The organism is Actinocorallia libanotica (genome assembly GCF_039525175.1).
GTDB lineage: Bacteria > Actinomycetota > Actinomycetes > Streptosporangiales > Streptosporangiaceae > Actinocorallia > Actinocorallia libanotica.
On the sequence record NZ_BAAAHH010000031.1, the window covers coordinates 1 to 57,119 of the forward strand.

The following is a 57,119-nucleotide window of genomic DNA, read 5'->3' on the forward strand; positions in this document are numbered from 1 at the left end:
CTGGCCGCCCCACCCCGCACCCAGTCCCGGCTGGACCGGGCCGAGGCGCTGCTCGCCGCGGGGCTCGCCGGCGACGCGCGCGAGCTGCTCGACGAGGCGGCCGCCACCGCGGCCGCCGCGGGGTTCGCCGCCGACGCCGCCAACGCCGTCTACCTGCGCGCCCTGGCGGAGCTGGCCTGCGGCGACGCCCGCGCCGCCGCGGAGTCGGCGCGGCTCGCCCGGCTCGACTTCGCCGCGCAGGACCGCCCGGGCTGGGTGCTCAAGGCCGAGCACGCCCTGGTGCGGGCCCGCGCCGAGGGAGGCGACCGCTCCCCCGCGCTGCTGGCGTCGGCGCGCCGCACCGCCGAGCAGCTGGAACGCAACGGCTGGCCCGAGCCCGCCGCCCACACCCGGCTGGCCGCCGCCCTCGCCTTCCCGCTCCAGGCCGCGGAGCTGCTGCCCCGCCCCTCGGCCCGCACCCCCGCCGCCCTGCGCCTGGCCCTGGACCTCGCCGCCGCGCGGGTACGCGCCGCGCGGGGCCAGCGGGCGCCGGCTCTGCGCGCCGTCCGCGCCGCCCTGGAGACCGCCGACCGGCTCACCCAGGGGTACCTCTCCCTGGAGCTGCGCGCCCGCACCGACCACGCCTGCCGGGAGCTGATGGCGCTGGCGGCCGGGCTGACGCGCACGCCCCGCGAGCTGCTGGCGTTCGAGGAGCTGCGCCGCCGGATCCTGCGGCCGCCCTGTGCCGCCCGCCTCCCGCGGGCCGGGGCGGGGGGCGAGCGGGAACGGCGGGAGCTGGCGCTGGCCGCCGCGCTGGCCGCGCCGCGGCCGCACGTCACCATGGCGGACCTGCTGACGGCCCTGGACGAGGCGGTGCTCGTGGAGCTCGTCCGGGCGGGCGAGGAGCTCCACGCCGTCATCGCCCGCGACGGCCGCTGCAGCAGGCTGGCGCTGGGCTCCTACGCCCAGGCCGTCGACGAGGCGCGCGTCCTGCGGTTCTGGCTGACCCGGGCGATGTTGGACGGCGGCGGGCCCGAGGCGCCGCCCACCCGGTTCGCGGACGTCCTGGCGCAGGCCGCGGGCAGGGAGCTGGTCCTGGCGCCCACGGGCGCCCTCTACGGCATGCCGTGGGCGGCGCTCACCGACGCGCCGTTCACCGTCGTCCCGTCGGCGACGGCCTGGCTGGCCGCCCAGCGGCACGAGACCGCCCGCGGCCACGTCGCCCTCCTCCACGGGCCCGGCCTCGAACACGCGCGGGAGGAGGTCGCCGCCCTGGCCGGCCGCTATCCCGCGGCCCGGACGGGGACGTCCGCGCGGCTGCTGTCCGGGGCGCGGGTGGCGCACCTCGCCGCGCACGGGACCTTCCGGGAGGACGACCCGCTGCTGTCGGCGGTCCTGCTGGACGACGGCCCGCTGACCGGTTACGACCTCGCGGAGCTCGGGCCGCCGCCGGAACTGGTCGTCCTGTCGGCCTGCGACACCGGGCAGGGCCACGACCTGCTGGGGCTGCCCGGCGTCCTGCTGGCGCTGGGCGTGCGCACGGTGATCGCCTCGGTCACCCCGCTGCCGGACGCGGCGACGCCCGCCCTCATGGGCGAGCTGCACCGGCTGCTGGCCGAGGGCCTGGCGCCCGCCGCCGCGCAGGCGGCGCTTCCCCGGGACGCCGCGGCCCTCGGCCTGCAGTGCTTCGGCGCGGGCTGAACGCCCGCGCCGCCCGGCTCACAGGCCGGTGGCCACCGGGTTCCCGGGGTCGGCGACCCAGTTGGACCAGGACCCGACGTACAGGGCGGCCGGGACTCCGGCCAGGTTCAGGGACAGGACCTCGTGGGCGGCCGTGACGCCCGAGCCGCAGTACACGCCCACCTCGGCGGCGTCGGTGGCGCCCAGGGCCGCGAACCGCTCGCGCAGCACCCGGCCGGGCAGGAAGCGCCCGTCCACCCCGACGTTGCTCCAGGTCGGCGCGTTGACCGCGCCCGGGATGTGCCCCGCCACCGGGTCGACGGGCTCCGCCTCGCCCCGGAAGCGTTCGGCGGCGCGGGCGTCCAGCAGCACACCGGACTCGGCGAGGGCCGCGGCGCCGGCGGCGTCCAGGACGGGCAGCCCGCCGGGACGCGCCGTGAAGTCGCCGGGCTCCGGGCTCGGCTCCTTCTCGGTGAGCGGCAGGCCCGCCGCGACCCAGGCGCGCAGGCCGCCGTCCAGGACCCGGACCCGCTCGTGCCGGAAGTAGCGCAGGCACCACCAGGCGCGGCCGGCGGCGGTGGCGTCGGCGTCGTCGTACACCACGACCAGGGAGTCCCGGCGCACGCCCGCCCCGCGCATCGCCGCCTGGAACACCTCGGCCGAGGGCAGCGGGTGGCGGCCCAGCGGTCCGGGCTCCCCGGCCAGCTCCCGGTCGAGGTCGACGAACACCGCGCCGGGCAGGTGCCCCGCCCGGTACGCGGTGATCCCGGGCGGCCCGGACAGCCGCCAGCGCACGTCGAGGAGCACGAGGTCGTCGTTCTCGCGGGCGGCGCGGTCCAGGGTCCGCGCGTCGATGAGAGGATGCACACCGCCAGTGTGGCCCGCCCCGCCCCCTTCGGGGAGGGCCCAGCGTCCCGCGCTCACCGGGTCGTCTCCAGCAGCGGCACCAGTTGCTCCTCGGGGACCAGCGACCCGTGCATGCCCACCATGAGCGCCTCGACCGGGTGGGCGGCGGCGTCGATCACCGCCAGGCCGCCGTAGGGGACCGCGATCACGTCGCCGATGCGGGGCAGCAGCGCCGGGTCGACCCCGCCGAAGACGCCCTCCTCGATCGCCTGCTCCCGGCTCATGACCCATGCCCGGCCGTCCAGGTACCCGCTCCAGCGGGCGAGCACGTCGGCCGCGGCGCCGGGCTCGGCGTAGACGTGCCGTGCCCGCGGCTCGCCGCCGAGCAGGGCCACGCCCTCGCCCAGCTCGGGGACGTCGGCGATGTCGATCTTCTCGGACGGGTTGCTCATGCCGTGGTCGGCGGTGACGTACAGGGCGGTGCCGGCCGGGAGGATCCCGGCGATGCGCTCGGCCAGCAGGTCCACGAACCGCAGCTGGTGCCGCCAGGTCGCCGAGCCCGCGCCGTACATGTGGCCGTTCATGTCGAGGTCGGCGTGGTAGACGGTGACGTGGGCGCGTTCGTCGGCCTTCAGCGCCTCCTCGGCGCGGGCCACCAGCTGGCCCATGCCGTCGGCGGCGACGTACCGGGAGCCGCGGGTGATCGCCTGGTTGAACCCGGTGTCGGCGTAGGCGCCGGAGGCCAGGTAGCTGGACGCCACGCCGGCCGCCTCGGCCCTGGCGTAGACCGTCTCGCGGGACTGCCAGGTCTGCGGGTCGGTGCGCCCGCCGTCCCAGCGCAGGCAGTTGAGCAGGCGCCCCTCGCCGGGCACCGACACCAGGGTGCCGACCATGCCGTGCTCGCCCGGCGGCAGGCCCGTCGCCAGCGAGCTGAGGCTGGTGACGGTGGTGGCGGGGAAGCCCGCGGTGAGCGGGCGGCCCTCCAGCGAGCTGAGGAACGGCGCGTCCTCGGCGTGCTCGCGCAGCAGTTCCCAGCCCATGCCGTCGATCAGCAGGACGCAGGCGCGGGGCAGCTCGGGCAGCCCCAGCGTGTCGGCCTCGCCGGGCACGCCCAGCGAGGCCAGGACCGAGGAGGACAGATCGGCGAGTGTCGCCTCGCCGTAGCGCGGTGCGGGGATCATGTCTCGATCATGCCTGGGCGCGGTCCCGGACACACGGTCCCCGTGTCCCGACTCCGCCCGGGTCATGCCGTGGTCATCGCCGAGAGCGCCCGGGCGAACGCCAGCACCTGGGCGACCGCCTCGGCGCCGTCGGCCGCCTCGCTGACCCGCAGGGACAGGTCGTCCGCGGTGACCGCCCCGGTGTAGCCGTGGTCGGCGTCGCAGCTCTCGTCACCGCAGCCCGCCGGCTCCAGGTCGATCCGGGAGTTGACGCCCCAGGCCAGGGTCAGCACGACCTCGGTGGGCGCCCTGCCGGACACGTACTTCTCCGGGCGGGGCACCACCCGGGTGACCGCGACGGAGCCGATCCGGTCCAGCCGCACCGTCTCGGTGGTGGTGGAGCAGTGCGGCTGGGGCACCAGGTCGTTCGGCGGATGCTCGTCGGTGTGGCAGAACAGCAGCCTGGACGGTGACAGCACCAGGACCGTCACATGCCGCCGCACCTCCATGCCGGGGTCGAACGCCGCTTCGTGGTGGACGACGTAGGCCAGCACCTCCTCCGCGCCCAGCGCGGACTCGACGGCGTCGGCGACCAGTTCAGGGTAGTAACCGCTGCGCTCGATGGCCGTGCGCAGCTCCTGGTCGCCCTTCGCTCGGGTTTCCCTCATTCCCCCATCCTGCCCTGTCCCGCGGGCCCGGCGCACCCCGGGCGGGCACGTCCGTGGCGGGTTTCGCCCTTCTCACAGCCGTCTGGGTTCCAGCTCCGGCCGGTATCCGACGGGTTCGGCCAGCCTCAGCCGGGCGGCGGTGACGCTCACGCCGGAGGCGTCGGCCATCACCGGCTCCAGTTCCAGCAGCGCCGTCTCCGGCAGGTCCGAGGCGAGCAGCGAGACCCTGATCAGCAGTTCCTCCAGGGCGGGCAGCGCGACCGGCTCCGAGCCGCGGTGGCCGAACAGCAGCGGCGCCATCCGGATGGAGCGCACCATGTCGGCGGCCTCCAGGTCGGTGAGCGGGGCGAGCCGGTAGGCGCGGTCGTCGAGCAGTTCGGCCGCCACGTTCGCCAGGCGGAAGGAGATCACCGGGCCGAAGGAGGTGTCCTCCCGGGTGGCGATGCGCAGGGCGAGCCCGTCGCGGGATCCCCCGACGCGCACGCCGTAGCAGGAGAGCAGCTCGGCGGCGTCCCCCTCCCCGCCGTCCGCCAGCCATCCGGCCACCAGGTCCTTGGCGCGGTCGCGGTCCAGGCCCTCCAGCTCGGGGATCCGGCCGCGGGGGCGGCGGCGCCAGGAGGCGTACCGGGTGGCGTTGCCCAGGGCGCGCATGGCGTCCTCGGGGCCGAGGTAGGACGGGACGGAGCCGGGGCCCGGCTCGCCTTCGGGGGTGGGGACGCGCAGCGCGGGCGGCATGCCCTTGGCGCCCAGGTAGGTGGCCAGGACCGGCTTCCGGGCGTCCCGCGCCGCCCGGACGATCGCCTCGGCGACCGGGTCGACGTGCCGGTCGGGGCCCAGGACGAGCTCGGCGCCGCCGATCACGGGCGGGGTGTACAGGACGGCCACCGAGTCCACCGCCGGGTCGGCGAGCGCCTCGGCCATGGCGCGCTCGTAGTCCGGCGCGCCGGCGAAGGGGCCGAGTCCCGTCGGGGGGCGCACCACCAGGCCGAACGCGGCGGCGGCGTCCTGGGCCAGCAGGCCCAGGGAGTCGGCGTTGTGGATGATCGCCACCCGGTTGCCGGGCGGGAGCGGCTGGTAGGCCAGGAGCTGGGCGACGTCGAACAGCTCCGAGAGGCTCTCCACCCGCAGCACCCCGGCCTGCTCGAACAGGGAGCTGACGGCGTGGTCGGACACCTCGATCTTGCGGACGGCGTGGCCGAGCGGCACGCCCTGCAGGGTGCGGCCGGTCTTCACCGCGACGATCGGCTTGATCCGCGACAGGCGGCGGGCCAGCCGGGTGAACTTGCGGGGGTTGCCGATGGACTCCAGATGGAGCATGACGGCCTTGGTGGACGGGTCCTCCTCCCAGTACTGCAGCAGGTCGTTGCCCGACACGTCCGCCCTGTTGCCCGCCGAGACGAACGTCGACAGGCCGAGTCCGCGTTCGGCCGTGCGCTGCAGGATCGCGATGCCCAGCGCGCCGGACTGGGAGAAGAAGCCGACGGGGCCGCGGCCGGGCATCACCGGGGCGAGGGTGGCGTTGAGCCGGACTTCGGGGTCGGTGTTGGCGATGCCCAGGCAGTTGGGGCCCACGACCCGCATGCCGTTGGCCCTGGCCAGGCGGACGAGCTCCTGCTGGCGCTCACGCCCCTCCTGGTCGATCTCGCCGAAGCCCGAGGAGACGACGATCAGACCGTGCACGCCCTTGTCGGCGCACTGGTCGAGCACCTCCTTGACCTTGGCGGCGGGGACGGCGACCACCGCCAGGTCGACCTCGTCGGGGATGTCGAGGACCTGGGCGTAGGCGCGGACGCCCGCGACGGCCTTGGCGGTGGGGTGCACCGGGTAGACGGGGCCGGTGAAGTCGCCGCCGAGGAGGTTGCGCAGGACCGTCTGGCCGACGCTGTGGGCGACGCGGCTGGCGCCGATCACCGCGACCGAGCCGGGGAAGAGCAGCCGTTCGATGGAGCGGGCCTCGGCGCGGTGCTCGCGGGCGGCCATGACCTCGCGGGACGTCTCGGTCGGCGACAGGTCGAGGGTGAGCTGGATGATGCCGTCCTCGAAGCGCTGCTTCGCCGCGTACCCGGCGTCCCGGAAGACCTTGGTCATCTTGCGGTTGTCGGGCAGGACGTGCGCGACGAACCGCTCCACGCCCCGTTCGCGCGCGGCGGCGGCGATGTGCTCGAGCATGACGGAGCCGACCCCGCGGCCCTGGTGCGCGTCCTCGATGAGGAAGGCGACCTCGGCCTCGTCACGCGTATTCGTACGGTCATAGCGGACGATACCCACCATTTTCGTACCAATCGTGGCGATCAGTGCGACGCGATCGGCATAATCCACGGTCGTGAAATGCTGAATCTCCCTCTCGCTCAACCGGGGCCGGGGCGAGAAGAAGCGATAGTAGATGGACTCCGCGGATACCCTCGCGTAGAAAGTCCGCAACAGTTCGGCGTCCTCCGCCCTGATCGGACGCAGGTGGGCGGTCCCGCCGTCGGAGAGGACGACGTCGGCCTCCCAGTGGTCGGGGTAAGGATGATCGGTCACGCCCTTGAGCGTAAGCGACGGCGAAAGACTGGTCACGGGAGGGTCACGGACCTCCGAGACCCCGTCCGTTACCTGTTTCGCTGCGCGTTCGAGACCAAATCCGAGGGTTGAAGCTGTTACGGTCAACGGCACGCCCAGGCAGAATGGTGCGGACCAGTCAGGTACGAGCGAGGTGACAACGTCATGACACGCGTGGTCGTGGTCGGCGATCTGATGACCGACGCCGTGGCCCGAGCCGCGTACCCCCTGGCCAAGGGGAGCGACACCCCGGCCAGCGTGACGATGCACGGCGGGGGATCGGGGGCCAACGTGGCGGCCTGGCTGTCCGTCGAGGGGGTCGAGGTCGCGTTCGTGGGCCGGCGCGGCTCGGACGTCGCGGGCCGCAACAGGGACATGGAACTGATGGGCTACGGCGTGGACGCCCGGCTCGTCATGGACCCCGAACGCCCCACCGGCACCTGCGTGGTGCTGGTCACCCACAAAGGCGACCGGACCATGATGTCCGACCCCGGCGCCAACAACGCCCTGCTGCCCGACGACATCCCCGCCGAGCTCTTCACCGCCGGGGCGCACCTGCACCTGTCGGGGTACTCGCTGCTGAACGAGGGCTCCCGCAACGCCGCGCTGCACGCGCTGCGCCTGGCCCGCAACGCCGGCATGTCGATCTCGGTGGACGGCGGCTCCTCCTCCCCGCTCAAGCGCGCCGGCGCCGAGCCGTTCTTCGAGTGGACCCAGGGCACCAAGCTGCTCCTGGTCAGCTCCAGCGAGGCCGAGGCCCTCACCGGCCGCGAGGAGCCCGAGCTCGCCGCCAAGGTGCTCACCGCCTGGTACCCCCAGGTCGTCATCAAGATGGGCGACGACGGCGCCCTGTGGTACACCAACGGCCGGCCCGAGCCCATCACGGTGCCCGCCGAACCCGTCGAGAAGGTCGTCGACGGCACCGGTGCGGGCGACGCCTTCGCCGCGGGCTTCCTGCCCGCGTGGCTGGAGGGCAAGCCCCCCGCCGAGGCCCTCACGGCCGGCTGCCGCCTGGCCTCCAAGGCCGTCGGCCACCTGGGAGCCCGGCCCGAGCTCTGACGCACGTCTCCATGGAAAAGGCGAGGTCTGTCGAGACCTCGCCTTTTTGCTGCGTGACGTAGCTAACAATCCGTCATGATCGGTCACTTAGTGATTTGTCAGACATGAACTATTTATGGTTAGCTCATGACATGACCGCACCCAGGGCGTCCCTGACCTCCCGTTCGTCGCAAGACGGGGCGTGTCGTCGCATGTGCGGCTGAGGCTCCTCCCTCCCCCTTCGGGCGACCGCGTCCCGCGCGGCCCGGTCAGACGGCACATCCCTGGACGAAAAACCTATGATTCATATCGAAAATATCCAGAAGGTCTACCGTGCCCGCGGCCGCACGGTCACCGCGCTGGACGACGTCAGCCTCCACGTGGCGCCCGGCGAGGTGTACGGGGTGATCGGCCGCAGCGGCGCGGGCAAGAGCACCCTGCTGCGCAGCGTCACCATGCTGGAACGGCCCGACCGCGGACGCGTCGTCGTCGACGGCGCCGACCTGTCCGCCCTGTCCGAGCGGGAGCTGCGGGCCGCACGGCAGCGCATCGGCATGATCCACCAGCACTTCGGCCTGCTGTCCTCCCGCGACGTCGCGGGCAACGTCGCCTTCCCGCTGGAGGTGACCGGCGCCCCGCGCAAGGAGCGGCGGCGGCGCGTCGCCGAACTGCTCGACCTGGTCGGGCTCGACGGCCTCGGCCGCGCCTACCCCGCGCAGCTGTCCGGCGGCCAGAAGCAGCGCGTCGGCATCGCCCGCGCGCTGGCGGGCTCCCCGTCGGTGCTGCTGTCGGACGAGGCGACCTCGGCGCTCGACCCGGAGACCACCGGCTCCATCCTGGCCCTCCTGCGCCGGCTCAATCGGGAACTGGGCCTGACCGTCCTGCTCATCACCCACGAGATGGACGTCGTCAAGAACATCTGCGACTCCGCGGCGGTCATGCACGCGGGCCGGATCACCGAATCCGGAAGCGTCCGCGAACTCCTGACCCGGTCCGGATCGGAGATCGCGCGCGGGCTGTTCCCGCTGCCGCCGACCGTCGCGCGGCCCGGGACCACGATCGTCGACGTGACGTTCGTCGGGGACGCCGCCGAGGAGTCCCCCGCGCGGTTCGTCTCCGACCTCGCCCGCGCCCACTCCATCGACGTCGGCATCCTCGGCGGCTCCATCGAGGACCTCGCCGGCGGACGGGCCGGACGGCTGCGGCTCGAACTGCCCGGCACCCCCGACGACAACGCCGCGCCGCTCGCCCACCTGCGCGACCGGGGACTGGCGCTGGAGGTCGCGGCGTGAGCGAGATCCTGCTCCAGGCGTTCCAGGAGACCTTCCAGATGGTCTGGGTCTCCACGCTCCTCACCGCCGCCGGCGGCCTGGCCCTGGGCGTCCTGCTCATCCTCACCGGGCGGGGCGGGCTGCTGCCCTGCCTGCCGGTCCACCGGGTCCTCGGACTGGTCGTCAACGTCGGGCGCTCGCTGCCGTTCATCATCCTGATGGTCGCGATCCTGCCGTTCACCCGCATGGTCGTCGGCACCACCATCGGCACCACCGCGGCGATCGTGCCGCTGACCGTCGGCGCCATCCCGTTCTACGCCAGGCTCGCCGAGACCTCCCTGCGCGAGGTCGACCCCGCGGCGGTCGCCGCCGCCCGCGCCATGGGCGCCTCCCGGTGGCAGATCGTGCGCAAGGTCCTGCTGCGCGAGGCCACGCCCGGCCTGGTGGCGGGCCTGACCATCACCGTCATCACGCTCATCGGCTACTCGGCCATGGCCGGGGCCGTCGGCGGCGGAGGCCTGGGCGACCTGGCGATCCGGTACGGCTACCAGCGGTTCGAGACCGACATCATGATCGCGTGCGTGGTCGTGCTCGTCGTCCTGGTCCAGCTCATCCAGATGCTGGGCGACCTCCTCGTCCGGCGGCTCTCGCACAGACACCCCTGAAAGGCACCACCGTGTTCAAGAAGATCACCGTCGCCCTGTCCGCCGCGGCCCTGGCGCTCACCGCGGCCTGCGGCGGCGGCGCGGAGACCTCGGACGACACCTTCGTCGTCGGCGCCACCCCCTCCCCCCACGGGGAGATCCTCACCTACGTCAAGGACAACCTCGCCGAGAAGGCCGGGCTCAAGCTGGAGATCAAGGAGTTCTCCGACTACGTCCAGCCGAACATCGCGCTGGGCGACGGCCAGCTCGACGCCAACTACTTCCAGCACAAGCCCTACCTGGACGACTTCGCCGCCGAGAAGGGCCTCAAGCTCTCCTGGGTCGGCAACGTGCACCTGGAGCCGCTCGGCGTCTACTCCAAGAAGGCCGACAAGCTCGACGCCCTGGCCTCCGGCGCCACGATCGCCATCCCCAACGACGCCACCAACGGCGCCCGCGCCCTACAGCTGCTGGCCGACAACGGCGTCATCACCCTGAAGGACGGCGCCGGCACCGCCGCGACCGAGCGCGACATCACCGCCAACCCCCGCGACCTGAAGTTCACCGCGCTCGAGGCCGCCCAGCTCCCCCGCTCCCTGGAGGACGTCGACGCCGCCGTCATCAACGGCAACTACGCGCTCGAAGGCGGCCTGACCCCCGCCCAGGACGCCCTCGTCCTGGAGAAGGCGGACGGCAACCCCTACGCCAACGGCCTGGTCGTGAAGGCCGGCAACGAGGCCGACGCCGACGTCAAGAAGCTCCTGGAACTCCTCCGGTCCGAGGAGACCGCCAAGTTCATCGCCGACAAGTACCAGGGGTCGGTCCTCTCCGCCTCCTGATCCCTCGGTTCCCCTCCGGCTCCCGGCGCTCCGGCGCCGGGAGCCGTCTCCTCCCCGGCCCCACCCCCACACCCGGCCACCGCCCGGTGAAGCGGAGAGGATGGAGGAGCGCCCGTCCCCATCCGCCCGCCGGGCGGGGACGCCCGTCCTCATGCGGAGGCCCGTCCTGTGTGGACGCCCATCTCCATGCGGAGACCCCCCGTGTGGACGCCCGTTCCCGTGTGAAGGCCCACCCCCGTGTGGACGTCCAATTCCCATGCGGAGATCCACCTCCATGTAGACGCCCGTTCCCATGTGAAGGCCCACCCCTGTGTGGAGACCCACCCCCATGCGGAGACCCATCCCCGTGTGGACGCCCGTCCCCATGCGAAGCCCCATCCCCATGCGGAAGCCCGCCCCCGTGTGGACGCTCGTTCTCATGCGGCCGGGTTCTGTCAGTGGTGATCGGTAGCTTCGGGGCATGTTCCGACAGGGAGACATCCTCATCCAGCCGGTCGCCGACGAGGCGGTGCCCGACACGGCGCGGGGGCTGCCCGCCGCCCCCCGCGACGGCCGCGGCCGCATGGTCCTCGCCCTGGGCGAGGCCACCGGGCACACCCACGCCGTCCAGGCGCCCGGCGCCCTGCACCGCTCCGGCCACCCCTTCGTCCCGGACTACCTCCACCTGCCGTCGGGCGGCCGCCTGGTCCACGAGGAGCACGCCCCCATCGCCCTCCCCACCGGCTGGTACCGCGTCATCCGCCAGCGCGAGTACACCCCCGGCGCCGTCCGGATGGTCGCCGACTGATGCCCTTCACCGCCCTCCGCGCCGACCGCCCCCGCGCCGAAGCCGGCGTCCGCGCCGCCTACGCCGCCGCGGGCCTCACCCCGCCCGCCGCCTTCGTGTGGCTCCCCTCCCCCGCCGCAGGCGCCCTCCTCTCCGTCCTCCTCCGCCCCGGCCTCCCGCCCGCCACCCGAACGGCCCTCCTCGCCACGCCCGCCTTGCGTCCCTTCCTCCCCATCCTCATCACCGCCCTCCAGAACCCCCGCCCGACCAGCCCGCCCGCACCGGACCAGGGCTCTTCCGCGGCGATGAGACGATCCGCCCTCGGCACCGCCCCGCACGAGCCGGACCACAGGCTTCCCTCCCCGGAAAACCGCCTTCCGCAGAGCGAGGCGGCCACCGGCTCCTTGCCGCTCGGAGATGGTCCCCTGCGCGAGACGGAGGCGACCTCCTCCCCGGACGGCTCCCCGACGGAGAGCAGGACGAAGACGGAGGCCTCGCCACCGCCCGAGAACGACGCCCTACCGCAGAGCGGGACGGAGACGGCCGCCTCCCCGAACGTTTTTCCGCAGGGCGAGGCGGCCGTCGCCCGAGGCGGTTCTCTGCGGGAGACCGACGCCTCCTCCGGCTCGGTCGTGCTCGAAGAGCTGCTCGCGGGAATCGAGGCCGGGGCCGGTGTGCGGGAGCGGGTGCGGACCGCCCCGTGGGAGCGGGAACGGGCCGCCGCGCGCGCCGAGCTGGGACCGCGCGGCTGGGCCGACGTCTGGGCGCGGACCGGGGCGCTCACCTGGGACAGGGTGAACGAGCTGGTCACCCGGATCAGGCGCGCCATCGGCGAACTCGGCGGCGAAGAACACGGCCCGCTGCTGCGCGCCGCCACCCTCGACGCGGTTCTCGGCCAGCACGACGCCCCCTGGCTGGAGCTGTTCGCCTCCCTGGACCGCCTCACCCCCCTGCACGGCCTGGCCGAGGTCGCCGCTTCCGCGGGCTGGTGGTGGCCCTACGAGAACCTGGTGATCCTCAGCGACCGCCCCACCGACCTCCACCGCGACGAACCAGGCCGCCTCCACCGCGGCGACGGCCCCGCCCTCGCCTACTCCGACGGCTTCGCCCTCCACGCCTGGCGCGGAATGCCCATCCCCCCGGACTTCCTGAACACCCTCACCGGCCTGACCGCCTCCCGCATCCTGGCCGAGGAGAACGCCGAACTCCGCCGCGTCATGCTGGAGCACTTCGGCTACGACCGCTACCTGGCCGACATCGGCGCCCGCCCCCTCCACCAGGACGAGACAGGCGTCCTCTGGCGCATCGACCTCCCCGGCGACGAACCCGTCGTCATGGTCGAAGTCGTCAACTCCACCCCCGAGCCCGACGGCACCCGCCGCACCTACTACCTCCGCGTCCCGCCCCGCACCCGCACCGCCCGCGCCGGCGTCGCCTGGACCTTCGGCCTCACCGAAGCTGAATACCGCCCCCTCCAGGAAACCTGACCACCCCCGCCAAGAACCCGACCACACCCCCAGAAATCCCGTCCAGCCCACCGGAAACCCGACCGCACCCACCAGGAACTTCGACGGCCCCGCCAGGAGCACCCTCCCCTCCGTTAGGAACTCCGACCGCCCCGCCAAGAACCCAGTCCCCTCCGTTAGGAACTCCGACCGCCCCATCAGGAGCCCCTCCACTCCGTTAGGAACTCCGACCATCCCGCCAGGAGCCCAGTCCCCTCCGTTAGGTCCTCTGATCCACCATGTCCTTTGACCGCCTCGTCAGAGGACCCGAACTTCTCCGCCAGGAAGCCTGACTGCCCCGCCAGGTGCTTCACTGCCTTTGCCGGCTTTGCCAGGGTTCCTGATCATCTTCATCGGAAATCCGGCCGTCCTTGCCAGGGGACTCGACCGCTTCGCCAGAAGATCTGATCGTCCCTGCGGGGAGCCTTGGCCATCTCCGTCAGGAACACCGACTGTCTTCGTCAGGAGAAACCGACCGCTCCCTCGCCCGGAGAACTGCTCTGTGGAAGAGATGGCGGGAGTGGTCAGGGGAGAAGCGGGATGCGTTCCAGGAGGCCGTCGGTGAAGACGTCGTAGAGGCGCAGGGGCTCGAAGTGGATGTAGCCGATGTGGCAGTCGCACCAGGTATTGGGGCAGGCGGAAGGCTCCGGGTCGGGGCGGAAGGTGCCGTCGTAGAGGTTGCCCAGGGGCGTCTTGACGAAGTGGCAGCGGGTGACGGTGCCGTCTCCGGCCACGGAGATCACGTCGTGGCCGGTGCGGCAGGGAAGGCCGAGAGTGCGGTGAGGGTGACGGCTGTAGGAGAAGAGCGGATCGAGCTCCGTCCAGTCGGCGGCCTCCTCGTCGGTGTAGGTGTGGCCTTCGGCGGCGTTGATCCAGAGGTAGACCGAGGCAGGAAGCTCCTTCCGCAGCCGACGGGCCGCCTCCAGGTGTTCGGGCAGGCCGACGACGCCCACGCTGTGCCGCACGCCCCGTTCCACCAGCTCCTGGGACTTGGCGAGGAACCGCTCATGCGTCACCTGGCCGGGGTGGAACGTCGTCCAGAGCGCCAGCTTCGTCAGATCCGCCCGAGCAGTCCACGCCGTCCGGCCGCTGAGGTTCGTCTGGATCGCGACCCTGCGCACATGAGGCATCAGGCTCAGCTCCACCAGCGCCTCCCGATACCAGGAGCGCACCAGTCCTTCCCCCCACGGTGTGAAGAGCACGGAGATCTCCCTCTCCTGAGCACCCACCCAAGAGACGAACCGCACGAGCGCCGCCCGATCCGCCCGCAACTGCTCCGTCGTGTCCCGCCGCTTGGCGAACGGACAGTACGGACAGTCATAGTCGCAACTGGCCAGCGGCCCCCGATACAGCAGACTCAACATCCGCCCGCCTCCCCGCACTTCCCCCTCACCGCGCGACCCCTCGCCACACGCTCCTTCACCATGCGACCCCTCGCCACGCGTCTCCTCACCACGCGCTCCTTCACCACGTGACCCTTCGCCACGCGTCTCTTCGCCACATGCTCCTTCGCCTTGTATCTCCCCGCCACGCGCTTCTTCGCCGTGCGCCCCCTCACTACGCGCCCCCTCACCACGCGCTTCTTCGCCACGCACCCCCGCACTACGCGCCCCCTCACTACGCGCCCCCTCGCCACGTACCCCCTCGCCACGTGCCCCCGCGCTACGCGTCCCCCCGCCACGCGCCCCCTCGCTACGCGCCCCCGCGCTACGCGTTCCTTCGCCACGCGTCTCCTCGCCGGACATCAGCGGGCCCGGTAGGTGTTCATGAGGGTGTGGACGTGGGGGGAGAAGAGGGCGGGGCCGATGGCGTCGGAGTGGGCGAGGCCTTCGGGGGTGAGGGCCAGGGTGTCGGGGGTCTCTTCGAGCCAGCCGCGCCGGGCGAAGGGGGTCAGGTCGATGTCGGCGAGGACGTCGGTGCCGAAACGGGCGCGGTAGGCGTGGCGGTCCAGGCCCTCGGCCTGGAGGAGGGACTGGAGGAGGTGGCGGCGGCGGCGCTCGTCACCGGTCATGGGGAAGCCGACGAGGGCGCGGGTGAAGTCCTCGGTGCGGACGTAGTCGTCGATGATGGCGCGGACCTCGGTGGCGTGGACGGCGTACTCGAAGGAGTAGTGGAGGTTCGCCGTGTAGGAGCGGGCGCCGCAGCCCAGGCCGACCATCCCGTCCTCCTGGCAGGAGTACTCTCCGGTGCCGGCCCGCGAGCCGGGGAGACGGAACATCCGCATCGAGACCTGCTCGTACCCCTTTGACAGCAGATGGTCGCGTCCCAGCCGGTAGAGCCGCAGCCGCTGGTCGTCCCAGTCGCCCCCGATCCTCCCCAGCCCCGTCAGCGGCCGGACGTACAGGGGGTACAGGTAGAGCTCCTCGGGCTGCCACTCCAGCGCCCGGTCGATCGACCGCAGCCACGACTCGGCCGTCTGCCCGTCGATCCCGTAGATGAGGTCGATGTTCAGCACCGGAAACCCGACGTCCCGGATCGTGTCGAGCGCCCCGACCACCTCCTCCGTCCGCTGCGGACGCACCGCCGCCCGCGCCTCCGCCTCCACGAAGCTCTGCACCCCGATCGAGACGCGCTCGGTGCCGTACCGCTTCAGCACCTCCAACCTGTCCCGCGTGGCCGTCCCCGGCGACGTCTCCACCGCCAACGGCACCCCCGACACCGCCGGCACCCCTTGCGTCGTCGGCAACCCCTGCGTCACCGACAGCACCTCAACGCTTCCGTCCGCCGCACATGGTGCCGCTTGCACGACCTCCACCACGGCTCGAGCACTCACTGCCGACAAGGACACCGCAGCAGCCGACCCACTCGAACCCTGCGAACCACTTCCCACCGCAGAAGGCACCGCTTGTGCAACCCCCGCTGCAGCCTGGGCCTCCCCTTCCGGCAGGAGCGCTGCGGTAGCCGACCCACTCTCACGCTGCCAACCACCTTCCACCACAGAAGGCGTAATTTGCGCAGTCCCTGCCGCAGCCCGGGCTTCCTCTTCCAACAGGGACCCTGCGGTAGCCGACCCGCCCGGGCTCTGCGAACCGCTTGCCGCCACCACAGAAGACGCCGTTACCGCAGCTCCCTCTGCGGACCGGGCGCTCCCTGCCGACAAGGGCGCTGCGGTAACCGACCCACTCGGGCGCTGCGAACCACTTGCCGCCACTACAGAAGACGCCGTTGGCGCAGCTTCCACTGCGGACCGGGCGCTCCCTGCCGACGAGCGTGTGGCGGGGGTCATCGCGCTCGGGGGGCGTGGTTCGTTTCCTGTGGGGGTGGAGGGGGGTGTCGGGTGGGGGGTGAGGAGGCGGGTGGCGAGTTCGCAGAGGCGGGTGAGTTCGGGGGCGGTGAGGTAGGTGGGGGTGCCGCCACCGAAGGCCGCCTGGGTGAAGCGGGCAGTGGGGCCGAGGGCGTCCAGGGTGGCTTCGGCCTGGCGTTCCAGCGCGTCGAGGTAGGCGGTGGTGAGGGATTCGGGCGCGCCGGTGCGGGTGAAGAGGTTGCAGAAGCCGCAGCGGATCTCGCAGAAGGGGATGTGGAGGTAGAGGAAGAGACGGGAGACGTCTTCGTCGCGCCACACGTCGCGGAGGGCGGGGGCCGGGTCGAGGGGGCGGTAGGCGGTCTTGTGGGGATAGGCGTAGACGTATCCCTGGTAGGGCTTCATGCGAGGACGAACTCCGCGTAAGGCACGGTCCAGACGACCTGGTGGCCGAGACGGTGGCCGGTGTGGCCGTCCTCGCCGTAGGCGGTGCCGTGGTCCGAGCAGATGATGACGAAGGTGGGGCGGCGCAGCGCCGCGAAGAGCCTGCCGATGCGCGAGTCGACGTACTCCAGCGCCGCCGCGTGGGTCTCCGGGGTGTCTCCGGACGCGCCGGGCAGGTAGTGGTGGTTGGGCTGGTGCAGAGCCGAGACGTTCAGCAGCAGGAACAGGCGCCGCTCCGTCCGCGCGATGATCTCCGCGGCCTTGTCCACCTGGTGGTCGAGGCTGTCGGGGCAGGTCACCCCGAATTCGGGCGCCCAGTGGGACTCGGCGAACATGTCCGGGATCACCGAACCGAGCGCGGTCTGCTTGTTGAAGAAGCCCACTCCCCCGATGCACGCCGTGTGATAGCCGACCTCCGCCAGGCCCGACGGCAGGTCCGGTGCATCGTATCTCCAGGTCAGCGGGCTGGTCGTCTCGCTGCCGGGGAACGCCGAGGCGAACAGCCGGGGGTGCGGCCCCGGTCCCGCGGGCGTCGGCAGGAACCCCGCCAGCATCGCCATGTGCGACGCGAAGGTGAAGTTCCCCGGAGCGTGCCGTTCCTCCCACGCGAACCGCCGCGAGAACTCCGGCGTCCGCCCCGCCGCCGCCGAGGCCACCGCCACGTCGTAACGCAGCGTGTCCAACGTCACCAGCACCACATCATGCGTGCCGACGACCTCGTTCATATCCCGCACCGCACACCTCCCCTCTCCCAGACGCAGCAGCCCTTCTCGCCGTGAAAACGGCTGATCTCCCGAACGCGAAAGCGGAGTCCGGCCCACTGACCCCAGCCGCTTGCCACGCAACGATCGTTACTCCCCGCACGCTCGCTGACGGGATGGAGACGATGCGCATCCGCCCAGCCGCTTTCCCCACAGTGGCCACCGCATCTGCGGCAGACGCTGCACTTCTTTCGACCGCGAATGTGGCCGCTCCTCCCTTCATTGAGCACGGCGTCTTTCATGAGCACGGCGTCTTCTCCTGCGGCTTCGCGAGCACAGGAATCTTGTCCGCGCCCCACGGACACAAGAGCTCCCTGCGGCTTCATGGACACGGGGTCTTCCCTGTGGCGGGCACGGTGTTCCTGTGGTCGTGATGGCTCGTCCCGGGGAAGGCGTCGGGAGGTTTCGGTGAGGAGGTGCGAAGAGCGGCGCGGACTTGGGCGGTGTAGGTGTCCAGGCCTTCGGCGGAGGTGCCGGGGAGGCCGGTCAGGCCGGGGAGGAGGTCGCCGAAGGCGTTGACCTCGGCGACGGCCAGGCGGCGCCAGCCGAGGCCGATCATGAGGTCGACGGCGACTATGAGGCTGCGCGGGAAGCAGGCCGCGGCGCGGGCGCACACGGACATGGCCTCCGGCCAGTCCACACGGGCGCGGACGGCTTCGAGGTCGCCCCGGGCGCCGCCCAGGTGGAGGTTGGTCATGGGGGCGGTGCTCGTGCGGACCACGGCGTGGGTGGGCTCACCGGCGACGACCACGACGCGCAGGTCGAGGAGGCGGCCGTCCAGTGCGGCTTTGGGGAACCACTGCTCGACGTGCAGGCCGTCGGGGGCGAGGGCGTCGACCAGGCGGGCCACTTCGGGTTCGGACGTATAAGCCCGTACGCGCAGCGAATTGCGCCAGCCGTCTCCGTGGGGGACCGCCGAACTGACGGCCTTGATCCGGCCGGGCGCCGTCCGCAGGGCGACCACCCCCGAGGCCGAGGAGCCGTGGGCGGGTTTCACGAACACGTGGTGGACGCGCCGTTCGGCCATGCGTTCGCGCAGTCCCCGATACCCGCCGACCGGGCCGAGTGAGACCGGGACGGGCACACCCGCCTCGCTCAACCGGGCGTGACAGGCCCGCTTGTCGAACATGACCGCGATCTCGTCCACGTCGCCGGTCGACGGGAAGCCGCGAAGCCGTTCCAGGCCCCCCAGCAGCGTGCGGTACCAGCGGGCACCGCCGCCGACCCGTGCCGGGTCACCGGGACCGCGCAGCAGCGCGTCGGCCTCGGCTGCTTCTCCGGGGGAGTCGATCCGCAGCAGCCCGTCCACCTCCAGCGGCGCGCCGCTCAGCACGTCCGTCCAGGGCAGAAGCCGGGGCCGGGACACACCGGACGACGCGCAGGCGGCGGCGAACGCCTCGACCCTGCGGTCGCCGGGTGTTCCGACGATCGTGAAACCCGTCATCGTTCACTCGGCCACGGCGACGTAACGCCACTCGTCCCGCTGCCTCTCGCTGAGGTCGACGTCGACGCCGGGCAGCGCGGCGCGGATCCGGCCGACCATCTCCTCGGACAGGTAGTGATGGTGCAGGTCGAGCCGCTTGAGGTGGCTGAGCGGCTGGCCGGACAGCAGCGCCTCGGCGCCCTCGTCGGTCAGCACGCCCATCGACAGGCTGAGGGACTCCAGCTGCGCCACGACGGGAGCGGAGGCGACCGCCGCGGCGATCCCGTCCTGGAAGTCGGCGTTCTGGAGGCCGAGGTGGCGCAGCGCGGGGAAACGCTCACCTCTCAGCAGCGGGTCGAGGTCGGCCAGGCCGGTGCTCCCGCCGTACTCGTCCACGCCGAGCCACAGCTCCAGCGTCTGCAGTGCCGGGAGGTCGGACGCGCCCAGCGCGCGCACCACCTCGCCGGGCAGGCCGCCGGTCTCCAGGCGCAGCTCGTGCAGCACGGAGCTGGTGATCAGGGCCAGCGACAGCCCGCTGCCTCCCCTGATGACGACGGTCTCCAGGCCGGGGAAGGAGGTGAACAGCGGGGTGACGTCCCCCTGCTCGATCCAGGAGATCTCCGTTTCCTGCTGCAGCCATTCCCCGAAGAACAGCGCCTTGAGCGCGGGGAACCGCTCCGCCGCATCGGTCAGCAGCGCCAGGGGGCGGTCCGCGGGGACCTCGTGGGTGGCGCCCCAGTTGCCGATGATCAGTGCGCCCACGGACGTGGTGTCGACCGTCTCGAGAAAGCGGGAGAACAGCTCCTGGAAGGGTTCGAACTCCTCGATGAAGTCGTCGAGGCGCACCCGCCAGGCGACCTGGGCGGGAGCCGGCAGCCCTTCTGATTCGGTCTCCGGGGTGAAATCGAACACGGGCAGCCCCGCGAAGGACTCCACGTACTCGTAATGGGACGTCTTCGTCATCTCAGTGGCCGTTCTCGGTGATCCGCTACTGACGTGACTGTCCTATCACCGCCGGCCGACATCTCTTGCGTTGTCCACAGCCCCTCTCCGCCGCCGGATCACTCGTCCACAGGCCGGTGACGTGCTCCTGACGGCCCCTGTGGGCGAACGCACGCCGACACGCGCCCAACGATCCGCGAGACGACATGCGCCTGGTGCGCCGTCTCTCGGCCGGGCGCGACGGCTCGGGCGGGAAATCCACAGGCGGGTCGGATCTGGAGCAGGACGTCCGTGACCGGTGATAGGGATGGGGCATGGACTTGCGGACGGAGGCCGAGCGGTGCCTGAGGGCGCTCGCCGGAGATCACGCGCGGTTGCGGGAGGACCAGTGGACGGCGATCGCCGCCCTGGTGGAGGAGCGGCGCCGCGCCCTGGTCGTGCAGCGCACGGGCTGGGGCAAGTCCGCTGTCTACTTCGTGGCCACCGCGCTGCTGAGGGCGCGCGGCGCCGGCCCGACGGTGATCGTCTCGCCGCTGCTGGCGCTGATGCGCAACCAGATCGACGCCGCGGCCCGTGCGGGCATCGCCGCCCGGACGATCAACTCGGCCAACCCGGAGGACTGGCAGCGGGTCTACGCCGAGGTCGCCGCGGGCGCCGTCGACGTCCTGCTGGTGAGTCCCGAACGCCTGAACAACCCGGAGTTCCGCGATCAGGTGCTGCCGGAGCTGGCCGCCACGGCGGGCCTCGTCGTGGTCGACGAGGCGCACTGCATCTCCGACTGGGGCCACGACTTCCGGCCCGACTACCGGCGGCTGCGCACCCTGTTCGGCGAGCTGCCGTCAGGGGTGCCGGTGCTGGCGACGACGGCCACCGCCAACTCGCGGGTCACCACGGACGTGGCAGAGCAGCTCGGCGAGGGCACCTTGGTGCTGCGCGGCACGCTGGAACGCGACTCCCTGCGGCCCGCCGTGGTCCGGCTGCGGACGGCGGAGGAGCGGCTGGCGTGGTTGTGCGAGCGGCTGGAGGAGCTGCCGGGCTCGGGCATCGTCTACACCCTGACGGTCGCCGCCGCCCACGAGGTCGCCGCGATGCTGCGGGACAGGGGCTTCTCGGTGGCCGCCTACTCCGGCCAGACCGAGCCCGCCGAACGGCTGCAGGCCGAGCAGGACCTGCTGGACAACAAGCTCAAGGCGCTCGTGGCGACCAGCGCCCTGGGCATGGGCTTCGACAAGCCGGACCTGGGGTTCATCGTCCATCTGGGCGCGCCGTCCTCGCCGGTCGCCTACTACCAGCAGATCGGCCGCGCGGGCCGCGGCGTGGAGCGGGCCGAGGTGATCCTGCTGCCCGGACCGGAGGACCGCGACATCTGGTCCTACTTCGCCTCGCTGGCCTTCCCGCCCGAACCCGTCGTGCGGAACGTGCTGGCGGCGCTCGGCGAGCGGCCCCTGTCGACGGCCGCCCTCGAGCCGCGCGTCGACCTGTCCCGCAACCGCCTGGAGATGATGCTCAAGGTCCTCGACGTGGACGGCGCGGTCCGCCGGGTCAAGGGCGGCTGGGTCGCCACCGGCGAGCCATGGGCGTACGACACCGACCGTTACGCCCGGGTCCAGGCCGCCCGCGAGCACGAGCAGCAGGCGATGCTCGACTACCAGGGCACCACCGGATGCCGGATGCTCTTCCTCCGCCACTGCCTGGACGATCTCGCGGCCGAGCCCTGCGGCCGCTGCGACAACTGCACCGGCGAGCACTGGCCGTCCGAGCTCTCCGAGCAGGCCGTCACCCGGGCCCGGGACCGGCTGGCCCGCCCCGGCGTCGAGCTCGCCCCACGCCGCATGTGGCCCACCGGGCTCAAGGACGAGCTGGGCCTTTCCGGCCGGATCCCGCCCGCCCTGCAGGCCGAGCCCGGCCGCGCCCTGGGCCGCCTCACCGACATCGGCTGGGGACCGCGGCTGCGCGCCCTGCTCGCCGAAGACGCCCCCGACCAGCCCGTCCCCGGCGAGATCGCCGCCGCCGTCGTGCAGGTCCTCGCCGCCTGGGACTGGTCCGAACGCCCCGTCGCGGTCGCCTCGATCGCCTCCCGCACCCGCCCGCTGCTCGTCGCGAGCCTCGCCGAGCACCTCTCCCACGTCGGGCGCCTCCCCTACGCGGGCGCCCTCACCTCGCAGGGCCCGCCCGCCCCGCCCCAGCACAACAGCGCCCAGCGCCTCCGCACCGTCCTGCACTCCCTGTCCCTCGACTTCCCCGTCCCCCCGGGCCCCGTCCTCCTCGTCGACGACCACTGCGACTCCGGCTGGACCCTCACCGTCGCCACCCGCCTCCTCCGCGAGGCCGGCGCCACCGCCGTCCTCCCCCTCGTCCTGGCCGTCCCCTCCTGACCCCGAGGTTCCCGACCGTCCCTCCCGACCCCGATGGTCCCGACCGTCCCCCTGACCCCGCGGTTCCCCCACCCGACGGCCACGTGTCCTGAGGCCTACCGACTCCCGAGGCCGACCGACCCGACTCACCGGAGGCGGCCGTGCTACCTAGGGAAGTTCGGGCCAGGTAGCCATCGCGGTTGCGCAGCGAGTCTCCGCAAGTGCCATTCGAGCCTCGCGGTCCAGGGGCCGTGGCGTCGCAACGGGCCTTGGCATGTGCCCTGACCCGAGACCCGCGGCTCAGCGATCGTCACGGTGCAACTCTCGGGCGACCGCTCGGGCGACCGCTCGAGCCAGAGGCTGCCTCTCAAGCGGCCACTCGGGTGAGAGGCTGTCTCTCGGGCGGCTGCTCAGACGACCGCTCGGGCGAGAGACGACCGCTCGGGCGACCGCTCGGGTGAGAGGCTGCCGCTTGGGCGGCCACTCGGGCAACCACTCAGGTGAGAGGCGACCGCTCGGGCGAGAGGCTGCCGCTCGGGCGGCCGCTCTGAGCTCCGCGGGCCGCGACGGTCACCGGGGAGGGCCATCGTGCCGCCGATCGCTGCAGGGCGGATCGACGGCTGCCGTGGGAGGGCCGGGGCAGGTTCAGGTGGCCTGGGCGGGGGTCTGCTCGCGAGCGGAGGTCGTGAGGGGATCGGGGGCGGGAGCCGGGAGGGCGGGGCGGGGGCGGAGGGCGGTGAGGATGCCCGCGGTGGCGGCGCCCAGGAGGCCCAGGGCCTCGTCGCCGAGGGTGTCCCGGTAGATGCCCACGGATTCGGGGGTGTCGAGGATGAAGGCGCCGTATTCGGCGATTTCCCAGGTGATGGCGGTGGTGGCTCCGATGCCCGTCACCAGGAGGGCGGTCACCCAAGGGGGCAGAGCGGGGCCGCGGAGGAGGGCGGCGCCGGCGGCGGCGCCGAGCAGCGCCCAGTTTCCGAAGTGGCAGGCGTCGTCGAACCAGCTCACCGCGTCGTACAGGTCGAGGGCGTTGCCGGCGACGTCGATGACGAAGGGGGCGGTGAGCAGTGCGTCAACGTCCCACGGGAAGGGGCCCCGGCGGCCGAGCCGACGGCGGACCAGCCAGATCGCGGGCACCAGCAGCGCGGCCAGGGGGTAGGCGACGGCTCGTGCGCCCATGGCCTTGTCGGCGAAGCGGTCCCACTCGGGGAAGGCGAGCGCCAGGGCCAGCAGCACGGCCAGCGCGGCCTTCAGGAAGATCGCGATGGTTCGCCAGGATGCGCGGTGTACCAGTTCCATGCGACACAGCCTCCTCCCCCGGCCTTTCCCGGCCCACCCGCTGAAGTACTCAACTCGCCAAGAACGGGTACTCAGCCCCCGTCCCGGGCCACCAGTACTGCAACGACAGGTTGCTGAGGCTGAGCCCCCTGACCGGCGGTGATACCGGCCGGTGTGTGAGTTTCAGCGCCGCGCTCGAGTCCGTGACCAGCGGCTCCATAAACGATCTCGTCGACCTGTCGTTGCAGTACCAGGCCCCGTCCCAGGTCCCATTCCGGGCCACCAGGGCACCGGGCCACCAGGGCACCAGGGCACCAGGGCAAGGTCCCGGGCCGGGAGGGGGACTGTGGTGCCGGGGAGGTGCGGTGGGCGAAGGGGGCACCAGGGCACCAGGGCAGGATCCCGGGCCTGGAAGGGCGACCGTGGTGTCGAAAAAGTGCGGTGGGTGAAGGGGGCACCAGGGCACCAGGGCACCAGGGCACCAGGGCACCAGGGCAGGGTCCTGGGCCGGGAGGGGAGACCGTGGTGCCGGGGAGGTGCGGTGGGTGGAAGGGGAGGGCGGGGTCAGAGCCAGCCGCGGTCTCGGGCGGACTGGACGGCGGCGTGGCGGTTGTCGACGCCGAGTTTGGTGACGGCGGAGGAGAGGTAGTTGCGGACGGTGCCTTCGGAGAGGCCGAGGGTGCGGGCGATGCGGCTGACGGGGGAGCCGCCGGAGGCGGCGCGGAGGGCGTCGAGCTCGCGGGGGGTGAGGGGGCATTCCTCGGCGGCGAGGGCGTCGGCGGCGAGCTGGGGGTCGATGTAGCGGGCGCCCTCGTGGACCTGGCGGATGACCTCGGCGAGCCGGGAGCCGGGGGTGTCCTTGCCGAGGAAGCCGCGGACTCCGGCGGCCATGGCGCGGCGGAGGTTGCCGGGGCGGCCGTGGCCGGTGACGATGACGACGCGGCAGGAGGGCAGGGCGGCGGCGAGGCGCTCGGCGGCGGACAGGCCGTCCAGGCCCGGCATGTCGATGTCGAGGACCGCCACGTCGGGGCGGTGGGCCAGGGCACGGTCGACCGCCTCGTCGCCGCGCCCCACGTCGGCGACGACCTCGATCCCGTCCTCGGTGCCCAGCAGCAGCGCCAGTGCCTCCCGGACGAGGTGGTGGTCGTCGGCGAGCAACACCCTGATCGCGGTCAACGCATCTCCTTCTGCCCCGCGCTCTCGGCCAGCGGGACCGTCGCCAGCACCTGGAAGGTACCGTCCGCGATCAGACCGGACTGCAACCGCCCTCCCACCGCGGTGAGCCGTTCGCGCAGCCCGGCGAGTCCGCTGCCGGCGCCTTCCGAGCGCCGCGCGCCGTCGTTCACGATCTCCAGCCGGGCGTCGGCGGCGTCGGCGTGCAGCGTCATGCGGCAGTGCGTGGCGCCGCTGTGGCGCAGCACGTTCGTGACCGCCTCGCGCGCGACCCACCCCAGCGTCTCGTGCACGTGGCGCGGCAGCGCTTCGGGCAGGGACGGCGTCTCGCAGGAGATCCCCGCCGCGCGCAGCACGGCCGTCGCCCCGTCCAGTTCGGTGCGCAGCGACGTGACGCGGTAGCCCCGCACCACGTCGCGCACCTCCTGGACGGCGCCCCGCGCCATCCGCTGGATCTCGGCCAGTTCGCCCGCCACCCGTTCGGGATCGCGGGCGAGCAGCCGTTCGGCCAGTTCGGCCCGCAGCGCCACGGCCTGCAGGCTGTGCCCGAGCACGTCGTGCAGGTCGCGGGCGAAGCGCATCCGCTCCTCCCCCACGGCACGGCGTGCGAGTTCGGCGCGGGCGTCGCGCAACTCCTTCACGGCGAGGCTCAGCCACACCGTGGCGTACGCCGACAGCCCCACGACGGGGAAGCTCACCGCCAGCAGCACCGACTGCGGGCCGCTCGCCCCCGCCGCCAGCGCCACTCCGGCCACCAGCAGCGCCCCGCCTCCGATCAGCGGAACCGACCAGTTCTCCGGCAGCGTCACCGCGGTCACCCCGGCCACGGCGAGCATCGCGGAGAACCAGGCGGGCCCGAGCAGCGGCAGACTGAAGCACACCAGCGCGATCATCCCGAGCACGATCCGGCTGCCCGGCGTGACCTCCCGCCGCGCCGACTGCCACATCAGCCGCCCCTGCAGGGCGGCGACGAGCAGCGCCGCCATCGTCCCCACGACGAACCGCCACGGCTCGCGCCCGGCGGCCTCGATGACCCCGTCCGAGAAGAGACCGCACGTGGCGATGGTCGACAGGACCACCACGAACGTGACGATCGACATCTCGCCGGGAAGCCTGGGCTGCATCGACCACCTCCTCGTCCGGGCTTCCACAGCGTATGCGCTGCCCCGGCGGCCGGAGGCCGTTGTCCACAGAGGAACACCCGCCCGTCGACCTCCTCCCGACCGGACGCGCGCCGACATGCGCCGAACAGCCTGCGGAAAGGCGTCCGCCCACCGGCACACCGCCGGTGACGCGCCCTGAACCGCACGCCCAGGGACGCCCGCCATCGTCGACATGCCCTGAACCGCACGCCCGGGGACGCCCGCCACCGACGACGCGCCCTGAGCGATCCGCGGGAAAGCGCCTGCCCGGCGGTGCGCCACCAGCGACCTGACGCGCGTCGATGCGGCCTGAACGTTCCGCAGGAGGGCATCCACCCGGCGGTGTGCCCGAACGGTCCACGGGCCGGTACCCGCCCGGCGGCGGGCCGTTCCCGGTCGATGGGGCGCCGGCGTGCGGCGGGTGGTTCGCGGGAGGGGGCGGTGCGGTGGCTCCGGGGGGACGGGGGCCGGACCGGTCACGGGCTCAGGCCGCGAGGAGGTCGAGCGGGGAGTCCAGCAGCACGATCCGGTCGGCCTTGAGGGCCTCGGCGGGGCAGCGGGCGGCGACGAGGACGGGGATGCCGAGCGACTTGACGAGCCGCCACACCTGCCGGGCCTCCTCCGGGTCGAGTCCGGTGGCGGGCTCGTCGATCACCAGCGCGTCCGGCTGGGAGATCAGCACGAGCGCCAGGTCGAACCTGCGCCGCTCGCCGGAGGTCAGCCGGGCGTAGGGGACGCACTCGCGCCCCTCCAGCGCCGCCAGGGCCGTGACGGTGTCCTGGTCCAGCGGCCGGGACGCCCAGCGCCGCCACGCCCCGATGATCTCCTCGAGGGTGAGGTCGCCGTACAGCCCGCCGTCGGCCCACAGCGCCCCGACGCTCACCCCCGCCCGCCGCCGGTACGGGTCGAGCCCGCCGACCGTGATCCGGCCGTCCGCGGGAAGCCTTTCCCCGCTGACGGCCTCCAGCAGGGAGGTCGCCCCTCTTCCGCACACCGCGACCACCTCGCCGGGCCGAACGGTGAACGCGACCGCTCCCGTGACCTCGATCATCCCGTCCTCCTCGGCATCGCTGCGAACCTTCACCAAGGGTGCCGCGGGAGGGACCGGGACGGTCAGTGCCGAGCGTCAGAAAGCGGTGCTGAGACTTTCACCTCAAGGCGGTGACAAATGTCATGCCAGCAGGTCGCGGCCCAGTTCCCCGACGCGCCCCGCGCCGCAGAGCGCCAGCGTCAGCTCCAGTTCGGCCAGCAGGCAGCGCAGGACGTGCCGGACGCCCGCCTCGCCGCCGAGCCCCAGGCCGTAGGCGTACTGGCGGCCGACCAGCACGGCCTCGGCGCCCAGCGCCAGGGCCTTGGCGGCGTCGGCCCCGGTGCGCACGCCGCTGTCGAACAGCACGCTCATCCGGTCCCCGACCGTGTCGACGATCTTGGGAAGCTGGTCGAGCGCCGCGACGGCGCCGTCCACCTGCCGTCCGCCGTGGTTGGAGACGACGATCCCGTCCATTCCGGCGTACGCGGCACGGCGGGCGTCGTCGAGGTGCTGGATGCCCTTGAGGACGATCGGCCCGTCCCAGCGTCCGCGCAGCCACGCCAGGTCGTCCCAGGTCAGCGTGGGGTCGCCGAAGTTGGCGACCCAGTGCAGGATCGCCTGGAGCCGGTTCTCCTCGGTGATCTCCCCGCCCACGGCGGCGCGGAAGACGGGGTCGCTGAAGTAGTTCTGCACGCCGATGCCGTGCAGGAACGGGAGGTAGGCGGTGTCGAGGTCGCGCGGGCGCCACGCCAGCTTGAAGGTGTCGAGGGTGACGACGAGCGTCTCGTACCCGGAGGCCTCGGCACGCCGCAGGAAGCTCTCCGCGAGGTCCCTGTCCTTGGGCCAGTACAGCTGGTACCAGCGCGGCCCGGCGACCTCCGCGACCTCCTCCATCGTGCGTGACGCCGCCGTGCTGAGGATCATGGGGACGCCCAGGGCGGCCGCCGCCCGCGCGACCGCGACCTCCCCTTCGGGGTGCAGGATCGACAGGACGCCGACGGGGGCGAGCAGGACCGGGGCGGGCATCGGCGTCCCCAGGACGTTCACCGACAGGTCGATCCCCGAGACGTCGCGCAGCATCCGGGGCACCAGCCGCCACCGGTCGAAGGCGGCGCGGTTGGCGCGTGCCGTGGCGCCGCTCCCCGCGGCTCCGGCGACGTAGCCGAACGCCCGGGGGTCCAGCCGCTCCTCGGCGACCGCCTCCAGTGTGGAGAGATCGGTGGGGAATTCCGGAAGTACATCCCCCAATCCCCCCAGGTAGATCTCGTGCTGGAAGTCCGAGAGGCCCATGGCACCCCCTCCTGGTACGAAACTGTCGTCGGGACCCGCGAGAATGGCGAGCATGGCACGTCGGACTGGTCAGACTCCACCCCCGGAAGACTTCGAAGAGAACATCATCGACATCGATGTGGCCGAGGAGATGCGGGGCAGCTTCCTCGAGTACGCGTACTCGGTGATCTACTCGCGCGCTCTTCCGGACGCTCGTGACGGCCTCAAGCCGGTACAGCGCCGCATCCTGTACTCGATGAGCGCGATGGGGCTGCGGCCCGACCGCGGGCACGTCAAGTGCGCGCGCGTGGTCGGCGAGGTCATGGGCAAGCTGCATCCGCACGGCGACACGGCCATCTACGACACCATGGTCCGCATGGCCCAGCCGTGGGCGATGCGCATGCGCATGATCGACGGCCACGGCAACTTCGGCTCCCTCGGCGGCGACGACGCGCCCGCGGCCATGCGCTACACCGAGGCCCGCATGTCGCCCGAGGCCCTGCTCATGGTCACCGGGCTGGACGAGGAGACCGTCGACTTCCGGCCCAACTACGACGGCCAGGAGCTGGAGCCGGAGGTCCTGCCAGCCGCCTTCCCCAACCTGCTGGTCAACGGCGCGACGGGCATCGCCGTCGGCATGGCCACCAACATGGCGCCGCACAACCTCGGCGAGGTCGTCGCGGCCGCCCGGCACCTGGTGACCCACCCGGACGCCACGCTGGACGACCTGATGAAGTTCGTCCCCGGCCCCGACCTGCCCACCGGCGGCAAGATCGTCGGCCTGAACGGCGTCCGCGACGCCTACGCGAACGGCCGCGGCACGTTCAAGACCCGCGCCACCGTGCACATCGAGAACGTCACGCCGCGCCGCAAGGGCCTGGTCATCACCGAGCTGCCCTACAACGTCGGCCCCGAACGCGTCGTCGCCAAGATCAAGGACATGGTCCAGGCGAAGAAGCTCCAGGGCATCGCCGACCTGAAGGACCTCACCGACCGCACCGTCGGGCTGCGCCTGGTCATCGAGATCAAGAACGGCTTCCATCCCGAGGCGGTGCTGGAGGAGCTCTACCGGCTCACGCCGATGGAGGAGACCTTCGGCATCAACAACGTCGCCCTCGTCGACGGCCAGCCCAAGACGCTCGGCCTGCGCGAGCTGCTGCAGGTCTACGTCGACCACCGCATCGACGTGGTGCGCCGCCGCTCGCTGTACCGGCGCCGCCGCCGCGAGGAGCGCCTGCACCTGGTCGAGGGCCTCATGACGGCCCTGCTCAACATCGACGAGATCATCCAGGTCATCCGCAGCTCCGACGACTCCGCGCAGGCCAAGTCCCGGCTGATGCAGGTCTTCGAGCTGTCGGAGATCCAGGCCCAGTACATCCTGGACACCCCGCTGCGCCGGCTCACCCGCTACGACCGGCTGGAGCTGGAGAAGGAGCAGGAGACCCTCCGCAAGGAGATCGCCGCCCTCACCGAGATCCTGGAGTCGGAGAAGAAGCTGCGCTCCCTGGTCTCCAAGGAGCTGGCCGAGGTCAGCAAGAAGTTCGCCACGCCGCGGCGCACCGTGCTGCTGGAGGCCGACGGCGCGCCCCGGCCGGTGGTCCCGCTGGAGGTCGAGGACGACCCGTGCCTGGTGCTGATGTCCTCCACCGGCCTGCTGGCCCGCACCGTCGACGCCTCCCCGCTGGCGGACGACGGCCCCCGCGCCCCGCACGACGTGCTCCAGTCGGTGATCTCCACCTCGGTGCGCTCGGAGTTCGGCGTCGTCACCTCGGCGGGCCGGCTCCTGAAGGTCGAGGTGGTCGACCTGCCGCTGCTGCAGCCCTCCGACGCCCCGCCCTCCCTGGCGGGCGGCGCGCCCCTGGAGGAGTACGTCACCCTCGCCGAGGACGAGCAGGCCGTGGGCCTGGCGCGCCTGGCCGAGGACGGCCCGGGCCTGGCCCTGGGCACCGAGCAGGGCGTGGTCAAGCGCGTCGCCAACGACTACCCGGCCAACCGCGAGGAGTACGAGGTCATCACCCTCAAGGACGGCGACAGGGTCGTGGGCGCGGTCCAGCTGGACTCCGAGGAGCAGGACCTCGTCTTCATCACCGACGACACCCAGCTGCTGCGGTACACCGCCTCCAACGTGCGGCCGCAGGGCCGCCCCGCGGGCGGCATGGCCGGCATCAAGCTCGCCGCCGGCGCCAAGGTCATCTGGTTCGGCGCGGTCGACCCGTCCCGCCCCTCGGTGGTGATCACCGTCTCCGGCTCCGCCACCGCCCTGCCCGGCACCCAGGCGGGCAACGTCAAGGTCAGCGAGTACGCCGACTTCCCGCCGAAGGGCCGCGCCACCGGCGGCGTGCGCTCGCACCGCTTCCTCAAGGGCGAGGACGTCCTCATCACCGCCTGGGCCGGCCCGGCGCCCGCCAGCGCCACCGACATCGCGGGCGAACCCGTCGACCTCCCGGCCGAGCTGGGCCGCCGCGACGGCTCCGGCGTCCCCCTGCCCTCCCCCATCGGCGCCCTCGGCGGCTCCATCGGCCCCCGCGTCGACGAGTCCTGACCGCGTTCCCGGTGCCCTTCTTCCCCGAAGGGCACCGGGAGCGCGTTCCCCAAAGGCATCGAGAGCACGTCCACGTCCCGGAAAGCACCGGGAGCGCATCGATGCCCTGGAGGAACGGAACAGTTCCTCCAGGTGCCCTTCTCCCGGCACCGGCGCACCCACGTCGTCCAGGCCCGGTCCTGACCGCGCCGACACGTCCGCGCAGCGATCAGGACCCATGTCCTCACCGGCGGCGCACCCGCGGTGAGCGGGGCTCAGGCCCGCGACGCTCCTGGCGGCCGGGCCCGGCCTTCCCCCATCAGGGCGGCGCTCATCGGTGTCGAAGTACAGGCCCGGCATGGACAGGCGGCCCTGAGGTCCGTCCTGCTCTCCCTCGTTAGAGAAGCGGGGGACGGGATTCACCAGGTGTCCCGAGGCATCGTCGTCATGGAAGACGAACACCTGTAGACCGACGCCGCCCGCGAGTCGGGCGTCAGTACCGGCCTCTACTCGTTCCGCCTGTGCCCGGCTCGCCGAAGCGGGCCCACCGAGGAGGCCCCGTTTCCGGCGGCCACGCCGAATCCTGGCGCCTGTCCGGTGGTGCGACCGCCGTGACGGGGCTTGCGAGGAATGGCGGCGTGCTGAGGCGTTCAGCCAGGTCGTTCACCTGACGCCCGAGGAGATGGCGGGCATGGCGGATGTGGTCCGCGCTCTCATCGCGCAATTCCGGCACCGCACTACCGACCCGTCATCCCGCCCGGCGGACGCCAAACCGGTAGCCATCATGGCCCGGCCATTCCCGATGCCCTGAAAGGTTTTCGGACGCTGCCCGCCGGATAAGCAACCACTGGAAAACTCCGCTGCTTCACCATCGGAAATATTTTCCAAACCAGACATCACCAGATATTTCAACTACCACCGAAAAATGCACTCACCGCGCAATGCCACAGCAGTATCAGCACCGCTACCGCAGTAGCAAAAAGCCCGACTTGACGGGAAAGTAAGAGTTTCTCTACTTTTCATTCGCTCTTTTTTCCCGTTCTTCATGCTTCTTAACTCCAACTTTGCCCCACCCAGAGGCAACCGGGAGTGACTAAGCACACTTGCTTAACTACGGTACGTTATAGCCGGATGTCGATCACGGCATCCGAATACGCAACGGGAGGACACTCAATGCGGCTCGCCACCCAAGCGCTCGGCGCCCTCGCCACCGCCGGAATTCTCGCCACCCTCGTCCCCGGAGTCGTCCACGCCGAGGCGGCGAACAGCACCGCCCATTCCATCGCGAGGAGGGTGGACGGGGTCATCTACGTGGGCAAGAAGAAGTACGTTCGCCCGAGCGCCGGCCGGTGCTACTTCTACAAAGGCTCGCCCATCAAGAACAACACCGGCAGGACCCTCCGGATATTCAAGGACGACGAGTGCTCCGCCAGCCTCCTTCAGTTCGTCGACCTCTACCCGGGTGCTGCCGTTCTGCGCGCGACCGGCAGGAGCTTCATGCTGCTTTAGCACGGCACCCGTGCGATGAGCTCCGGGAAAGGTGTTCCTTCGGGGATCTCGGAGCGGTGGCCGAAAGAGGATGGAGCCTGCCGCCGGCGCGCCGCGCCGCCTTTGAGGGGCCCGGGGCAGGCTCCTCGGCCTGTGCGGGAAATCGGGTTGAACCCCGGTGCGTCCTGCGGCTATCAAGGGCCCATGGAGCAGACACTGCGCGGCCGGGTCGCGCTCATCACCGGGGTCAGCAGGCGACAGGGCATCGGATATGCCGTCGCGCGCAGGCTCGCCCTGATGGGCGCCGACCTTTTCCTCACCCATTTCCGGCCGCACGACGTCCCGCAGCCCTGGGGCGCCGACGATGTTCCGGAGCTCCTCGCCGAACTCCGGAAAGAGGCGCCGGAGGCGTCCATCGCGGAGATGAGCGCCGATCTCGGGGAGGCCGGAACGAGCCAGGCGGTCGTCGACGCCGCCGTCGCACGGTTCGGACATGTGGACGTCCTGGTGTGCAACCAAGCGCGCAGCGGGGGCGACGGCCCTCTGCTGGAACTCGACGCCGAACGGCTCGACGGGCACTGGCGGGTCAACACGCGGGCCACGCTGCTGCTCACCAGCGCCTTCGCCCGGCAGCACGACGGACGGCCCGGCGGCAGGGCCATCTGGATGACCTCGGGGCAGCAGCTCGGGCCGATGCGGGGCGAGGTCGCCTACGCGACGTCCAAGGCGGCGCTGGCGGGTGTGCTCGCCACCGTCTCCGACGAGCTCATCGACCGCGGCATCCTGCTCAACGCGGTCAATCCCGGGCCCGTGAACACCGGATACCTCCGCCCCGAGACCGCCGACCGCGACCTGCGGGTCCTGGACGAGGTCCTCGCCGCGTTCCCGCAGGGCCGGTACGGCGAGCCGGACGACCCCGCCCGCCTCATCGCCTGGCTCGTCTCCGACGAGGGCCGCTGGGTCGCCGGGCAGGTGATCGACTCCGAAGGCGGCTTCCGGCGTTCCCGCTGATGATGGCCGGAAGCGGACGGGGTGACGGAAGAGTGAGACCTGTCTTTCCGCCGAATCCGTCGCCGTCCGCCTGGTTACGCTCAAGGGGTCAACGGGTGCTCGAGAAGGGCCGCGGCGTGATCTCGTCATCGCTTCCGGAACCGCCCGAGAGGCTGCGGGCCGACGATCCCCGCTTCCTGGGACGCTACCGACTGCTGGGCCGGCTCGGCACGGGCGGCATGGGCGTGGTCTACCTGGCCTGCGATCCGGCCGCCGCGCTGCCGCGGCCCGTGGCGGTCAAGGTGATCATGCCGGAGCTGACCGAGGACGCCACGTTCAACGCCCGGTTCCGGCGCGAGGTCGAGGCGGCCCGCCGGGTCCGCCCGTTCTGCACCGCGCCCGTCCTGGACGCCCGGCTCGACCGGTCGCCGCTGTTCGTGGTCACCGAGTACGTGCCGGGGCCGACCGTCCGGCAGGTCGTCGCCGAACGCGGCGCGCTGCGCGGAGCGGACCTGGACGCGCTGGCCGTCGGTGTCGCCACCGCGCTGACCGCCATCCACGCCGAGGGCATCGTCCACCGCGACCTCAAGCCCGCGAACGTGCTGCTCTCCCCCATCGGCCCCCGGGTCATCGACTTCGGCATCGCCCGCAACACCGACTCCTCCACCCGGCTGACCGCGGCCGAGGGCTCCGTCGGCACCCCGTCGTTCATGCCCCCCGAGGCGTTCCGGCACCAGCCCGTGGGGCCGCCCGGCGACGTCTTCGCCTGGGGGGCGCTGATCGCCTACGCGGCTTCGGGGAATCCGCCGTTCGGCACCGGCACCCTCGCCGAGATCGCCTACCGGGTCGTCCACCTGGCGCCTTCCCTGGAGGAGCTGGAGGGTCCGCTGCACGATCTGGTGGCCCGCGCCCTCGACAAGGAGCCCGATCGCAGGCCCACCGCCCAGGCGCTGCTCGACGAACTGGTCAGCCGGCGGGGCGCCGGCGACCGTCCCGCCGTGCCGACGGAGCCCAGCGGCGTCCAGCGGCGCCCCGCCGGTGAACGGCTCCGTGCGCTGCCGTCCCTCCGGACGCGCAGGCCGCTCATCGTCACCGCCGTGGCGGCCGTCGTGCCGGCCGCGGTGACGGCGGGGCTGACCTACGGCCTTCTGTCCGGCGAGGAACCGCCGGCCGTCCGGGAGGCCGCGGTCGTGGAGGACTTCGACGTCCCGCCGCGGCCCCTGGAACCCGTCCTCCCCGCCACCGCCTTCCCGCAGGAGGAGTACGGCTGGACCCAGGGGGCGCAGAGCAGGTCCAAGGACGGCACCTACACCGTCTCCACCGCCTCGGGCTACCTGATCTACTTCTCCGGGCCCACGGTCGGCGTCCTGCCCGAACGCCTGCTGGTGACCGCCCGCGCCCGTTTCGCCAGCACGCAGGAGTCCGGCCAGGTCGGCGTCTACTGCCTGGGCCAGGGCTTCGACGGCGGCTACGCGTTCACGGTCCGCCGGGACGGCGCCGTCACCCTCTACAAGGCGGGCGGCGGCAGCCGCGTCCCCCTGGCCACCGGCTCCTCCCCCGGCCTCGGCGAGACCTACCACACCGTCCAGGGCCTGTGCTGGGTCTCCCCCGGCGCCACCCGCCTCATCATGTGGGTGGACGGCCGCAAGGTCGCCGACGTCACCGACTCCGTGGTCCCCGCCGCCTCGGGCGCCGTGGGCGTCCTCGTCGGCCACGACCCGCCCGACTCCCCCGACACCGTCGCCGTCTTCAGCGAGTTCTCCCTCTCCCGCGTCTGACCCGCCCCCGCTCCTCACCTGCGGCCACCGACGCCTCACCCGGTGAAGCGCGGTGAAGCGCGGCGAACGTCCGCGACGCGGGATCGCGTGGGAGGAGCGGTGGGGGAATCGGCGCGGTCCAGGGTGCCGTGGGGTCGGACCGGAGTGCCGGAGGATCAGGACTGGGTGAAGTCCTCGGAGCCCCAGTAGGCGCGCATGCTGGTCACCTTGCCGGCTTCGTTGAAGGTGAAGACGTCGATGACGGAGATCTGCATGCCGGGCATCTCGACGGTGAAGGCCATGGCGGCGGAGGAGCCGTGGGAGCCGCGGATGGGGGTGTCGAGGGAGATCTTGGCGCCGCTGCCGACGGCGTTGCGGTAGAACTCGGCGACCTCCGCGCCGCGCTTCTCGGGGGTGCCGACGGGGTCCTCCACGACGGCGTCCTCGGCGAAGAGCGCTATGACGGCCTCGGGGTCGCCGTTGGCGAAACCGTCGACGTAGGACTGCAGGGCTGCCTTCATCTGCGCCTGGGTGGGCATGGAGATCCTCCTCGGGGGGGTGGGCATGCAGGCTACCAAGCACCGGACGTCCGTCCGGAGGGGATTCCCGGCCGGTGGGAAACCTGCCCGAAAAGAGACATGACCGAGAGAGGAAAGGACGGCGCGCCCCTGCACGCCGTCCGTGTTCCGCGCCCGGCGACCGGCCCCGTCCCAGGCCGGTGGGGCCGGGGCCGGGACGGATCACCGGTCAGGTGTCGATGCGGCTCTCGTCGATCTCCGAGGCGCCGGCGATGATGAACTGACGGCGCGGGGGCACCTCGCTGCCCATGAGGAGGTCGAACATGCGCTCGGCCTCGGCGGCGTCCTCGATGCGGATGCGGCGCAGGGTGCGGTGGCGCGGGTCCATGGTCGTCTCGGCCAGCTGGTCGGCGTCCATCTCGCCCAGGCCCTTGTAGCGCTGCGGGGGCTCCTTCCAGCGCACGCCCTTGCGCTCCAGCTCCACCAGCTTGCGGCGCATCTCGGCGTCGGAGTAGCAGTAGATGTACTTCTCCTGGCCCCGCTTGGGGTTGATCAGCTGGATGCGGTGCAGGGGCGGGACCGCGGCGTAGACCCGGCCCGCCTCGACCATCGGCCGCATGTAGCGGAAGAGCAGGGTCAGCAGCAGCGTGCGGATGTGCGCGCCGTCGACGTCGGCGTCGGCCATCAGGATGATCTTGCCGTAGCGGGCGGAGTCCACGTCGAAGGTGCGGCCCGAGCCCGCCCCGACGACCTGGATGATCGCCGCGCACTCGGCGTTCTTCAGCATGTCGGCGACCGACGACTTCTGCACGTTGAGGATCTTGCCCCGGATCGGCAGCAGCGCCTGGAACTCGGAGTTGCGCGCCAGCTTGGCGGTGCCCAGGGCCGAGTCCCCCTCGACGATGAACAGCTCGCTGCGGTCGTCGGTGGTGCGGCAGTCCACCAGCTTGGCCGGCAGCGCCGAGGACTCCAGCGCCGTCTTGCGCCGCTGGGTGTCGCGCTGGGTGCGGGCGGCGATCCGCGCCTTGGCCGCCGCGACGATCTTCTCCAGGACGGTGCGCAGCTGCTGCTTCTGCGCCTTGCCCGGGTTGTCGAAGATCTCCTTGAGCTGCCTGCCGACCACCTGGTTGACGATGCGGGTGGCGTCGGAGGTGCCCAGGATCTCCTTGGTCTGGCCCTCGAACTGCGGTTCGGGCAGCCGCACGGTGACCACCGCGGTCAGGCCCTCGAGGATGTCGTCCTTGAAGACGTTGTCGTCGCTGTTGCGCAGCAGCTTGACCGCCCGCAGCTGCTCGTTGACCACCCGCACCAGCGCCTTGTCGAAGCCCTGCACGTGGGTGCCGTGCTTGGGGGTGGCGATGACGTTGACGAAGCTGCGGACCGTGGTGTCGTAGCCCGTGCCCCAGCGCAGGGCGACGTCCACCTCCAGGTCGCGCTCGACGTCGGTGGGGACCAGGTGGCCCAGGTCGTCCAGGACCGGCACGGTCTCGGTGAAGTGGCCGCGGCCCTGGATGCGCAGCACGTCGCAGATCGGCGGGTCGGACGCCAGGAAGGTGGTGAACTCGCTGATGCCGCCGTCGAACCGGAACTTCTCGTGCAGCGGCTGCTCGCCGCGCTCGTCGGTGACGGTGATCTCCAGGCCGGGCACCAGGAACGCCGTCTGGCGCATGCGGTCCAGCACCAGATCGGTGGAGATCGCGGCGTCCTTGAGGAAGATCTGGAAGTCCGGCCAGAACCGCACCCGGGTGCCGGTGCGGGTGCGCGGGATCTTCTCGCCCTCGTGGACGCCCGACTTCTTGCGGAACGAGGCCTTGGGGCCCTCGGCGGAGAAGACGCCGGGCAGGCCGCGCCGGAAGGAGATGTGGTGGGTGAGCCCGCCGCGGTCGACCTCGACGTCGAGGCGGGCCGACAGGGCGTTGACCACCGAGGCGCCCACGCCGTGCAGGCCGCCGGAGGCGGTGTAGGAGACGCCGCCGAACTTGCCGCCCGCGTGCAGCCGCGTCATGACCAGCTCGACGCCGGGCAGCTTGGTCTTGGGCTCCAGGTCCACCGGGATGCCGCGCCCGTTGTCGCCCACCGAGCAGGAGCCGTCGGCGTGCAGCACCACCGAGATCTTGGAGCAGAAACCGGCGAGCGCCTCGTCGACGCAGTTGTCGACGATCTCCCACAGGCAGTGGATCAGGCCTCTGCTGTCGGTGGACCCGATGTACATGCCGGGCCGCTTGCGCACGGCCTCGAGTCCCTCCAGCACCGACAGGTGCCGGGCGGAGTACCCGGTCGTGTCCACGTTTTCCTCGACAGCGGCGGTGGTCAACGGTGCTCCTCAACACATTCGAACATGCTTTGCAGTGTTCGTCGCAAGACTGTACCCCGTCGGACGGACACAGGAGCGTCGGAACGGGCCGCGCTGCGGACCCGCGCGCTCCGAAGATTTCGTCCTCGACTGCACCCTATGACCATCCTCCGGCTCCGAGACGCGTCTTCCGGGGACGCGAAGGACGATGCCTTCGGGGAGCCGTGGCCCTATCCTCGGATACGCCCGCGGGACCGGGGTCGCGGCCACTTCAGCACAGCGCAAAGCGCCGGGCACGGAGAGATCATCCACAGGTGTGACCCGGGTCACGTTCTGGGGCGTTCTGCTGTCGGCGTAGCGGAAGAGGTTTTGGGAACGCCCAGGTCGGGTTAGATGTTCTCCTAAGTACCGACCCCCGAGTACAGAGGAAGGTGCCGTGACTGGAACCCTTGCCCCGACCAAGCCGCTCACCGCGCAGGACCGCTGCGATCGTTGTGGGGCCCAGGCCTATGTCCGCGCGACTCTCGCAGGTGGCGCCGATCTGTTGTTCTGCGCTCACCACGGCCGCAAGTACGGGGAGACCCTCCGTGCTTCGGGGGCGGAAATCCACGACGAGACCGACAAGCTGATCGAGAACCGGCTCCGCGGCGAGGACCACTCCTAGACGCCGGCCTCACACACACTGGTGACGACGGAGGACCGCTCCACACGGGCGGTCCTCCGTCGCCGCTTATCCAGGGCTCCGGGACGCCTCGGCGGCCGCGGACGGGCATAATCACCGCGTGCTCATCCTGCTTCCGCCCTCCGAGGGCAAGGCCGCCCTGGGCGACGGCCCTCGGCTGGCCCTGGAATCCCTCTCCCGTCCCGCTCTGACGCCGGTACGGGAGCGCGTGCTCTCCGCGCTCACCGACCTGTGCGAGGGCCCCGAGAGGGCGGCTCTGGAGGTTCTGGGGCTCTCCGAAGGGCAGAAGGACGCCCTGGCCCGCAACAGGGAGCTGCGCCGGGCCCCCACCCTGCCCGCCCGTGCGCTCTACACGGGCGTCCTGTACGACCATCTGCGCCTGAACGACCTGGACGAGGCGGCGCGTGCCAGGGTGGCGATCTTCTCAGGGCTGTGGGGAGTGCTGGGCGCGGACGACCACGTACCGCCCTACCGGCTGGCGATGGGCGTGAGGCTGCCGCCCCTGGGAGCACTGGCGGGCGTGTGGCGTCCCGCCCTGACCGAGGCGCTCCGCCCGGACGGCCTGGTGGTCGACATGCGCTCCGCACCGTACGCGGCCGCCTGGAAGAGGCCCGCCGTGGGCGTGCGGGTGCTGCGGGAGCGGATCGTCGACGGCGCCGTCAGGCGCTCGGTCGTGAGCCATATGGCCAAGGCCACCCGAGGGGTGATCGCCCATGACCTTCTGGCGCACGGGATCGAGGCCGCGGACCAGGAGGAACTGGTCAAAGCCCTGGGCGATCTCGGCCACACGGTGGAGTCCCCCCGCGTTGGAACGATCGAAGTGATCGTCTGCGACGGGTGAACGGCGGCGTTCAGCCGCCGATGATGTTGAGGTGCCGGCACACCTTGACGTACTGCTCGTCCGCGCTGCCGCCCAGGTAGGACCAGGGCAGCGCGGCCGGCCGGCCCAGGGTGCGCAGCAGGTGGTTGCGCGCGGGGCGGCGGGCGTCGCCCAGGTGGAAGGCCGCGCCGAAGAGGTTGTGCGCCTCCAGGGTCCGCGGATGGGGGTCGTGGCCCGCGTGCCAGCCGCGGGCCGCCGCCTCGACGTCCCTGATCTCCGCCTCGCTGAACCAGGAGGACGAGCCCTTGATCAGCCCGGAGCGCTCCTGGACGAAGTACTCGAAGTAGGCGAGCGGGATCAGCGCGGCCCTGGGGTCCTCCCGTGCCGACATGCTCATCGCCACCCGGGCGAAGTCGAACATCTCCTCGGCGACCCCGCCCCACTGGGGCGAGAGGCTGATGACCCGCGCCACGTGCGCGCCGTACAGGGTGGGCCAGCGCTCGATCGCCCGCCTCCAGAGCGCCTCCTTGTCCGAGGCGTCGGTCTCCAGGCCGAGGGCCAGCCACTGCATGGACTCCCAGGGCACCGGGTCGTCGGGGAACAGCTCCGCCGCCGCCTTCAGCGGATCGCGGGCGCCCTGCAGCGCCTTGGCGAAGGCCTGGTAGCCGCCGGCCTGCTGGGACCTCGACCGTGCGGTGGGGCGGATGCGCCACGCCTCCTCGATCAGGGTGCGGCCCAGCCAGAGGTGCAGGTCGGGGTTGTACGGGTCCTCGACGAGCAGCGCCTCGATGCCCCTGCTCAGGCCGACGGCGGCCTTGGCCAGGTACTCGACGCGCAGTGAGCGCAGCTCGGCGTCGGTTCGGGTCTCCCGAAGGGCGGAGACCGCGACTCTCAGGTAGCGTTCGCGGACGGCGTCGCAGGCACGGTCCAGCACCGGGTCCTGCCAGGGGCGTCCGCTGATCACGCGTGCCGCGCGGGGTCTGTGGTGGCCCCCCGTCGTCAGCACCCGGTCAACCTCCATCACTCCCATGTGCTGGAGAGTAGGCAAGGACGACGCGGTGGTGGCTACCTCTAGGTAAATACCGTGTTAAGCGGCGACGCACCACCCGCCAAAGCGGTCAAAGCACAACGGACCGTCTAGAAAAGACGGTCCGTTGTACCCGAATCGTGACTAGTCGAGGTAGTCGCGCAGCACCTGGGAGCGCGACGGGTGGCGCAGCTTCGACATGGTCTTGGACTCGATCTGCCGGATCCGCTCCCGGGTGACCCCGTAGACCTTGCCGATCTCGTCCAGCGTCTTGGGCTGGCCGTCGGTCAGGCCGAACCGCATCGACACCACGCCCGCCTCGCGCTCGGAAAGCGTGTCGAGCACCGAGTGCAGCTGCTCCTGCAGCAGGGTGAAGCTGACCGCGTCCGCCGGGACGATCGCCTCGGAGTCCTCGATGAGGTCGCCGAACTCGCTGTCGCCGTCCTCGCCCAGCGGGGTGTGCAGGGAGATCGGCTCGCGGCCGTACTTCTGGACCTCGACCACCTTCTCCGGGGTCATGTCCAGTTCCTTGGCCAGCTCCTCCGGGGTGGGCTCGCGGCCCAGGTCCTGGAGCATCTGGCGCTGCACGCGGGCGAGCTTGTTGATGACCTCGACCATGTGGACCGGGATGCGGATGGTCCGCGCCTGGTCGGCCATGGCCCGGGTGATCGCCTGCCGGATCCACCAGGTGGCGTAGGTGGAGAACTTGTAGCCCTTGGTGTAGTCGAACTTCTCGACCGCGCGGATCAGACCGAGGTTGCCCTCCTGGATCAGGTCCAGGAACAGCATGCCGCGGCCGGTGTAGCGCTTGGCCAGCGAGACCACGAGCCGGAGGTTGGCCTCCAGCAGGTGGTTCTTGGCGCGGCGGCCGTCCTCGGCGATCCACTCGAGGTCTTCCAGGTCCTCCTCCGAGAGCCTGCCGGCCTCGTTGGCCAGCCGCTCCTCGGCGAACAGGCCGGCCTCGATGCGCTTGGCGAGCTCGACCTCCTGCTCGGCGTTGAGCAGCGGGACCTTGCCGATCTGCTTGAGGTAGTCCTTGACCGGGTCGGCGGTGGCGCCGGCCGCGACGATCTGCTGGACGGGGGCGTCCTCGTCGTCGTCGGTGTCGGTGAGGACGAAGCCCTCCTCCTCGGAGGCCGGCTTCTCCCCGGCGGCGCGGGGCTTGGGCACCTCGGCCTGGGGCTCCTCGTCCTCGTCGGTGTCCTCCTCGGTCACCTCGACGACGTCGTCCTCGACCTCCAGGTCCTCCAGCTCGAGGTCGGTGATCTCCTCGAGCTCCTCGGCCTCGTCGTCCACCGCCTTCTTGGCGGGGGACGCGGCCTTGGCGGAGGCGGCCTTGCGGGCGGTGGGCGCCGCCTTCTTGGCGGCGGGCTTGGCCGCGGCGGCGGCCTTGGGCTTGCGGGCGGCGCGGGCGGCGGGCTTGGCGGGCGCCTCCTCGGCGCCCTCGTCCACCACCGCGGTCACCGTCTCCGGCTTCTCCTTCGCGGCGGCCGCGGTCTTGGTCTTGGATCGGCGCGGGGTGGCGGCGGTCTTCCGCGGGCGCTTGGGCGCCGCGGAATCGGCAGCTGTCACCATGACGGTCACACCCTCCTTGCTGAGGCTCCGCAGGATGGCGGGGGCCTTCGACACCGGAATGTCGGCCTCCTCGAAGGTCCGGCGTACATCATCGGCCTCGATGTAGCCCTGCGTCCTGGCACGTTCGAGGAGCTGCTCGATAACAAGGTCATGCAGCTCGGACGGCTTCGAGGTAGAACTGGCAGGCGACACAAATACCTCTCGAACGAACGTGTGGCTTCTACGGCCCGACTCCCGGGGCAGGGAGTGCGAACCTCAGGCCCGTAAGGGAAGGAGCATCGTACCCGGAGCCCGATAACACACCACCTTAGGGGGAGTCCAGTGGTCCTTCGTACGGACTACGCCGAGTTTCTGGGTGGAACATGGAGCGCGAGGACCGTGACGTCGTCGTCCTGGTCGTACCCCGCGAGCATCTGGTCGACCAGATAATCAACCAGAATCTCCGGATCCCGTACCACTTCGGACGGGGCATTCCCGGCTACCGCGACCAATTCGTCGAGGCCCGCGTCCACCCCGCGACGGCGGTTCTCCACCAGTCCATCGGAATAGAAGACCACAGTGTTGCCGGGTTCCACGGAAAAACTTGACTGTTGCCGCTGACTGGGCCATCCCAGCGGGGTCCCGGGCTCGGCCAGACCGAGCACGGGCGGCCCGTCGGGGCGCACCACCAGGGCGGGCGGATGGCCGGCGTTGGACACCACGGCGGCGCCCGTGTCGGGGTTGATCACCGCGTAGGCCAGGGTGGTGAACTGCTCCTCGTCCTCGGTGGCGCTGAAGACGCGGTCGAGCCCGGCCAGCACCGCGGCCGGACGGGGGTCGTTGAGGGCCAGGGCGCGCAGGGCGTTGCGGACCCGCCCCATCACCGAGGCGGCCAGCACCCCCTTGCCCATGACGTCGCCGACGGCCACGGCGAGCCGGTCGTCGGCGAGCTTGAAGGCGTCGTACCAGTCGCCGCCGACCTGCACGTGCCGGGTGGCGGGGTGGTAGCGGGCCGCCAGCTGCATCCCGTCGAGCTGGGGCAGGCTGTCGGGCAGCAGGCTGCGCTGGAGCTGCTCGGCGGTGTTGTGCTCCTGCTCGTACAGCGTGGCGCGGCCGACGGCCAGGGCGCACTGGCCGGCGAGGGCCTCCAGGAAGACCCGCTCCTCCTCGGTGATCTCCCGGGGGCGGGTGAAGGCGAAGCGCAGCGCGCCGATCGCCGAACCCGCCATGAGCAGCGGCAGGCCCACCCAGGCGCGCTCGTCGGTGCGCTCCAGGTAGCGCTCCAGGTCGTCCTCGCCGCCGAGCTGGCGGCGCAGGCTCTCGGGCGTGCCGGCCAGGAACGGACGGCTCTCGCGCACCGCCACCGACATCGCGGTCGCCGCGCTGACCGGGACGACCGTGGAGTTCTCGCCCTCCTGACTCGGTGCCCGGGGTGATCACGGTGAGCTTGAGGCGGTTGTGGTCCAGCAGCGCGACGGCCGAGCGGTCGGCGCCGATCGCCGAGCGGCCCACCTCGGTGATCACCGAGACGACCTGGCTGACGGTCAGCGCCTCGGCCAGCATCGAGGTGGCCTGCTGCAGCCGCGCGGTGCGCAGCGCCGCCGCCGACAGCTGCTCGGTCAGGCGCCCGCGCATCTCGTCGGCCTCGCGCTGGCCGGTGACGTCGGTGTTGGCGCCGACCCACTCCACCACCCGCTCGCCGCGCTTGATCGGCACCGCCCGCACCTCGTACTGGCGGTAGGCGCCGGTCCTGGTGCGCACGCGGTAGCCGCTCTGGAAGGTGCGCTCGTCCTCCAGGCACTCCCGCCAGGCGGCCTCGACGCGCTGGCGGTCCTCCTCGTGCACCACCGCCAGCCAGCCGCCCTCGCGGTACTCCTCCAGGCTCTGGCCGGTGATCGCGCGCCACTCCGGCGCGTCGTCCACGGCCTCGCCGGCCGGGGTCGCCACCCACACCACCTGGGAGCTGGCCTCCACCAGGGAGCGGTAGCGCTCCTCCTTGCGGCGGATCTGCTCCTCGTCCAGGCGCCGCTCGGTGACGTCGACGGCGATCAGGGCGACGCCCAGGATCTTGCCGTCGGGTCCGTGCGAGGGGAACCAGCTCGTCGCCCAGCAGCGGGTCCCGGCGCCCTCGGCGCTGTCGGGCACGGCGAACCTGAGGTCCTTGTCGACCACCGAGCGGTCGGTGGAGACGACCTCGTTCAGGTAGCCGGCCACCTCCGCCGCGGTCTCCTCCGGCAGCATCTCCCCGGGGACGCACTCGACCAGCTCGGTGACGGGTCTGCCGAGCAGGCCCGCCAGGGTGTCGTTGATCCGGCGGCAGCGCAGTCCGGAGTCGAAGAAGGCGAAGCCCATCGGGGCTTCCTTGATCAGGGTCGCGAACAGCGCCGAGTCGGAGGCCGCCAGGCCCGAGACACGTGGGCCGGGCACGGAAGTATCAGTGCTCATCGCCGCCACCTCCGGCGCCCCTCAGGCCTTACTGCGAGGCTCATGGTCATCACTATGGGTGAATGGGAGCAGGCTAGTGCTCCCGCCTCCATCACAACAGCGGTCGGAGTCAGGTCTCATCATCCAGGGGTCACCACGGTTGCACAACCGTCTGCCCCCTTCGGCTCGGCCCGTAAGGAACACCCTATGCGTCCCCTTCTCCGGGCGTCCACGGTGCGAGCCGCCCCGAGATCCTAAGGGCTCGGCCGCCGCCGTGGCCCCTGACTCGCCGGTATCCCTCGGCCCTCCGCCGTCGCGGCGCCGCCTCAGCCCGCGGCGGCGGCCTTGGCCGACCTCTTGTACTCGCGCACCTTGACCAGCGAGTCGGGGCCGGTGATGTCGGCGACCGAGCGGTGCGAACCCTCTTCCCCGTAGGGCCCCGCGGCCTCCCGCCACCCCTGGGGCGCCACGCCCAGCTGCTTGCCCAGCAGCGCCAGGAAGATCTGTGCCTTCTGTTTGCCGAATCCGGGCAGCGTGTTGAGCCTCCGCAGCAGCGTCCGGCCGTCCGGGACGTCCTTCCAGACCAGCTCGGCGTCGCCCTCGTGGTGCTCCACGAGGTACCGGCACAGCTGCTGGACCCGCTTGGCCATCGACCCCGGGTAGCGGTGGACGGCGGGCTTCTCCGACAGGAGCGCCGCGAACGCCTCCGGGTCGTACGCGGCGATCTCGTGGGCGTCCAGGTCCGGCCGACCCAGCCGCCGGGCGATGGTGAGCGGCCCCGCGAACGCCCGCTCCATCGGCACCTGCTGGTCCAGCAGCATGCCCACGAGGGCGGCGAGCGGGCTGCGGGCCAGCAGCGCGTCGGCCTCGGCGTCCTGGGCGAGTCTCAGTTCCGGCATGCGGACCATTATGGATCCCTTACGGCCTCGCGCACCGCATGGTCGAAGGGGTGTCCGGCTGGTGGAATGCGGACATGGACGAACAAGAGGGCGGGGGTGCCCCGGTCGGGCGCCGGATCGTGCTCGGCATGCTGGCGCTCGGCGCCTTCGGGGTCGCGGCCGGCGCCCGCCTGCAGCAGGACGTGAACCGGGCGCTCGCCCCGATCGGCGACATCGTGCCGGGCGGCGGCGGATTCCGCTACTACTCGGTGGTCTCCTCGGTCCGGCGGCGTACCGCAGGCGACTACCGGCTGAAGGTCTCCGGCCGCGTCTCGCGGCCCCGGACCTTCACCATGGCCGACCTGGCGGCGCTGCCGCAGACCTCGCTGACCCTGGACTTCCAGTGCGTGACCGGCTGGCGGGTGCCGGACGTGCCGTGGAGCGGGGTGGCGCTGCCGGACCTGCTGGACGCCTGCGGCGCCGACCCGGCCGCCGGGGCGCTGAGGTTCACCTCCTTCGACGGCCTCTACACCGAGTCGCTGTCCATGGAGCAGGCGCGCCGCCGGGACATGCTGGTCGCGACGTCCATGTACGGGAAGCCGGTCACGCACGACCACGGCGGGCCCGTACGGCTCTACGCGGCGCCCATGTACGCCTACAAGTCGCTGAAGTGGCTGGGCGGCATCGAGGTCGCCGACGAGGTGGAGCCGGGCTACTGGGAGCTGCGCGGCTACGACGTGGACGCCTGGGTGGGCCGGTCGAACGGGCGGGACGATGCGCCGACTGCCTAGGTTCGGGGCGCCGGAGCGCGCCGTCCACCACGCCACCGCCCTGCTGATGATCGCCTGCCTGCTCACCGCGGTGTGCCTCTACCTCCCCGCGGTCTCCACGCTCGTCGGACGCCGGCACCTCTGGAAGACGATCCACGTGTGGGCGGGCTTCGCGCTGCCCCTCCCCGTCCTCCTGGGCCTGTTCTCGCGCGGCTTCCGGGCGGACCTGCGGCGCCTCGACCGCTTCACCCCCGTCGACCGGCAGTGGCTGCGCCGCCGCGACCGCCGCGCCGTCCGGGACGGGACCGGCGTGCTGCCGGTCGGCAAGTTCAACGCCGGGCAGAAGATCAACGCGGCCTTCGTCGGCGGGTCGATCCTGGTGATGGCGGCGACCGGGGCGATGCTGGCCTTCCCGGGGCCGTGGCCGTTGCCCCTGCGCACCGGGGCGACCTTCGTCCACGACTGGCTGTTCCTGGCCGTCGCCGCGATGACCTGCGGACACCTGTGGTACGCCCTGCGCGACCGGGAGGCGCTGAGGGGCGCCGTCACCGGCTCGGTGCCCCCGTGGTGGGCGGCGGCCCACCACGCTGGATGGTTCGCCGAGGTCACCCGCCGCGCCGACGGCGGGGGTTCCGCCGGGAACGAACGGGTTTCCGGGCGGGTTCGTCCCTAAGGATCCCTGGTCCGTGCGGGTAAGGTGGCTGAACGTGAGTCCGCGCCCCGCCGAGGAGATCTCCGGGATCTTCGACGACATGCTTCTGCACGCAAGGGAACTGCTGGCCGTCCGCAGCCCCCTGGACGCCGAGCTGATCGTCAGCGAGATCCTCGGCTCCTGGTACGGGCACCGGTCCGGCAGCCGCGACGTCGAGGAGCTCGTCGGCGAGTCCCTGCTCGAATACGCCGCGCAGCGGGGGACGCCCGCCTCGCTGGCGCTCCTGGCGGGCGTGGCCGGCCTGGGCACGCCGCGGCAGGCGGCCATGGCCGAGCGCGACGCGCTCCGGCTCATCGACGAGGGCGTCGCGCGCCCGTCGTGGGCCGACAGGGTCGGGCAGGTGCAGCCCGAGGAGTGCTACGTCTCCCGCGACGTCTACGGCGACCAGGACTCCGTCATCTGCACCTACACCTACGCCGGCAGCGAGCGCCACGCCCTGGTGGCGGTGGTCGACAACAACCTCGGCGGACGCTGGGACGTACGCTGCGAGAGCGGCCTCGTGCGGGACGCCTGGGTCACCTCCAAGGTCGACCGGCTGCTCGAGCACTGCCGGGGCGAGGCCGCGGGCGAGCTGACGGAGTTCGCCGAACTGGACGCCGCGCAGGCCAGGGCGATGCTGGAGCCGGCGCTGGCGCTGACCGTCTCGCTGGCCGACGCCCCGGTGAGCGACACCTTCGCCTCCTACCACGCGTTCCTGCGCTCCCGCGTCCGCGCGCTGCCGCCCGGCGGGCGCAGGCCGCCGTCACCGGCCTACAGCGCCGACCGGCGGGCCACTCTCGCCGCCCGCTTCCTGGCCTCCCGCGAGGCCGAGGAGCTGTCGGACCTGTCGGCCGCGGGCAAGTGCGTGGACCGCGTCATCGACTACGGCTGCACCCGCGACTTCGGCAGGCCGCTGCGGATCAGCCCCGTCAAGTGCGAGATGTTCCTGCTCGACTGGCTGCCCCGCAAGATCTTCCTCACCCCGCCCGAGCAGGAGGCCATGCCGCACGTGCTGGCCGCCTGGGTGCGCTGGGCCGGACGCCGCACCGGCCTGCCCGAGACGGGGATCCGCGCCACCCTGGACGCCGTGTGGGACGCCACCCACAGGTTCGGGGAGGCCTACCGCGACCCGGTCACCTTCGGCCTGGACCGCTCCCTGGTGGAGAAGCTCCTGCCGGACGGCGACCTGGAGGCCCTGCCGCGCCGGGCGTTCGCGCTGCCCTTCCTCACCGGCTCGCTGGCCTCGCTCGACCCGTCCGACCCCGCCGACCGGCGGGAGCTGCTGTCCTTCGAGCACCCGGGCGCCACCGAGGCGGAGCTGGACGGCTACGAGCGGCTGGCGGTCCGGTTGTGGCGCGGGGATCCCCCCGGCCTGTGGGAGACCGCGCAGCACCTGCTCGACCAGGGTGCCGAGCGCCATCTGCTGGTGCACCGGCTGATGCTCCTCGTCGTCGCGCACGACGAGGATCCCCGCGCCCTGTCCACGGCTCTCCGAGACCTGCGCGCCGACGGGCTTTAGACTGTGTCCTCCGTCCGCCCCCGTTTGCGCCGGGACGGCCGGATCGAGATCATGCGCACGAGGACCGGGGGACTCCCCGCGACGGGAAGTGGAGTTTTCGCCTTGGAGTGGTCGGAGTTCGCCCAGCGGTTCGCCCTCGAGCTCGCGAACCTCGACCGCGACACCATCCTCATCGTTCGGGAGCGCGAGGAGAGCAGGCACTACGTGCAGGCGATGCGCGAGCCCGACCGGCTGTACGCCGAGGCGGTGAGCAACAACTTCCTGGAGGGACCGCTGCTGCTCGGCCCCTCCGACGAGGAGGTCCTCGCCGAGGCCGGGTGGCGGCCGCCGACCCCCGACTGGACGCCCGCCAACTGGTGGACCGAGCTGCCGCCCGACACCGGGCCGCCGGGGTGCGCGATGCTCGCCGACATGATGGTGACCGCGCTGCGCGACGTCCAGGGCGTCCGGCGCCCGCTGGACCTGGTGTACGAGTCCTTCCACCGGCACGGGGCGGGGCTGATCGAGCTGACCGGCTTCGGCCTGGAGCCGGCGGACCCGCAGCGGGTCGCCGACCGCAGGCCCAGCCCGATCGCCGCGCCGGTCGACGGCGCCCCGACCGCCGCGCACCCCTCGCTGGAGGACAGGCTCGCCGACGCGCGGCTGCGCGGCGACCACCTCGCCTACTTCGACCTCCTGCTCGGCGCCGAGCTGCTGCTCCCCGCGGGCGGCACGGGCGCCGAGGCCGCCGAGGGCGGGGAGTTCCAGACGGCGCAGCGCGACGGGGTCACCCACGTGCTGGCGTTCACCTCGGTGCAGGCGCAGGGCGCCGCCGGGTACGCGGGGCTGCACCGCAGGACGACGTTCGCCGCGCTGGCCAGGTCCTGGCCGGACCCGTCCTGGCACCTGACCATCAACCTGGACCTGCCCAGCGAGATCCAGCTGGACGCGGCGATGATCCTCCGGCTGGACACGATGCACCGCTCCTCGCCGCAGGCCACGCTGGTGGAGCCGGGCTCCGCGCCGGCCGCCCCCGACCCCGCCCCCGCCGATCCCGTTCCCGCCGCCGGCCAGGCGATCAGGCTGCCGCACGGCGCCCAGCTGTGGTCCGAGCGCGGCCTGCTCGCGGTGTTCGACGCCGTGAGCGGCGGGTGGACCCCGGCCGGCCGGACCGCCTGACGCCATGGACTGGGCGGAATTCACCGAACGGCTGGCCCGGGAGCTGGCCGGCCTCCACCCGCAGATGGTGCTGGTGGTGCACCGCAGGGTGCAGGGCAGCCACTACGTGCAGGCCTTCCGTACCGGCGACAACGTGCACGCCGAGGCGGTCAGCAGCGAGGTCCTCATGGCCGACCTGCGTTTCGACCCCCGCGCCGAGGACCGGCTGGCCGAGCTGGGCTGGGAGCGGCCCGAGGCGTACGGGAACTGGACGTTCGACCTGCCGTTCGGCTCGCCTCCCGCGGCGTTCCGGCGGCTGGCCTCGATCATGGTGATCGCGCTGCGCGACGTCCAGGGCACGGCGGCGCCGGCCGACCTGGTCTACGAGGCCTTCCGGGACTCCGTCTTCCTCGACCTGGCCGAGCTGGGCCTGGAGCAGTCCGATCCGCTGCGGCCCGCCGAGAAGCACCTCTCCCCCGCCCTGGAGCCGGCGCCCGCGCCCTCTTCGCCGCCCGAGCCGCCGCCGCCCGTGCTGCACACGCAGCCGCTGTCGCTGCCGTTCCCGCCGGAGGCACCTCCTGCGGGGCCGGAGGCCCCGCCCGTGCAGGCGGAGCCCGGTGCCGCGGACGGTCCGGAGCCGCCGCTTCCGCAGCATCCGGAGCCCTCCGCGGTGCCCGAGTCCGCGGTCTCCCACACCCCGGTCCCCCCGGCGCCGCCGACCGCTCCGGCCCCGCCCGCCGCCCCGGTCCCCGAGCCCTCGCGGTCCTCCCGGTCGAACAAGACGGCGATCCGGCTCGCCGAGGCCAAGGCCAACGGCGACAAGGACGGCTATCTGGAGGTCCTGCTGGGCGCCGAGCTGTACGCGGCGGGCACCGTCGTCTACGAGGACGGCGTCTACGTGCGGGCGTTCACCGCGCCGCCTCCCGAGCAGCACCAGGTGACCGACCTGCGGACGCTCGCCGAGCGGTGGCCCCAGCCGCACTGGCGGCTGGCGATCGACGACGGCCTTCCGGGCGCCGGCTACCTCGACCCCTTCACCATCGCCCGGGTCGGCGGCTCCCCGGTCCGGCCCGTGATGCAGAAGGTGCTGCCGCACCCGCTGGTCGTGCACTACCTCGAAGGGGGGTACGACCGCGTCGCCGGATACGTCCACCGCGTGTCCGACGTGCTCCAGCTGGCCACGCCCAAGCAGATGTACGCCGCGCTCGGCCTCGGCCACCGCGGCTCCTCCTTCTCCCCCGACGACGACGCCGTGCACGTGCTGCGCTGGCACGCCGCGTTCACCGAGCTGCTGCGCCCCCCGTACGGCGGGACCGACGAGGCGGCGATGGCGGCGATGCCCGGCGGCTGGGTCGTCGAGCACCCGCCGTTCGACGGCACCGGTTTCGCGCCCGGCACCGGCCTGGCGATCCCGGAGTTCAAGGTCGACAGCCAGCGGCTGCCGCACGGCGCGGAGATCTACCGGCTCGACCGGAGCGGGCGGTGCACGCTGGTGGCGCTGTTCGACGCCGACGGCGCCCGATGGGTGGCGGTGTAGATGAGAGACGGCTACTACGCCCGCTGGCAGGGCGAGGAGTTCCCGTGCGGCCCCGCCCACGAGGAGGTGCGGCTGTACTCGGCCGACCCCCGGATGGGGTTCGTCGCGGCCGCCCCCGGCCGGTTCGTGAAGGTCGTCCCCGCCGCCGAGGTGGAGCGGCTCTGCTACGTGGTGACCCGCTGCCGCTGGCGGGACGAGCCCTTCATCATCCTCGGCGAGCACGAGGGCTGGCTGCGGGTGGAGTACACCGGCGGACTCGCCCCCGTCGCCGAGGCGCTGGGCCTCGAGCACTTCGACCGGGGCGTCTACCAGGCATGGGCGCCGGTCACCGAGGTTCACGACATCCGCGAGGAGGTATACCCGTGACCGACCGCCTGGTCGCCGGGCCCTCCGTGGCCTCGGGAAGGAGGGCCACCGTCATGGATCTGCGCAGCATGGACCTGAACGCCGACCTCGGTGAGGGCTTCGGCGCCTGGCGCCTGGGCGACGACACCGCGCTCATGTCGGTGGTCACCAGCGCCAACGTCGCCTGCGGGTTCCACGCCGGCGACCCCCTGATCATGCGGGTGACCTGCCGCACCGCGGTGGCGCACGGGGTGGCGATCGGCGCCCAGGTCTCCTACCGCGACCTCGCCGGGTTCGGCCGCCGGGCGATGGACGTGCCGTTCGACGAGCTGGCCTCGGAGATCCTCTACCAGCTGTCCGCCCTCGACGGCATCGCGCGCAGCTGCGGCGGCCGCGTCTCCTACGTCAAGCCGCACGGCGCGCTCTACAACCGCGTCGTCCACGACCGGGGGCAGGCCGCGGCGGTGGCCGAGGCCGTGCTGTCGTTCGACCCGTCGCTGCCGGTGCTCACCCTGCCGGGCTCGGTGCTCGCCGAGGTCCACGACGAGCTCCAGACGGTCGCCGAGTGCTACGCCGACCGCGCTTACACTCCCGAGGGCACGCTCGTGCCGCGGCGCTCGCCGGTCTCGGTGGTCACCGACCCGCAGAAGGTCGCCGAGCGCGCGGTGCGCATGGCGGTGAAGGGCGAGGTGGAGGCGATCGACGGCACGGTCGTCCCGGTCTCCGCCCGGTCGATCTGCGTGCACGGGGACACCCCGAACGCGGTCGAGCTGGCCAGGACGGTCCGCGGCGCGCTGAGCGACGCCGGCGTCAAGATCATCCCGTTCACGTGAGGGAGGTCCGCCGGGCGGGGGACCGGGGCCTGCTGGTGGAGGCCGCCTCCCCGCACGCGCTGCGCGCGGCGATCCTCGCCGCGGACCTGCCCGGAGTCACCGACGTCGTGCCGGGCGAGGCGACGGTGCTGGTCGTCGCCTCCGGCGGGCTGGAACTCCTCGAACGGCGGCTGCGCGACCTGGAGGCCGGTGACGAGGCGCCGGCCGGACGGTCGGTGGAGATCCCCGTCGTCTACGACGGCGCCGACCTCGCGGAGGTCGCGGAGCTGACGGGCCTGTCCGTGGCCGAGGTCGTCGCCCGTTACGGCGCCGCCGAGTACACCGTCGCCTACCTGGGCTTCTCTCCCGGTTTCGGCTATCTGACGGGGCTCGATCCGGCGTTGCGGGTGCCGCGCCGCAGCACGCCCCGAACGTCCGTCCCGGCGGGGTCGGTGGCGATGGCGGGCCCCTACACCGCGGTCTACCCGTCGGCGTCGCCCGGCGGCTGGCGGCTGCTGGGCCGCACCGACCTGGTGCTGTGGGACGTGCGCCGGGACCCGCCCTCGCTGCTGGGCCCCGGCGACAGGGTGCGGTTCGTCCCTAGCCGATGATCTTCTCGGGCCGGATCCGGACGGTGACGCGCTGCTCGCCGTCCTTGCGGAACGGGTACTCGTCCACGCCCATGTACTTGCCGGCCAGCGCGTCGATGACGGCGTCGGCGCCCTCGGACTCCAGGGTCGCGGTGCCGGTGACGCTCACCAGGTTGTAGGCGTCCTCGGGGTCCAGGACGCTGACCGACACGCGCGGGTTCCGCCGCAGGTGCCGCTCCTTGACCCGCCCGACCGCGGTGTTGAAGTAGACGCCGCGCTCGTCCAGGCCCACCCACACCACGGTGTTGTGCGGGGAGCCGTCCTTGTCCAGCGTGGTCACCCAGCCGGGGATCGGCCGCTCCAGCAGCGCCTTCGCCTTGTCGCTCAACTCGGCCATGTTCTCTTCCCTTCCGCGTCGTCCGGGGCGGCGTCGCGCTCCGGTTGATCATTTCCGCCCGTGCGCCGGGAAACCCGCCGTCCCGCGGACTTATTCCCGGTGCGGAAGCGGACTCATGACCGGAAGGAATGTCGGTGGGGTGGCGTAGCGTCAGCGTTCATGCGGAGACTGACGTGGCCGCAGGTGCTGGCCTGGCGGATGCGCCGGCAGTTCCTGCTCGAACCCGAAGAGCACGGCGATCCGGTCGCCGTCGTCCGGCGGCTGGCGGGGGTGCAGGCCCAGGTGTCCTCCGCCGCCGCGGCCGCCCTGGCGGCGCGCGGCGCGGCCACGCCCGGGGAGGTCGGCGCCCGGGGGGTGATCGAGCCGGGGCTGGTCCGGACGTGGGCGATGCGCGGCACCCTGCACCTGCTCCCCCGCGAGGAGGCGCCCGCGTACCTGGCGTTGTGCGCGACCGTCCGCAACTGGGAGAAGCCGAGCTGGACCAAGGCCTTCGGCGCCACCCCCGCCGACCTGGAGACGATCGCCGCGGCCGCCCGCGAGGTCCTCGACGGGGCCGTGCTCACCCGCGAGGAGCTCACCGCCGCCGTCCTGGAGCGCACCGGCTCCGAACACCTGCGCCAGGCGCTCGGCTCCGGCTGGGGCACCCTGCTCAAACCGCTCGCCTGGTGGGGCGTGCTCTGCCACGGCCCCTCCCGGGGCGGCAAGGTCACCTTCACCTCCCCCGGCTTCGGCGGCCTCCCCCCGGTGGAGGAGGCGGCGCGGGTCGTCCTGCGCGCCTACCTGGGCGCGCACGGCCCCGCCACCCCGCTCATGTTCGACAACTGGCTCATGCGCAAGACGAGCCGCAAGGCCGACGTCAAGCGCTGGTTCGCCGCCCTCGAGGACGAGCTGACCAAGGTGGAGGTGGAGGGCGAGGAGATGCACGCCCTCACCTGCGAGCTGGACGGGCTGCTGGAGTCGGCGCCCTCCCCCGCCGTCCGCCTGCTCGGCCCCTTCGACCAGTACGTCCTGGGCGCCGGCACCGACGCGTCCTTCCTGATCCCGCCCGACCGCAGGGCCGAGGTCAGCCGGGCCGCCGGCTGGATCGCCCCGGTCGTCCTGCACGGCGGCCGCGTCGCCGGCACCTGGGACCCCGCGACCGGCGAGACCTCCCTGTGGGAGGAGGTGCCGGCCGACCCGCTGCGGCAGGAACGGGAACGCTGGAAGGAACTCCTCTGAATCCGGCGACCGCGGACGACGGTCTCAGGCGAGGCGGAAGCGCACGTGGTCGCCGGGGCGGAGCTGGGCGGCCAGGGGGAGGTCGCGGGTGACGACGACGGCGAGGACCGGGTAGCCGCCGGTGGTGGGATGGTCGGTGAGGAAGAGGATGGGCCTGCCTTCCGGCGGGACCTGGAGGGCGCCGGTCACCATGCCCTCGCTGGGCAGCTCGCCCTCGCGGACGCGGGTGAGGGCGGGGCCCGTCAGGCGGACGCCGACGCGGTTGCTCTGCGCGGTCGCCTCGTAGCGCGAGCCGGTCAGCAGGGCCAGCGCGTCGGCGGCGAACCAGTCGTCGCGCGGGCCGGGAAGGACGCGCAGGACGGGCTCGACGGGCGGCTCCGGAACGGGCGCCACGTCCACCCGGGGGAACTCCCCGGCCGCCTCGCCCACGGGCAGGCGGGTACCCGGGGCCAGCGGGGGCGGCCCCAGGCCCGAGAGCAGGTCGGTGGCACGGCTGCCCAGCACGGGTTCGACGTCGATGCCGCCCCGGACGGCCAGGTAGGTGCGCAGGCCGCGGTCCGGAAACCCCACCTCCACGCTCGCCCCCGCCGGAACGAAGCACGGCGCGTTCAACGGACTCGGCCGCCCGTCCAGCGTCCAGGGCGCGGGCGCTCCGGTCACCGCGATCCACGCCGACCGGCCGAACCGCAGAAGCGCGCCGCCGAAGGTCAGCTCCAGCGCGGCGGCGCCCGCGGCGTTGCCGACCAGCCGGTTGGCCAGACCGAAGGCCACGGCGTCGGCGGCCCCGGACACCGGCACTCCCAGCTCCGCCCTCCCGGGCCTCCCCGGATCCTGAACCGTCGCCAGCGGACCGGGCCGCACCACCTCGATCATCTTCCGGACCACCCCGCCCCTTCGACCTCGGTCACGCCCCTGACCACCCTGTCCTATCAGCGTCGATCACACCCCGGGAGCATCCCCGGGACATCACGGGCCCTCAGTGTGGATCATGCCCCGGGATCACCCGGCCCATCGGCATGGAACACGCCCTGGGAGCATCCCAGGCCGTCGGCATGGACCGTGCCTCAGAACGTCCCCGACCGTCGGCGTGGATCGTGCCCCGGGATCGGGCCGGGCCGTCGAGGTACACCGCGTGCCGGGATCAGGTCGGGCCGTCGGTGTGGATGTCGGGCTGGGTGAGGGTGACGAGGTCGGTGGTGGTGGGGGCGGGGAGGGTGGAGACGCGGACGTCTCGGGACGTGCAGGCCCGTTCGTAGACCGTGCGGGCGAAGCGGGCGTTGCCGAGGTCGTCGATGGCGCCGCGGCCGCAGGCGCGCTGGAAGAGGAGGGCGAGGTCGTCCAGGGCGGCGTCGTCCCAGCGGTCGCCGTTCTCGGCGGCGATCGTGACGGCGATGCGCAGCAGCTCGTCGGGGCCGTAGGCGGGGAAGGGGATCCGGGTGTCGAAGCGGGAGGCGAGCCCCGGGTTGGCGGCCAGCAGGCGGTCCATGTCGGCGGGGTAGCCGGCGAGGATGACCACCAGGCGGTCGCGGTCGTCCTCGGCCCGCTTGAGCAGGGTCTGGATCGCCTCCTGGCCGAAGGCGTCGCCGCCGGAGTAGCCGGTGCCCACCAGGCCGTACGCCTCGTCGATGAAGAGCACGCCGCCGAGCGCGGAGTCGATGACCTTGTTGGTCTTGATGGCGGTGGCGCCCAGGTGCTCGCCGACCAGGTCGACCCGGGAGACCTCGACCACGTCGGGCCGGGCCAGCAGGCCCAGCGCGGCGAAGATCCGGCCGAGGACCCGGGCGACCGTGGTCTTGCCGGTGCCGGGCGGCCCGGTGAAGACGAAGTGCCGCATCGGCGGCTGGGCGGGCAGGCCCTGCGCGACGCGCAGCCGCCGCACCTGGAGCTGCGCGGTGATCTCGCGTACCTGCTTCTTGACCGGGGCCAGGCCGATCATCGCCTCGAGGGAGGCCAGCGCCTCCTCCAGCGTGGGCGTCTCGGCGTAGCCGCGGTAGCGGGCGGTGAGCTCCTCGTAGGCGGTCCGCATGTCGGCGGCGCCGATCGTCACCAGTTCCGCCGCCGACGGGTGCGCGTTCTGCGAGACCACCCGCAGGTCGCGCGCCCGCGCGGCGCTCTCGGCCAGCGAGCGCACGAACCGCCCGTTGCCGAGCTGGTCGACGATGCCGCGCCGCTGGATCTCGGTGAAGCAGGACTCCAGGTAGGCGCGGGCCTCGTCGGACAGCACGTCGCCGCGCGCCTCCACGTTGGCGCGGCAGATCTCCAGCAGCTCCGGCGGCCGGTAGCCGGGGAAGAGCACGCGGGTGCCGAAGCGGGAGGCGAGCCCGGGGTTGGAGTCGAGGAACTCCTCCATCTCGGCCTCGTACCCGGCCAGGATGATCACCAGCCGGTCCCGGTCGTCCTCGGCCCGCTTGAGCAGCGCCTGCACCGCCTCGTTGCCGAACCGGTCGGGCTGTCCGTCGCCGGTGTTGACCAGCGAGTACGCCTCGTCGACGAAGAGCACGCCGCCGAGCGCGGAGTCCACCACCTGGTTGGTCTTGATGGCGGTGGCGCCGAGGTACTCCCCCACCAGGTCGGCGCGGTGCACCTCGACGACCCGGGCGGAGGGCAGCAGCCCGAACGCGTAGAAGATCTTGGCGAGGGCGCGGGCGACCGTGGTCTTGCCGGTGCCGGCCGGGCCGGTGAAGACCAGGTGCCGCAGCGGCTTCTCGATCGGCACCCCCGCCTCGGCGCGCAGGTGGGCGGCCTCGATGGACGCGGCGATCGAGCGGACCTGCTGCTTGACCGGGGCGAGCCCGATCATGTCCTCCAGCTCGGCCAGCGCGGCGGCCGCCGACGGCGGCGGCTCGGGTTCCGGTTCGGACGGCGGCTCGGCCGCGGGCCGCGGCGCGGGACGGGCGGCGGGAGCGGCCGCGGCGGGGACCGGGGCGGCCGCCGGGGGCCCGGCGGGCTGGACCGCCTCCTCCACCCAGCCGGAGTCGTAGGAGTCGGCGGCGGCCATCCGGCGCGCCTGGTCCCACCGGTAGGCCAGGACGAGCAGCGCCGCCGCCCAGGCGGGCGCGACGTGCAGCCGGGGCGCGGGATGGGCCAGCACCACCGTCGTCAGCCCGGCCAGTCCCAGCGCCCACAGGGCGCTGCGCCAGGGGACGTAGCCGCGCAGGTG

47 protein-coding genes and 3 pseudogenes (1 of these 50 running past the window's edge) are annotated in these 57,119 nt (G+C 72.5%); 24 read left to right on the top strand and 26 right to left on the bottom strand.

All coding sequences use genetic code 11. The annotated features are described in order from the left end of the window. The coding region (locus ABD140_RS29705) for a CHAT domain-containing protein (RefSeq protein ID WP_344244342.1) at positions 1-1,680 on the top strand (1,680 nt) is incomplete at its 5' end. An 18-nt stretch (positions 1,681-1,698) separates the two neighbouring features. On the opposite strand, the gene ABD140_RS29710 is transcribed toward ABD140_RS29705, so the two are convergent. From ABD140_RS29710 to ABD140_RS29725, 4 genes are all read right to left on the bottom strand, one after another. Next, entirely contained in the window at positions 1,699-2,526 is an 828-nt protein-coding gene (locus ABD140_RS29710) for a sulfurtransferase (protein WP_344244343.1), read from the bottom strand. Positions 2,527-2,579: 53 nt separating this feature from the next. Continuing rightward, positions 2,580-3,686 carry an alkaline phosphatase family protein gene (locus tag ABD140_RS29715; RefSeq protein WP_344244344.1) on the bottom strand — a complete coding sequence of 369 codons (1,107 nt, stop codon included), beginning with the start codon at positions 3,684-3,686 and terminating at the stop codon, positions 2,580-2,582. Between the two features lie 62 nt (positions 3,687-3,748). Beyond that, positions 3,749-4,333 carry a DUF5998 family protein gene (locus ABD140_RS29720; protein ID WP_344244345.1) on the bottom strand — a complete coding sequence of 195 codons (585 nt, stop codon included), beginning with the start codon at positions 4,331-4,333 and terminating at the stop codon, positions 3,749-3,751. Between the two features lie 72 nt (positions 4,334-4,405). Further along, positions 4,406-6,856, bottom strand: a complete 2,451-nt coding sequence (locus tag ABD140_RS29725; RefSeq protein ID WP_344244346.1) for a bifunctional acetate--CoA ligase family protein/GNAT family N-acetyltransferase — start codon at positions 6,854-6,856, stop codon at positions 4,406-4,408. A gap of 183 nt (positions 6,857-7,039) precedes the next feature. On the opposite strand from ABD140_RS29725, the gene ABD140_RS29730 reads away from it, so the two are divergent. The 6 genes from ABD140_RS29730 (at position 7,040) to ABD140_RS29755 (ending at position 12,919) form a co-directional block, all read left to right on the top strand. Next, complete coding sequence (locus ABD140_RS29730) at positions 7,040-7,933, top strand: carbohydrate kinase family protein (protein WP_344244347.1); 894 nt, start codon at positions 7,040-7,042, stop codon at positions 7,931-7,933. 278 nt (positions 7,934-8,211) lie between these two features. Beyond that, positions 8,212-9,204 (top strand): methionine ABC transporter ATP-binding protein, encoded by a 993-nt coding sequence (locus ABD140_RS29735; RefSeq protein ID WP_344244348.1) that lies wholly within the window; start codon positions 8,212-8,214, stop codon positions 9,202-9,204. After that, entirely contained in the window at positions 9,201-9,848 is a 648-nt protein-coding gene (locus ABD140_RS29740) for a methionine ABC transporter permease (RefSeq protein ID WP_344244349.1), read from the top strand. The genes ABD140_RS29735 and ABD140_RS29740 overlap by 4 nt, the downstream gene beginning before the upstream one ends. 11 nt (positions 9,849-9,859) lie before the next feature. Next, positions 9,860-10,666, top strand: a complete 807-nt coding sequence (locus tag ABD140_RS29745; RefSeq protein WP_344244350.1) for a MetQ/NlpA family ABC transporter substrate-binding protein — start codon at positions 9,860-9,862, stop codon at positions 10,664-10,666. Between the two features lie 460 nt (positions 10,667-11,126). After that, complete coding sequence (locus ABD140_RS29750) at positions 11,127-11,453, top strand: hypothetical protein (RefSeq protein WP_344244351.1); 327 nt, start codon at positions 11,127-11,129, stop codon at positions 11,451-11,453. Further along, positions 11,453-12,919, top strand: coding sequence for a DUF6745 domain-containing protein (locus ABD140_RS29755; RefSeq protein WP_344244352.1), 1,467 nt, complete (start codon positions 11,453-11,455; stop codon positions 12,917-12,919). The genes ABD140_RS29750 and ABD140_RS29755 overlap by 1 nt, the downstream gene beginning before the upstream one ends. A gap of 542 nt (positions 12,920-13,461) precedes the next feature. Here ABD140_RS29755 and ABD140_RS29760 read toward each other — a convergent pair. From ABD140_RS29760 to ABD140_RS29790, 7 genes and pseudogenes are all read right to left on the bottom strand, one after another. Beyond that, positions 13,462-14,301 (bottom strand): STM4011 family radical SAM protein, encoded by an 840-nt coding sequence (locus ABD140_RS29760; RefSeq protein ID WP_344244353.1) that lies wholly within the window; start codon positions 14,299-14,301, stop codon positions 13,462-13,464. Further along, entirely contained in the window at positions 14,295-14,528 is a 234-nt protein-coding gene (locus ABD140_RS29765; RefSeq protein ID WP_344244354.1) for a hypothetical protein, read from the bottom strand. The genes ABD140_RS29760 and ABD140_RS29765 overlap by 7 nt, the downstream gene beginning before the upstream one ends. Positions 14,529-14,681: 153 nt before the next feature. Continuing rightward, positions 14,682-15,587, bottom strand: a pseudogene (locus tag ABD140_RS29770) (STM4012 family radical SAM protein); the annotation flags it as partial. Positions 15,588-16,238: 651 nt separating this feature from the next. Further along, a pseudogene (locus ABD140_RS29775) lies at positions 16,239-16,583 on the bottom strand (STM4012 family radical SAM protein); the annotation flags it as partial. Further along, a complete protein-coding gene (locus tag ABD140_RS29780) occupies positions 16,580-17,347 on the bottom strand; it encodes an STM4013/SEN3800 family hydrolase (RefSeq protein WP_344244355.1) in 768 nt (255 codons plus the stop codon). The pseudogene ABD140_RS29775 and the gene ABD140_RS29780, both read right to left, overlap by 4 nt. A gap of 358 nt (positions 17,348-17,705) precedes the next feature. After that, a complete protein-coding gene (locus ABD140_RS29785; RefSeq protein ID WP_344244356.1) occupies positions 17,706-18,827 on the bottom strand; it encodes an STM4014 family protein in 1,122 nt (373 codons plus the stop codon). 3 nt (positions 18,828-18,830) lie between these two features. Beyond that, on the bottom strand, positions 18,831-19,769 hold the full coding sequence (locus ABD140_RS29790; RefSeq protein ID WP_344244357.1) for an STM4015 family protein: 939 nt from the start codon (positions 19,767-19,769) through the stop codon (positions 18,831-18,833). Positions 19,770-20,062: 293 nt separating this feature from the next. On the opposite strand from ABD140_RS29790, the gene ABD140_RS29795 reads away from it, so the two are divergent. Beyond that, positions 20,063-22,123, top strand: coding sequence for a RecQ family ATP-dependent DNA helicase (locus ABD140_RS29795; protein WP_344244358.1), 2,061 nt, complete (start codon positions 20,063-20,065; stop codon positions 22,121-22,123). A 624-nt stretch (positions 22,124-22,747) separates the two neighbouring features. Here the strand turns inward: ABD140_RS29795 and ABD140_RS29800 are convergent. The 5 genes from ABD140_RS29800 to ABD140_RS29820 all read right to left on the bottom strand — a co-directional run bounded on the left by ABD140_RS29800 (position 22,748) and on the right by ABD140_RS29820 (position 28,012). Further along, on the bottom strand, positions 22,748-23,398 hold the full coding sequence (locus tag ABD140_RS29800; RefSeq protein ID WP_344244359.1) for a DUF2238 domain-containing protein: 651 nt from the start codon (positions 23,396-23,398) through the stop codon (positions 22,748-22,750). 543 nt (positions 23,399-23,941) lie between these two features. Beyond that, a complete protein-coding gene (locus tag ABD140_RS29805) occupies positions 23,942-24,553 on the bottom strand; it encodes a response regulator (RefSeq protein WP_344244360.1) in 612 nt (203 codons plus the stop codon). Continuing rightward, complete coding sequence (locus tag ABD140_RS29810) at positions 24,550-25,674, bottom strand: sensor histidine kinase (protein ID WP_344244361.1); 1,125 nt, start codon at positions 25,672-25,674, stop codon at positions 24,550-24,552. Before ABD140_RS29810 ends, ABD140_RS29805 begins: the two co-directional genes overlap by 4 nt. 502 nt (positions 25,675-26,176) lie before the next feature. After that, positions 26,177-26,743 carry an ATP-binding cassette domain-containing protein gene (locus ABD140_RS29815; protein WP_344244362.1) on the bottom strand — a complete coding sequence of 189 codons (567 nt, stop codon included), beginning with the start codon at positions 26,741-26,743 and terminating at the stop codon, positions 26,177-26,179. Between the two features lie 120 nt (positions 26,744-26,863). Further along, positions 26,864-28,012, bottom strand: coding sequence for an alpha-hydroxy-acid oxidizing protein (locus ABD140_RS29820; RefSeq protein ID WP_344244363.1), 1,149 nt, complete (start codon positions 28,010-28,012; stop codon positions 26,864-26,866). A gap of 52 nt (positions 28,013-28,064) precedes the next feature. Here ABD140_RS29820 and ABD140_RS29825 point away from each other — a divergent pair, with 52 nt between their 5' ends. The 4 genes from ABD140_RS29825 to ABD140_RS29840 all read left to right on the top strand — a co-directional run bounded on the left by ABD140_RS29825 (position 28,065) and on the right by ABD140_RS29840 (position 34,768). Beyond that, positions 28,065-30,533, top strand: a complete 2,469-nt coding sequence (locus ABD140_RS29825; RefSeq protein ID WP_344244364.1) for a DNA gyrase/topoisomerase IV subunit A — start codon at positions 28,065-28,067, stop codon at positions 30,531-30,533. A 1,152-nt stretch (positions 30,534-31,685) separates the two neighbouring features. Continuing rightward, positions 31,686-32,021, top strand: coding sequence for a hypothetical protein (locus ABD140_RS29830; protein WP_344244365.1), 336 nt, complete (start codon positions 31,686-31,688; stop codon positions 32,019-32,021). Between the two features lie 183 nt (positions 32,022-32,204). Next, positions 32,205-33,011, top strand: coding sequence for an SDR family oxidoreductase (locus ABD140_RS29835; protein WP_344244366.1), 807 nt, complete (start codon positions 32,205-32,207; stop codon positions 33,009-33,011). Between the two features lie 95 nt (positions 33,012-33,106). Then, positions 33,107-34,768 carry a serine/threonine-protein kinase gene (locus ABD140_RS29840; protein WP_344244367.1) on the top strand — a complete coding sequence of 554 codons (1,662 nt, stop codon included), beginning with the start codon at positions 33,107-33,109 and terminating at the stop codon, positions 34,766-34,768. 155 nt (positions 34,769-34,923) lie between these two features. On the opposite strand, the gene ABD140_RS29845 is transcribed toward ABD140_RS29840, so the two are convergent. Continuing rightward, the gene (locus tag ABD140_RS29845) at positions 34,924-35,286 is read right to left on the bottom strand and encodes a nuclear transport factor 2 family protein (protein ID WP_344244368.1); all 363 of its coding nucleotides are present in this window, start codon (positions 35,284-35,286) and stop codon (positions 34,924-34,926) included. Positions 35,287-35,494: 208 nt separating this feature from the next. Further along, on the bottom strand, positions 35,495-37,579 hold the full coding sequence (locus ABD140_RS29850; RefSeq protein WP_344244369.1) for a DNA gyrase/topoisomerase IV subunit B: 2,085 nt from the start codon (positions 37,577-37,579) through the stop codon (positions 35,495-35,497). Positions 37,580-37,994: 415 nt separating this feature from the next. Here ABD140_RS29850 and ABD140_RS29855 point away from each other — a divergent pair, with 415 nt between their 5' ends. After that, positions 37,995-38,222 carry a DUF7455 domain-containing protein gene (locus tag ABD140_RS29855; protein ID WP_106401927.1) on the top strand — a complete coding sequence of 76 codons (228 nt, stop codon included), beginning with the start codon at positions 37,995-37,997 and terminating at the stop codon, positions 38,220-38,222. A 118-nt stretch (positions 38,223-38,340) separates the two neighbouring features. Beyond that, the gene (locus tag ABD140_RS29860) at positions 38,341-39,081 is read left to right on the top strand and encodes a YaaA family protein (RefSeq protein WP_344244370.1); all 741 of its coding nucleotides are present in this window, start codon (positions 38,341-38,343) and stop codon (positions 39,079-39,081) included. A gap of 10 nt (positions 39,082-39,091) precedes the next feature. On the opposite strand, the gene ABD140_RS29865 is transcribed toward ABD140_RS29860, so the two are convergent. The 3 genes from ABD140_RS29865 to ABD140_RS29875 all read right to left on the bottom strand — a co-directional run bounded on the left by ABD140_RS29865 (position 39,092) and on the right by ABD140_RS29875 (position 43,011). Beyond that, entirely contained in the window at positions 39,092-40,090 is a 999-nt protein-coding gene (locus ABD140_RS29865) for a hypothetical protein (RefSeq protein WP_344244371.1), read from the bottom strand. A 141-nt stretch (positions 40,091-40,231) separates the two neighbouring features. Beyond that, entirely contained in the window at positions 40,232-41,854 is a 1,623-nt protein-coding gene (locus ABD140_RS29870) for an RNA polymerase sigma factor (protein ID WP_344244372.1), read from the bottom strand. A gap of 146 nt (positions 41,855-42,000) precedes the next feature. Then, positions 42,001-43,011 (bottom strand): PP2C family protein-serine/threonine phosphatase, encoded by a 1,011-nt coding sequence (locus tag ABD140_RS29875; protein ID WP_344244373.1) that lies wholly within the window; start codon positions 43,009-43,011, stop codon positions 42,001-42,003. A gap of 71 nt (positions 43,012-43,082) precedes the next feature. On the opposite strand from ABD140_RS29875, the gene ABD140_RS29880 reads away from it, so the two are divergent. Continuing rightward, complete coding sequence (locus ABD140_RS29880; RefSeq protein ID WP_344244374.1) at positions 43,083-43,382, top strand: hypothetical protein; 300 nt, start codon at positions 43,083-43,085, stop codon at positions 43,380-43,382. On the opposite strand, the pseudogene ABD140_RS29885 reads toward ABD140_RS29880, so the two are convergent. Together ABD140_RS29885 and ABD140_RS29890 are read right to left on the bottom strand one after the other, a co-directional pair. Next, positions 43,337-44,086 (bottom strand): annotated as a pseudogene (locus tag ABD140_RS29885) (PAS domain-containing protein); the annotation flags it as partial. The gene ABD140_RS29880 and the pseudogene ABD140_RS29885 overlap by 46 nt on opposite strands. Before the next feature lie 305 nt (positions 44,087-44,391). Beyond that, positions 44,392-44,964 carry an HhH-GPD-type base excision DNA repair protein gene (locus tag ABD140_RS29890; RefSeq protein WP_344244375.1) on the bottom strand — a complete coding sequence of 191 codons (573 nt, stop codon included), beginning with the start codon at positions 44,962-44,964 and terminating at the stop codon, positions 44,392-44,394. A gap of 74 nt (positions 44,965-45,038) precedes the next feature. On the opposite strand from ABD140_RS29890, the gene ABD140_RS29895 reads away from it, so the two are divergent. The 8 genes from ABD140_RS29895 to pxpB all read left to right on the top strand — a co-directional run bounded on the left by ABD140_RS29895 (position 45,039) and on the right by pxpB (position 52,365). Then, positions 45,039-45,734 (top strand): molybdopterin-dependent oxidoreductase, encoded by a 696-nt coding sequence (locus ABD140_RS29895; RefSeq protein WP_344244376.1) that lies wholly within the window; start codon positions 45,039-45,041, stop codon positions 45,732-45,734. Then, entirely contained in the window at positions 45,718-46,386 is a 669-nt protein-coding gene (locus tag ABD140_RS29900) for a cytochrome b/b6 domain-containing protein (RefSeq protein ID WP_344244377.1), read from the top strand. The genes ABD140_RS29895 and ABD140_RS29900 overlap by 17 nt, the downstream gene beginning before the upstream one ends. 34 nt (positions 46,387-46,420) lie before the next feature. Further along, positions 46,421-47,923, top strand: a complete 1,503-nt coding sequence (locus tag ABD140_RS29905) for a hypothetical protein (protein ID WP_344244378.1) — start codon at positions 46,421-46,423, stop codon at positions 47,921-47,923. Positions 47,924-48,025: 102 nt separating this feature from the next. Continuing rightward, a complete protein-coding gene (locus tag ABD140_RS29910; RefSeq protein WP_344244379.1) occupies positions 48,026-49,081 on the top strand; it encodes a TY-Chap domain-containing protein in 1,056 nt (351 codons plus the stop codon). 4 nt (positions 49,082-49,085) lie between these two features. Then, positions 49,086-50,597, top strand: coding sequence for a TY-Chap domain-containing protein (locus tag ABD140_RS29915; RefSeq protein WP_344244381.1), 1,512 nt, complete (start codon positions 49,086-49,088; stop codon positions 50,595-50,597). Beyond that, on the top strand, positions 50,598-50,963 hold the full coding sequence (locus ABD140_RS29920; protein WP_344244382.1) for a hypothetical protein: 366 nt from the start codon (positions 50,598-50,600) through the stop codon (positions 50,961-50,963). A 68-nt stretch (positions 50,964-51,031) separates the two neighbouring features. After that, complete coding sequence (locus ABD140_RS29925; protein WP_425544166.1) at positions 51,032-51,775, top strand: LamB/YcsF family protein; 744 nt, start codon at positions 51,032-51,034, stop codon at positions 51,773-51,775. Beyond that, positions 51,772-52,365, top strand: a complete 594-nt coding sequence (pxpB, locus tag ABD140_RS29930) for a 5-oxoprolinase subunit PxpB (protein ID WP_344244384.1) — start codon at positions 51,772-51,774, stop codon at positions 52,363-52,365. The genes ABD140_RS29925 and pxpB overlap by 4 nt, the downstream gene beginning before the upstream one ends. Here the strand turns inward: pxpB and ABD140_RS29935 are convergent. After that, positions 52,355-52,741, bottom strand: a complete 387-nt coding sequence (locus ABD140_RS29935) for a PPOX class F420-dependent oxidoreductase (RefSeq protein ID WP_344244387.1) — start codon at positions 52,739-52,741, stop codon at positions 52,355-52,357. The two genes, pxpB and ABD140_RS29935, sit on opposite strands and share 11 nt — an antisense overlap. Before the next feature lie 159 nt (positions 52,742-52,900). On the opposite strand from ABD140_RS29935, the gene ABD140_RS29940 reads away from it, so the two are divergent. Continuing rightward, entirely contained in the window at positions 52,901-53,959 is a 1,059-nt protein-coding gene (locus ABD140_RS29940; RefSeq protein ID WP_344244389.1) for a winged helix DNA-binding domain-containing protein, read from the top strand. Between the two features lie 24 nt (positions 53,960-53,983). Here ABD140_RS29940 and ABD140_RS29945 read toward each other — a convergent pair whose 3' ends face one another. Beyond that, complete coding sequence (locus ABD140_RS29945; protein WP_344244391.1) at positions 53,984-54,832, bottom strand: 5-oxoprolinase subunit C family protein; 849 nt, start codon at positions 54,830-54,832, stop codon at positions 53,984-53,986. Between the two features lie 268 nt (positions 54,833-55,100). Beyond that, a protein-coding gene (locus tag ABD140_RS29950) for an AAA family ATPase (RefSeq protein WP_344244392.1) crosses the window boundary here: on the bottom strand, positions 55,101-57,119 show its 3' portion. It continues 369 nt past the right edge of the window; 2,019 of the gene's 2,388 nt are visible here — the last part of the coding sequence; its start codon lies beyond the right edge, outside the window — the gene reads right to left on this strand; the stop codon is at positions 55,101-55,103.

Excerpts from the sequence above, each read along its gene's own strand:
- ABD140_RS29715 (WP_344244344.1), bottom strand. The coding sequence starts at position 3,686 with ATGATCCCCGCACCGCGCTACGGCGAGGCGACACTCGCCGATCTGTCC.
- ABD140_RS29720 (WP_344244345.1), bottom strand. The coding sequence starts at position 4,333 with ATGAGGGAAACCCGAGCGAAGGGCGACCAGGAGCTGCGCACGGCCATC.
- ABD140_RS29730 (WP_344244347.1), top strand. The coding sequence starts at position 7,040 with ATGACACGCGTGGTCGTGGTCGGCGATCTGATGACCGACGCCGTGGCC.
- ABD140_RS29735 (WP_344244348.1), top strand. The coding sequence starts at position 8,212 with ATGATTCATATCGAAAATATCCAGAAGGTCTACCGTGCCCGCGGCCGC.
- ABD140_RS29750 (WP_344244351.1), top strand. The coding sequence starts at position 11,127 with ATGTTCCGACAGGGAGACATCCTCATCCAGCCGGTCGCCGACGAGGCG.
- ABD140_RS29755 (WP_344244352.1), top strand. The coding sequence starts at position 11,453 with ATGCCCTTCACCGCCCTCCGCGCCGACCGCCCCCGCGCCGAAGCCGGC.
- ABD140_RS29760 (WP_344244353.1), bottom strand. The coding sequence starts at position 14,301 with ATGTTGAGTCTGCTGTATCGGGGGCCGCTGGCCAGTTGCGACTATGAC.
- ABD140_RS29780 (WP_344244355.1), bottom strand. The coding sequence starts at position 17,347 with ATGAACGAGGTCGTCGGCACGCATGATGTGGTGCTGGTGACGTTGGAC.
- ABD140_RS29785 (WP_344244356.1), bottom strand. The coding sequence starts at position 18,827 with ATGACGGGTTTCACGATCGTCGGAACACCCGGCGACCGCAGGGTCGAG.
- ABD140_RS29790 (WP_344244357.1), bottom strand. The coding sequence starts at position 19,769 with ATGACGAAGACGTCCCATTACGAGTACGTGGAGTCCTTCGCGGGGCTG.
- ABD140_RS29795 (WP_344244358.1), top strand. The coding sequence starts at position 20,063 with ATGGACTTGCGGACGGAGGCCGAGCGGTGCCTGAGGGCGCTCGCCGGA.
- ABD140_RS29800 (WP_344244359.1), bottom strand. The coding sequence starts at position 23,398 with ATGGAACTGGTACACCGCGCATCCTGGCGAACCATCGCGATCTTCCTG.
- ABD140_RS29810 (WP_344244361.1), bottom strand. The coding sequence starts at position 25,674 with ATGCAGCCCAGGCTTCCCGGCGAGATGTCGATCGTCACGTTCGTGGTG.
- ABD140_RS29815 (WP_344244362.1), bottom strand. The coding sequence starts at position 26,743 with ATGATCGAGGTCACGGGAGCGGTCGCGTTCACCGTTCGGCCCGGCGAG.
- ABD140_RS29820 (WP_344244363.1), bottom strand. The coding sequence starts at position 28,012 with ATGGGCCTCTCGGACTTCCAGCACGAGATCTACCTGGGGGGATTGGGG.
- ABD140_RS29825 (WP_344244364.1), top strand. The coding sequence starts at position 28,065 with ATGGCACGTCGGACTGGTCAGACTCCACCCCCGGAAGACTTCGAAGAG.
- ABD140_RS29830 (WP_344244365.1), top strand. The coding sequence starts at position 31,686 with ATGCGGCTCGCCACCCAAGCGCTCGGCGCCCTCGCCACCGCCGGAATT.
- ABD140_RS29835 (WP_344244366.1), top strand. The coding sequence starts at position 32,205 with ATGGAGCAGACACTGCGCGGCCGGGTCGCGCTCATCACCGGGGTCAGC.
- ABD140_RS29845 (WP_344244368.1), bottom strand. The coding sequence starts at position 35,286 with ATGCCCACCCAGGCGCAGATGAAGGCAGCCCTGCAGTCCTACGTCGAC.
- ABD140_RS29865 (WP_344244371.1), bottom strand. The coding sequence starts at position 40,090 with ATGGGAGTGATGGAGGTTGACCGGGTGCTGACGACGGGGGGCCACCAC.
- ABD140_RS29875 (WP_344244373.1), bottom strand. The coding sequence starts at position 43,011 with ATGTCGGTGGCGGTGCGCGAGAGCCGTCCGTTCCTGGCCGGCACGCCC.
- ABD140_RS29890 (WP_344244375.1), bottom strand. The coding sequence starts at position 44,964 with ATGCCGGAACTGAGACTCGCCCAGGACGCCGAGGCCGACGCGCTGCTG.
- ABD140_RS29895 (WP_344244376.1), top strand. The coding sequence starts at position 45,039 with ATGGACGAACAAGAGGGCGGGGGTGCCCCGGTCGGGCGCCGGATCGTG.
- ABD140_RS29900 (WP_344244377.1), top strand. The coding sequence starts at position 45,718 with ATGCGCCGACTGCCTAGGTTCGGGGCGCCGGAGCGCGCCGTCCACCAC.
- ABD140_RS29915 (WP_344244381.1), top strand. The coding sequence starts at position 49,086 with ATGGACTGGGCGGAATTCACCGAACGGCTGGCCCGGGAGCTGGCCGGC.
- ABD140_RS29920 (WP_344244382.1), top strand. The coding sequence starts at position 50,598 with ATGAGAGACGGCTACTACGCCCGCTGGCAGGGCGAGGAGTTCCCGTGC.
- ABD140_RS29925 (WP_425544166.1), top strand. The coding sequence starts at position 51,032 with ATGGACCTGAACGCCGACCTCGGTGAGGGCTTCGGCGCCTGGCGCCTG.
- ABD140_RS29935 (WP_344244387.1), bottom strand. The coding sequence starts at position 52,741 with ATGGCCGAGTTGAGCGACAAGGCGAAGGCGCTGCTGGAGCGGCCGATC.
- ABD140_RS29940 (WP_344244389.1), top strand. The coding sequence starts at position 52,901 with ATGCGGAGACTGACGTGGCCGCAGGTGCTGGCCTGGCGGATGCGCCGG.
- ABD140_RS29945 (WP_344244391.1), bottom strand. The coding sequence starts at position 54,832 with ATGATCGAGGTGGTGCGGCCCGGTCCGCTGGCGACGGTTCAGGATCCG.